This window comes from Cellulomonas sp. 73-92, assembly GCF_001898175.1.
Classification (GTDB): Bacteria; Actinomycetota; Actinomycetes; order Actinomycetales; family Cellulomonadaceae; genus Cellulomonas.
Genome location: NZ_MKTH01000020.1, coordinates 1 through 56,300, shown reverse-complemented (window position 1 = coordinate 56,300; position 56,300 = coordinate 1). Strand labels below are relative to the sequence as shown.

The 56,300-nt window shown below is 74.7% G+C and carries 55 protein-coding genes, 1 tRNA gene and 1 pseudogene (1 of these 57 running past the window's edge); 29 read left to right on the top strand and 28 right to left on the bottom strand.

The annotated features are described in order from the left end of the window. Positions 1 to 146, bottom strand: the 5' end (the start) of a protein-coding gene (gene ssd, locus BGO37_RS14800) for a septum site-determining protein Ssd (protein ID WP_291756095.1). Its footprint begins 541 nt before the window's first position; 146 of the gene's 687 nt are visible here — the first part of the coding sequence; it begins with the start codon at positions 144 to 146; its stop codon lies off the left edge, out of view. Between the two features lie 324 nt (positions 147 to 470). On the opposite strand from ssd, the gene BGO37_RS14795 reads away from it, so the two are divergent. The 7 genes from BGO37_RS14795 (at position 471) to BGO37_RS14765 (ending at position 9,640) form a co-directional block, all read left to right on the top strand. After that, entirely contained in the window at positions 471 to 1,271 is an 801-nt protein-coding gene (locus tag BGO37_RS14795; protein ID WP_291756094.1) for an HAD family phosphatase, read from the top strand. Between the two features lie 312 nt (positions 1,272 to 1,583). Beyond that, entirely contained in the window at positions 1,584 to 1,922 is a 339-nt protein-coding gene (locus BGO37_RS14790) for a hypothetical protein (RefSeq protein WP_291756092.1), read from the top strand. Positions 1,923 to 1,958: 36 nt separating this feature from the next. Next, complete coding sequence (locus tag BGO37_RS14785) at positions 1,959 to 3,356, top strand: NAD-dependent malic enzyme (protein ID WP_291756090.1); 1,398 nt, start codon at positions 1,959 to 1,961, stop codon at positions 3,354 to 3,356. Positions 3,357 to 3,425: 69 nt separating this feature from the next. Beyond that, entirely contained in the window at positions 3,426 to 4,286 is an 861-nt protein-coding gene (locus BGO37_RS14780; RefSeq protein WP_291756089.1) for a formate/nitrite transporter family protein, read from the top strand. A gap of 80 nt (positions 4,287 to 4,366) precedes the next feature. After that, entirely contained in the window at positions 4,367 to 5,665 is a 1,299-nt protein-coding gene (locus BGO37_RS14775) for a hypothetical protein (protein WP_291756088.1), read from the top strand. A 91-nt stretch (positions 5,666 to 5,756) separates the two neighbouring features. Continuing rightward, complete coding sequence (acs, locus tag BGO37_RS14770; RefSeq protein WP_291756086.1) at positions 5,757 to 7,748, top strand: acetate--CoA ligase; 1,992 nt, start codon at positions 5,757 to 5,759, stop codon at positions 7,746 to 7,748. Between the two features lie 359 nt (positions 7,749 to 8,107). Beyond that, positions 8,108 to 9,640: an MATE family efflux transporter gene (locus tag BGO37_RS14765; protein ID WP_291756084.1), complete on the top strand. Its 1,533-nt coding sequence runs from the start codon at positions 8,108 to 8,110 to the stop codon at positions 9,638 to 9,640. A 67-nt stretch (positions 9,641 to 9,707) separates the two neighbouring features. On the opposite strand, the gene BGO37_RS14760 is transcribed toward BGO37_RS14765, so the two are convergent. Beyond that, positions 9,708 to 11,447, bottom strand: a complete 1,740-nt coding sequence (locus BGO37_RS14760) for a phosphatidylglycerol lysyltransferase domain-containing protein (protein ID WP_291756081.1) — start codon at positions 11,445 to 11,447, stop codon at positions 9,708 to 9,710. Between the two features lie 99 nt (positions 11,448 to 11,546). On the opposite strand from BGO37_RS14760, the gene BGO37_RS14755 reads away from it, so the two are divergent. Continuing rightward, positions 11,547 to 12,185 (top strand): MBL fold metallo-hydrolase, encoded by a 639-nt coding sequence (locus tag BGO37_RS14755; protein WP_291756078.1) that lies wholly within the window; start codon positions 11,547 to 11,549, stop codon positions 12,183 to 12,185. Between the two features lie 10 nt (positions 12,186 to 12,195). Here the strand turns inward: BGO37_RS14755 and BGO37_RS14750 are convergent, their stop codons facing one another. Next, entirely contained in the window at positions 12,196 to 13,464 is a 1,269-nt protein-coding gene (locus BGO37_RS14750) for an NAD(P)-binding domain-containing protein (RefSeq protein WP_291756077.1), read from the bottom strand. 152 nt (positions 13,465 to 13,616) lie between these two features. On the opposite strand from BGO37_RS14750, the gene mshD reads away from it, so the two are divergent. The 5 genes from mshD (at position 13,617) to BGO37_RS14725 (ending at position 20,254) form a co-directional block, all read left to right on the top strand. Beyond that, positions 13,617 to 14,588, top strand: a complete 972-nt coding sequence (mshD, locus tag BGO37_RS14745; RefSeq protein ID WP_291756076.1) for a mycothiol synthase — start codon at positions 13,617 to 13,619, stop codon at positions 14,586 to 14,588. Then, the gene (locus BGO37_RS14740) at positions 14,585 to 16,807 is read left to right on the top strand and encodes an RNA degradosome polyphosphate kinase (RefSeq protein ID WP_291756073.1); all 2,223 of its coding nucleotides are present in this window, start codon (positions 14,585 to 14,587) and stop codon (positions 16,805 to 16,807) included. Before mshD ends, BGO37_RS14740 begins: the two co-directional genes overlap by 4 nt. Next, the gene (locus tag BGO37_RS14735; RefSeq protein ID WP_291756071.1) at positions 16,804 to 17,775 is read left to right on the top strand and encodes an NUDIX hydrolase; all 972 of its coding nucleotides are present in this window, start codon (positions 16,804 to 16,806) and stop codon (positions 17,773 to 17,775) included. Before BGO37_RS14740 ends, BGO37_RS14735 begins: the two co-directional genes overlap by 4 nt. 172 nt (positions 17,776 to 17,947) lie before the next feature. Continuing rightward, positions 17,948 to 18,892 carry a phosphotransferase gene (locus tag BGO37_RS14730; RefSeq protein ID WP_291756068.1) on the top strand — a complete coding sequence of 315 codons (945 nt, stop codon included), beginning with the start codon at positions 17,948 to 17,950 and terminating at the stop codon, positions 18,890 to 18,892. Between the two features lie 312 nt (positions 18,893 to 19,204). Next, positions 19,205 to 20,254 carry a hypothetical protein gene (locus BGO37_RS14725; protein WP_291756066.1) on the top strand — a complete coding sequence of 350 codons (1,050 nt, stop codon included), beginning with the start codon at positions 19,205 to 19,207 and terminating at the stop codon, positions 20,252 to 20,254. 107 nt (positions 20,255 to 20,361) lie between these two features. Here BGO37_RS14725 and BGO37_RS14720 read toward each other — a convergent pair whose 3' ends face one another. The 3 genes from BGO37_RS14720 to BGO37_RS14710 all read right to left on the bottom strand — a co-directional run bounded on the left by BGO37_RS14720 (position 20,362) and on the right by BGO37_RS14710 (position 22,870). After that, complete coding sequence (locus BGO37_RS14720) at positions 20,362 to 21,375, bottom strand: inorganic phosphate transporter (RefSeq protein ID WP_291756064.1); 1,014 nt, start codon at positions 21,373 to 21,375, stop codon at positions 20,362 to 20,364. A gap of 6 nt (positions 21,376 to 21,381) precedes the next feature. Further along, the gene (locus BGO37_RS14715; protein ID WP_291756062.1) at positions 21,382 to 22,002 is read right to left on the bottom strand and encodes a DUF47 domain-containing protein; all 621 of its coding nucleotides are present in this window, start codon (positions 22,000 to 22,002) and stop codon (positions 21,382 to 21,384) included. A gap of 217 nt (positions 22,003 to 22,219) precedes the next feature. After that, on the bottom strand, positions 22,220 to 22,870 hold the full coding sequence (locus BGO37_RS14710; protein ID WP_291756060.1) for a hypothetical protein: 651 nt from the start codon (positions 22,868 to 22,870) through the stop codon (positions 22,220 to 22,222). A 102-nt stretch (positions 22,871 to 22,972) separates the two neighbouring features. Between BGO37_RS14710 and BGO37_RS14705 the strand changes: the two genes are divergently transcribed. After that, positions 22,973 to 23,500, top strand: coding sequence for a MarR family winged helix-turn-helix transcriptional regulator (locus BGO37_RS14705; protein WP_291756059.1), 528 nt, complete (start codon positions 22,973 to 22,975; stop codon positions 23,498 to 23,500). Positions 23,501 to 23,604: 104 nt separating this feature from the next. After that, positions 23,605 to 25,287: an MDR family MFS transporter gene (locus BGO37_RS14700; RefSeq protein ID WP_291756057.1), complete on the top strand. Its 1,683-nt coding sequence runs from the start codon at positions 23,605 to 23,607 to the stop codon at positions 25,285 to 25,287. Between the two features lie 65 nt (positions 25,288 to 25,352). On the opposite strand, the gene BGO37_RS14695 is transcribed toward BGO37_RS14700, so the two are convergent. Both BGO37_RS14695 and msrB read right to left on the bottom strand, forming a co-directional pair. Continuing rightward, complete coding sequence (locus tag BGO37_RS14695) at positions 25,353 to 26,123, bottom strand: NERD domain-containing protein (protein ID WP_291756055.1); 771 nt, start codon at positions 26,121 to 26,123, stop codon at positions 25,353 to 25,355. Positions 26,124 to 26,225: 102 nt separating this feature from the next. After that, on the bottom strand, positions 26,226 to 26,633 hold the full coding sequence (gene msrB, locus BGO37_RS14690; protein ID WP_291756052.1) for a peptide-methionine (R)-S-oxide reductase MsrB: 408 nt from the start codon (positions 26,631 to 26,633) through the stop codon (positions 26,226 to 26,228). Between the two features lie 102 nt (positions 26,634 to 26,735). Here msrB and BGO37_RS14685 point away from each other — a divergent pair, with 102 nt between their 5' ends. From BGO37_RS14685 to BGO37_RS14670, 4 genes are all read left to right on the top strand, one after another. After that, complete coding sequence (locus BGO37_RS14685) at positions 26,736 to 28,934, top strand: EAL domain-containing protein (protein WP_291756050.1); 2,199 nt, start codon at positions 26,736 to 26,738, stop codon at positions 28,932 to 28,934. Positions 28,935 to 29,019: 85 nt separating this feature from the next. Next, the gene (locus BGO37_RS14680) at positions 29,020 to 29,745 is read left to right on the top strand and encodes a TasA family protein (protein ID WP_291756048.1); all 726 of its coding nucleotides are present in this window, start codon (positions 29,020 to 29,022) and stop codon (positions 29,743 to 29,745) included. An 11-nt stretch (positions 29,746 to 29,756) separates the two neighbouring features. Then, a complete protein-coding gene (locus BGO37_RS14675; protein ID WP_291756046.1) occupies positions 29,757 to 30,479 on the top strand; it encodes a signal peptidase I in 723 nt (240 codons plus the stop codon). Continuing rightward, positions 30,460 to 30,951, top strand: a complete 492-nt coding sequence (locus tag BGO37_RS14670; protein ID WP_291756044.1) for a hypothetical protein — start codon at positions 30,460 to 30,462, stop codon at positions 30,949 to 30,951. The genes BGO37_RS14675 and BGO37_RS14670 overlap by 20 nt, the downstream gene beginning before the upstream one ends. Positions 30,952 to 30,961: 10 nt before the next feature. On the opposite strand, the gene BGO37_RS14665 is transcribed toward BGO37_RS14670, so the two are convergent. Then, entirely contained in the window at positions 30,962 to 32,380 is a 1,419-nt protein-coding gene (locus BGO37_RS14665) for an FAD-binding oxidoreductase (RefSeq protein WP_291756042.1), read from the bottom strand. 170 nt (positions 32,381 to 32,550) lie between these two features. Between BGO37_RS14665 and BGO37_RS14660 the strand changes: the two genes are divergently transcribed. Then, complete coding sequence (locus BGO37_RS14660) at positions 32,551 to 33,732, top strand: LLM class flavin-dependent oxidoreductase (protein WP_291756040.1); 1,182 nt, start codon at positions 32,551 to 32,553, stop codon at positions 33,730 to 33,732. A 146-nt stretch (positions 33,733 to 33,878) separates the two neighbouring features. Beyond that, the gene (locus BGO37_RS14655; RefSeq protein WP_291756039.1) at positions 33,879 to 34,493 is read left to right on the top strand and encodes a CE1759 family FMN reductase; all 615 of its coding nucleotides are present in this window, start codon (positions 33,879 to 33,881) and stop codon (positions 34,491 to 34,493) included. A 130-nt stretch (positions 34,494 to 34,623) separates the two neighbouring features. Here BGO37_RS14655 and BGO37_RS14650 read toward each other — a convergent pair whose 3' ends face one another. The 7 genes from BGO37_RS14650 to BGO37_RS14620 all read right to left on the bottom strand — a co-directional run bounded on the left by BGO37_RS14650 (position 34,624) and on the right by BGO37_RS14620 (position 39,651). Then, the gene (locus tag BGO37_RS14650; protein WP_291756038.1) at positions 34,624 to 35,034 is read right to left on the bottom strand and encodes a transferase; all 411 of its coding nucleotides are present in this window, start codon (positions 35,032 to 35,034) and stop codon (positions 34,624 to 34,626) included. A 121-nt stretch (positions 35,035 to 35,155) separates the two neighbouring features. Next, a complete protein-coding gene (locus BGO37_RS14645; RefSeq protein ID WP_291756036.1) occupies positions 35,156 to 35,767 on the bottom strand; it encodes a hypothetical protein in 612 nt (203 codons plus the stop codon). 38 nt (positions 35,768 to 35,805) lie between these two features. Continuing rightward, a complete protein-coding gene (locus tag BGO37_RS14640; RefSeq protein ID WP_291756033.1) occupies positions 35,806 to 36,375 on the bottom strand; it encodes a hypothetical protein in 570 nt (189 codons plus the stop codon). Between the two features lie 40 nt (positions 36,376 to 36,415). Next, on the bottom strand, positions 36,416 to 37,021 hold the full coding sequence (locus BGO37_RS14635) for a hypothetical protein (protein WP_291756030.1): 606 nt from the start codon (positions 37,019 to 37,021) through the stop codon (positions 36,416 to 36,418). Then, entirely contained in the window at positions 37,018 to 37,569 is a 552-nt protein-coding gene (locus BGO37_RS14630) for a signal peptidase I (RefSeq protein WP_291756028.1), read from the bottom strand. Before BGO37_RS14630 ends, BGO37_RS14635 begins: the two co-directional genes overlap by 4 nt. Positions 37,570 to 37,642: 73 nt before the next feature. Continuing rightward, on the bottom strand, positions 37,643 to 38,194 hold the full coding sequence (locus tag BGO37_RS14625) for a hypothetical protein (protein WP_291756027.1): 552 nt from the start codon (positions 38,192 to 38,194) through the stop codon (positions 37,643 to 37,645). A 308-nt stretch (positions 38,195 to 38,502) separates the two neighbouring features. Continuing rightward, positions 38,503 to 39,651 carry an ATP-binding protein gene (locus BGO37_RS14620; RefSeq protein WP_291756025.1) on the bottom strand — a complete coding sequence of 383 codons (1,149 nt, stop codon included), beginning with the start codon at positions 39,649 to 39,651 and terminating at the stop codon, positions 38,503 to 38,505. Positions 39,652 to 39,715: 64 nt separating this feature from the next. Here BGO37_RS14620 and BGO37_RS14615 point away from each other — a divergent pair, with 64 nt between their 5' ends. Next, positions 39,716 to 40,384, top strand: coding sequence for a response regulator transcription factor (locus BGO37_RS14615; protein ID WP_291756024.1), 669 nt, complete (start codon positions 39,716 to 39,718; stop codon positions 40,382 to 40,384). A 13-nt stretch (positions 40,385 to 40,397) separates the two neighbouring features. Here BGO37_RS14615 and BGO37_RS14610 read toward each other — a convergent pair whose 3' ends face one another. After that, on the bottom strand, positions 40,398 to 41,243 hold the full coding sequence (locus BGO37_RS14610; RefSeq protein ID WP_291756022.1) for a helix-turn-helix transcriptional regulator: 846 nt from the start codon (positions 41,241 to 41,243) through the stop codon (positions 40,398 to 40,400). A 103-nt stretch (positions 41,244 to 41,346) separates the two neighbouring features. Here BGO37_RS14610 and BGO37_RS14605 point away from each other — a divergent pair, with 103 nt between their 5' ends. The 3 genes from BGO37_RS14605 to BGO37_RS14595 all read left to right on the top strand — a co-directional run bounded on the left by BGO37_RS14605 (position 41,347) and on the right by BGO37_RS14595 (position 42,889). Then, entirely contained in the window at positions 41,347 to 42,054 is a 708-nt protein-coding gene (locus tag BGO37_RS14605; protein WP_291756020.1) for an SDR family NAD(P)-dependent oxidoreductase, read from the top strand. 143 nt (positions 42,055 to 42,197) lie between these two features. Continuing rightward, a complete protein-coding gene (locus tag BGO37_RS14600; protein WP_291756018.1) occupies positions 42,198 to 42,716 on the top strand; it encodes a hypothetical protein in 519 nt (172 codons plus the stop codon). After that, complete coding sequence (locus BGO37_RS14595; RefSeq protein WP_291756017.1) at positions 42,713 to 42,889, top strand: hypothetical protein; 177 nt, start codon at positions 42,713 to 42,715, stop codon at positions 42,887 to 42,889. The genes BGO37_RS14600 and BGO37_RS14595 overlap by 4 nt, the downstream gene beginning before the upstream one ends. Before the next feature lie 5 nt (positions 42,890 to 42,894). Here the strand turns inward: BGO37_RS14595 and BGO37_RS14590 are convergent. From BGO37_RS14590 to BGO37_RS14575, 4 genes are all read right to left on the bottom strand, one after another. Beyond that, positions 42,895 to 42,971: transfer RNA gene (locus BGO37_RS14590), tRNA-Thr, on the bottom strand. Between the two features lie 106 nt (positions 42,972 to 43,077). Further along, complete coding sequence (locus BGO37_RS14585) at positions 43,078 to 44,025, bottom strand: thioredoxin domain-containing protein (RefSeq protein ID WP_291756014.1); 948 nt, start codon at positions 44,023 to 44,025, stop codon at positions 43,078 to 43,080. 37 nt (positions 44,026 to 44,062) lie between these two features. Further along, a complete protein-coding gene (locus BGO37_RS14580; RefSeq protein WP_291756011.1) occupies positions 44,063 to 44,536 on the bottom strand; it encodes a hypothetical protein in 474 nt (157 codons plus the stop codon). A gap of 59 nt (positions 44,537 to 44,595) precedes the next feature. Next, on the bottom strand, positions 44,596 to 46,563 hold the full coding sequence (locus BGO37_RS14575; protein ID WP_291756009.1) for a serine/threonine-protein kinase: 1,968 nt from the start codon (positions 46,561 to 46,563) through the stop codon (positions 44,596 to 44,598). Positions 46,564 to 46,711: 148 nt separating this feature from the next. On the opposite strand from BGO37_RS14575, the gene BGO37_RS14570 reads away from it, so the two are divergent. The 4 genes from BGO37_RS14570 to BGO37_RS14555 all read left to right on the top strand — a co-directional run bounded on the left by BGO37_RS14570 (position 46,712) and on the right by BGO37_RS14555 (position 52,330). Further along, on the top strand, positions 46,712 to 48,115 hold the full coding sequence (locus BGO37_RS14570; protein WP_291756241.1) for a trehalose-6-phosphate synthase: 1,404 nt from the start codon (positions 46,712 to 46,714) through the stop codon (positions 48,113 to 48,115). Then, positions 48,108 to 48,944, top strand: coding sequence for a trehalose-phosphatase (gene otsB / locus BGO37_RS14565; protein WP_291756007.1), 837 nt, complete (start codon positions 48,108 to 48,110; stop codon positions 48,942 to 48,944). Before BGO37_RS14570 ends, otsB begins: the two co-directional genes overlap by 8 nt. 47 nt (positions 48,945 to 48,991) lie before the next feature. Next, positions 48,992 to 50,605, top strand: a complete 1,614-nt coding sequence (locus tag BGO37_RS14560) for a hypothetical protein (RefSeq protein ID WP_291756005.1) — start codon at positions 48,992 to 48,994, stop codon at positions 50,603 to 50,605. Positions 50,606 to 50,722: 117 nt separating this feature from the next. Next, positions 50,723 to 52,330 carry a PQQ-binding-like beta-propeller repeat protein gene (locus tag BGO37_RS14555; RefSeq protein ID WP_291756002.1) on the top strand — a complete coding sequence of 536 codons (1,608 nt, stop codon included), beginning with the start codon at positions 50,723 to 50,725 and terminating at the stop codon, positions 52,328 to 52,330. 1 nt (position 52,331) lies between these two features. Here BGO37_RS14555 and BGO37_RS14550 read toward each other — a convergent pair whose 3' ends face one another. From BGO37_RS14550 to BGO37_RS14520, 7 genes and pseudogenes are all read right to left on the bottom strand, one after another. Continuing rightward, positions 52,332 to 52,817 (bottom strand): hypothetical protein, encoded by a 486-nt coding sequence (locus BGO37_RS14550; RefSeq protein WP_291756001.1) that lies wholly within the window; start codon positions 52,815 to 52,817, stop codon positions 52,332 to 52,334. An 8-nt stretch (positions 52,818 to 52,825) separates the two neighbouring features. Further along, a complete protein-coding gene (locus BGO37_RS14545) occupies positions 52,826 to 53,188 on the bottom strand; it encodes a response regulator (protein WP_291756000.1) in 363 nt (120 codons plus the stop codon). Beyond that, complete coding sequence (locus BGO37_RS14540; RefSeq protein WP_291755998.1) at positions 53,185 to 53,706, bottom strand: chemotaxis protein CheX; 522 nt, start codon at positions 53,704 to 53,706, stop codon at positions 53,185 to 53,187. The genes BGO37_RS14545 and BGO37_RS14540 overlap by 4 nt, the downstream gene beginning before the upstream one ends. Beyond that, positions 53,703 to 54,098 carry a response regulator gene (locus tag BGO37_RS14535; protein WP_291755997.1) on the bottom strand — a complete coding sequence of 132 codons (396 nt, stop codon included), beginning with the start codon at positions 54,096 to 54,098 and terminating at the stop codon, positions 53,703 to 53,705. Before BGO37_RS14535 ends, BGO37_RS14540 begins: the two co-directional genes overlap by 4 nt. Next, a complete protein-coding gene (locus BGO37_RS14530) occupies positions 54,095 to 55,015 on the bottom strand; it encodes a protein-glutamate O-methyltransferase CheR (RefSeq protein WP_291755995.1) in 921 nt (306 codons plus the stop codon). Before BGO37_RS14530 ends, BGO37_RS14535 begins: the two co-directional genes overlap by 4 nt. Continuing rightward, positions 55,012 to 56,085 (bottom strand): chemotaxis response regulator protein-glutamate methylesterase, encoded by a 1,074-nt coding sequence (locus BGO37_RS14525; protein ID WP_291755993.1) that lies wholly within the window; start codon positions 56,083 to 56,085, stop codon positions 55,012 to 55,014. Before BGO37_RS14525 ends, BGO37_RS14530 begins: the two co-directional genes overlap by 4 nt. A 33-nt stretch (positions 56,086 to 56,118) precedes the next feature. Further along, positions 56,119 to 56,300: pseudogene (locus BGO37_RS14520) on the bottom strand (methyl-accepting chemotaxis protein); the annotation flags it as partial.

Sequence of the window (56,300 nt, the reverse complement as noted above, 5' to 3'; positions counted from 1 at the left end):
ACGTCGAGCCCGCCCGACGCCGCCTCCAGGTCGACGAGGACGGTCGCTGTGCGCCGGGACGCCCGCAGGGCGACGAGGGCGGCGAGCGTCGAGGCGCCGACACCGCCGCGCGCGCCGACGACGCCGACGACCACGCCCCCGTCCACCCGCACCTCCATCCGTCGCCCGCCGTGTCGCCCGCCGTGTCGCCCGCCGTGTCGCCCGCCGTCGTCCCGGCACCTCGTCCGCGTTCGCCCTCGTCCGGGCCGACCGGCAACGTCCGCGACGCCACCCTGACGACGGCCCACGGCCCCCCGCCGCGCCTCGCACCGAGCGGGCGGAGCCGGACCCGGCCGATCGGGCTGTGGTCGGTTCGTCGCCTGCGCGTCGGCACCCCCGGCTACTCTCGGCGCGGGGCGCTGACCCGGTTCGTGCGGTGCACGCCCCGTGGGCCGGCCACCGGTCGGCTCGTCTGGTCGAGGGGAGGGCGCATGGACGGCACCTCGCGCGCGGCGGCGTTCTTCGACCTCGACAAGACGATCATCGCCACCTCGTCGGCCACCGCCTTCAGCCGCCCCTTCCTGGCGGAGGGCCTGCTCACCCGGCGGGCCATGCTGCGCGGCGCGTACGCCCAGCTCGTCTTCCTCATGGGCGGCGCCGACGAGGCGCAGACCGAGCGGCTGCGCGCGCAGCTGTCCCGCATGGTCACCGGCTGGGACACCGCTCAGGTGGGCGCGATCATCCGGCAGACCCTGCACGAGTCGATCGACCCCACGGTGTACGCGGAGGCGGTCACGCTCATCGGGGAGCACCATGCGGCGGGACGCGACGTGGTCGTCGTGTCCGCGTCGGGCGCCGAGCTGGTCCGCCCCATCGCCGAGCTGGTCGGCGCCGACGACGTCATCGCCTCCCGCATGGAGGTCGTCGACGGCCGCTACACCGGCCACATCGACCGCTACGTCTACGGGCAGGAGAAGGCGGACGCGATCGCCGAGCTGGCGGCCGAGCGTGGCTACGAGCTGGCCGACTGCTACGCCTACTCCGACTCGATCACGGACACCCCGATGCTCGAGGTCGTCGGGCACGCGTTCGTGGTCAACCCCAACGGCGCCCTGCGCCGCCTGGCCGACGAGCGCGGCTGGGGTGCGCTCCGGTTCGAGCGGCCGGTCAGCCTCCGGCCCTTCGCGACGCGCCGCTCCCGGCTCGCCGCGGCGGGGATCGTCGGCCTCGTCGTGCTCGCGGCCGCCCTCGGCTGGCTGCTGGGCCGCCGGCACCGGGCTTCGGGGGTCTGAGGGCGTCCACATCCCGGCCGAGCGTCTCGCGATCCGACCGGCGCCCGTGCGCCACCTGTGCCGATGCCGCCAGGGGTAGGCAAGGCGCGCGCCAGGCGTTATCAAAGAGTCACAACTGAAGACCGAGGGCACCCACGCGCAGGATGGCCCCCCTAGGGGCAGGTCGACCGGGCTGGACCCGTTGCGACACTCGCGGTGCACGCATGATCACCCTCGAGCCTCAGGACGACGACGGCGTCCCCTGACGGGGCGCCGTCGTCGGTGCGACCTCATGACCTGGTGCGCGCACCGCGCCGGTGCCAGGGTGTCGGCATGCAGCCGACCCTCGCGGTGCGCCGCTCCCGCCTCGCCACCACCACCCGCACGGTCGTCCTCGTCGCCGGCGTCCTCCTGCTGCTGGGAGCGTGCGCGGCGGGGGTCAACCCCGAGGTCGGGACGCCACCACCGGGCGCGACCGCACCGGCCGGGTTCTGGCTCGGCCTGTGGCACGGGATCATCCTGCCGATCACCTGGATCGTGTCCCTGTTCACCAGCACCGTCAGCCCGTATGAGGTCCACAACAGCGGCAACTGGTACGACGTCGGGTTCGTCCTCGGCATCTCGCTGGTCTTCGGTGGACCCCTGGGCGCCCGCCGCGCCAGGAGGCGCTGACGCGCCCTGCCGCCTCGGCGTGCACACAATGACGGCATGGTCTCGGCGCCGAGCGTCTCGTCGTCCATCACCGCGCGCCTCAAGGTGCGCGCCCGACCGACCGCAGTCAGCGAGCTGACGGCGGCCATCGAGATCGCCGGCGGCATCGTCACCGCCCTCGACGTGCAGTCGTCGGGCCGCGAGCAGATGACGGTCGACGTCACCTGCGACACCCGCGGCGAGGAGCACGCCGCGGCGATCGTCGCCGCGATGGAGGTGCTGCCCGGGATCGTCGTCGAGCGCGTCAGCGACCGGACCTTCCTCGCCCACCTCGGCGGCAAGCTGTCGATCGAGGCCAAGGTGCCGCTGCGCAACCGCGACGACCTGTCGATGATCTACACGCCCGGCGTCGCGCGGATCTGCGAGGCGATCGCCGCGCGGCCCGACGACGCGCGGCGCCTGACGATCAAGCGCAACACCATCGCCGTGGTGACCGACGGCACCGCGGTGCTGGGCCTGGGCAACATCGGACCCCTCGCCGCCCTCCCGGTGATGGAGGGCAAGGCCGTGCTCTTCAAGCGGTTCGCCGACATCGACGCGTTCCCCATCGCGCTCGACACCACCGACGTGGACCAGATCGTCGAGACCGTCTGCAACATCGCACCGGTGTTCGCGGGCATCAACCTCGAGGACATCTCGGCCCCCCGGTGCTTCGAGGTGGAGCGGCGGCTGCGCAGCCGCCTCGACATCCCGGTGTTCCACGACGACCAGCACGGCACGGCGATCGTCGTCGTCGCCGCCCTGACCAACGCGCTCAAGGTGGTCGGCAAGGAGATCGGCGCGGTCCGCATCGTCCTGTCCGGCGCCGGCGCCGCTGGCACCGCGGTGCTGCGGCTGCTGCTCGCCGCCGGGGCCCGGGACGTCGTCGTGGCGGACATCGACGGGATCGTCCGCCCCGACCGCCCCGGGCTGCCCGACTCCCTGCGCTGGACCGCCGAGCACACCGACGCCCGCGGCCTGTCGGGGCCTATCGCGGGCGCGCTCAAGGGCGCGGACGTGTTCATCGGCGTCTCGGCGCCGGACGTCATCACGGGTGAGGACGTCGCCACCATGGCCCCCGACGCGATCGTCTTCGCCCTGGCCAACCCCCGCCCCGAGGTCGACGCCGACGAGGCGGCGCGCTACGCCACGGTCGTCGGCACCGGCCGTTCCGACTGGGCCAACCAGATCAACAACGTGCTGGCGTTCCCCGGGGTGTTCCGCGGCCTGCTCGACGCGCAGTCCCGCACCGTGAACGACGAGATGCTCCTGGCGGCCGCCTACGCCCTGGCGTCGACCGTCAAGGACGACGAGCTCAACCCGGCCTACATCGTGCCGAGCGTCTTCCATCCGGACGTCACGTCCGTGGTCGCGGCCGCGGTGGCGAACGCGGCGCGGCAGGCGCACTGGGGGTAGCCCGGTCGCGGGCCATGGCCAGGCCATTCGTCCCACGAATTCGCGGGACGATCCCGCACGCTGGTCGGCGTGCTGAGCATCGAGCAGGGCGTCGACCTCCAGGCCGACGCCGCGGTCCACAAGTCCGACCTGTTCCGGACCCCCGGGCCGTTCCTCGTCCGCACCATGCTCGCCGGCGCCTACATCGGCATCGGCGTCCTCATCATGGTGACGGCGGGCGGACCCCTGAAGCAGGCCGGGTCACCGTGGGCGCCGCTGGTGCAGGGGCTCGTGTTCGGCGTCGCGCTGACGATCGTCGTCGTCGCCGGTGCCGAGCTGGCCACCTCGGCGATGATGATCCTCACGCAGGGCGTGTGGCGCCGCCGCGTCGCGCCCGGCCGGGCCGCCCTCGTCCTGCTCGCCGTCCTCGTCGGGAACCTGCTCGGTTCCATGGCCTTCGCCGCCCTGGTCCACGCCTCGGGCGTGCTGGGCCCGGGCACCCCCGCCGGAGCCACGCTCGCCGGGATGATCGAGCACAAGGCCGCCACCGGCGACGGGCAGCTGTTCGTCCGCGGCATCCTGTGCAACCTCCTGGTCTGCCTCGCCATCTGGTGCGCCGGGCGGCTGGAGTCCGAGGGCGCCAAGATCGCCGTCGTCTTCGCGTGCGTCATGGTGTTCATCACGTCGGGCTTCGAACACGTCGTCGCCAACATGACGACGTTCTCGCTGGGCCTGTTCGCCGGCCTGCCCCACGCCACCGTCGGCGAGCTCGCGCGCAACGTGCTGTTCGTCGGGCTCGGCAACATCGTGGGCGGCGCGCTGCTCGTCGGCGCGCCCTACGCGTACGGCGCCGGGACGCGGCACCACGGTCCCGCCACCGTCCGGCGGCCCGCCGACGACGAGCCGGGGGCCCTGGTCGGCGCCGGTGCGGGGCGCGACACGGGCCTCTGACGAGGCACAAGGCCCGCACAGCCAATAGCGTGAACCCCGTCACGCGCCTGACAGGCGCGACGTGAGGCGAGGAGAACGCGATGAGCACCTCCGACGAGCAGCACGCCACCGACCAGACCGCGGCCGACGAGACCACCGAGCCCGCGACCGGCCCGGGGAGCGCCGCGACGCCCGTGACGGCGCCGTCCGGCGAGCCCGTGGCCGCCCCCGAGGCGGCGGCAGCCAGCGGCGAGACGCCCGCCGCCAGGGGCGGCGTGCCGGCCGATGAGAAGCCCGCGACGGTGGCGGCGCCGGCCGGCGCGACCCCCGCGCCACCGACCGCCCCGAGCACCACCTCTCCGGTCGGCCCGGCCGCGCCGCCGACGGGTTCGCCGGCCCCCGCCGCAGGCTCGGCGTCCGCGGCCAACGTGCCGCCCAGCACCCGCCAGGTGCCGCCGAACCCGCAGCCCAGCCCGCAGCCGGGCCTCGCACCGGCACCGCCCGTCCCGGGCGGCCCCGCGGCTGGCCCCTCGGGCGGCCCCGCGGCCGGACCCGCCCCGTCGACCTCGACGGCGATGCCGGCCGCTCCGATGCGCCCGGTGTCCACGCCGGCGCCCGCCGACCTGGACGCCAGCGCGCGCCACGCGGCCCTGCGGCCCACGCCCGTCCCGCCCGACCCGGCCATGCCGACCCCGACCCGCCCGCTCCCCGGCGCCCCCGAGCGCACCGGCGCCGCTCCGGCCGCCACGGGCGCCGCGGGGCTGGCGGCCGCGGGAGCGGCCGGAGTCGCAGCGGCCGGCACCGCCGCGCACACCGCGGCGGGCACCGCGGCGACCACCGCCGGCGCCCCCACCACGGTGATGCCCCCCGCGACGCCGAAGGCGACCGACGACTCGGCTCTCTTCCCCGACCCCAACGCCCCGCGCACCATCACCCTCGGCACGCACGTGCTGGGCATCCTCGTCGGGATCGTCCTGCCGGTGGCCGCGACCCTGGTCACGGCGCTGGGCATCTCGCGGATCCTCGTCGTCGAGGTGGACGGCTGGGTCGCGAAGGTCGACGTCCTCGGCATCGTGCTCGTCTCGCTCGGCGCGCTCCTGCTGCTCGCCTGCGCGCTGCTGTCGCTGTGGACCCCGTACGTCGGGCTCGTCGGCGGCGTCATCCTGACGGTGGCGGGGGCGTTCGCGCTGTTCGCACCAGGGGTGGCGCGCACCGGCATCCTCAACGTGCTGACGTCCGAGGGGTGGCGGCCGACCGTCGAGGAGACGATCGTCGTGGCGACCTCGGGGACGGTCGCCGTCGTCGGTGTCCTGCTGCTCGGGGCCGGGATCGTGTCGTCGGTGGCGCGCCGGCACGGCATCCGCCTGGGCGCCTTCCGGGAGCGCCACCGCACCGCCTGACCGGCCCGTTCGTTCCCGCCGCACCCTCGACCCGGTAGGTCTAAAGTCCCAGGGGCAAGCACCTGCACCGTCGTCGTTGCCGGAGGACGCCGTGACCGATCCCGCTCCCGAGCCGGGCGCGCTGGAGAACCTGCTCAGCGAGGAGCGTCGCTTCCCGCCCGCCCCCGAGTTCGTCGCGCAGGCGAACGCCCACCAGGACCTGTACGCGTGGGCGGCCGCCGACCGCGTCGGCTTCTGGGCGGACCAGGCGCGCGAGCTCGTCGACTGGGACACGCCCTTCACGCAGACGCTCGACTGGTCCGGCGCACCATTCGCGACGTGGTTCGCCGACGGGACCCTCAACGCGTGCGACAACGCCGTCGACCGGCACGTGCGGGCCGGGCGCGGCGATCGCGTGGCGTTCTACTTCGAGGGCGAGCCCGGCGACGGCCGGACGATCACGTACGCGGAGCTGCAGCGCGAGGTGTCCAAGGCCGCCAACGCGCTGCAGGCCCTCGGCGTCACCACCGGCGACCGGGTGGCGCTCTACATGCCGCTCATCCCCGAGGCCGTCATCGCCATGCTGGCCTGCGCGCGCATCGGGGCGCCGCACTCGGTGGTGTTCGGCGGCTTCTCCGCCGAGGCGCTGCACAGCCGGATCCTCGACGCGCAGGCCAAGCTCGTCGTCACCGCCGACGGCGGGTACCGCCGCGGCAACCCGACCGGGCTCAAGCCGGCGGTCGACGAGGCGCTGGCGAAGGGCGCGCCGACGGTGGAGCACGTCCTCGTCGTGCGCCGCACGGGACAGCACGTGGACTGGACCGACGGCCGGGACCTGTGGTGGCACGAGGCGGTCGAGGCCGCGTCCGACGAGCACGCGCCCGTGCCCGTGCCGGCCGAGCACCCGCTGTTCATCCTCTACACGTCCGGGACGACGGGGAAGCCCAAGGGGATCTTCCACACGACCGGCGGCTACCTGACCCAGTGCGCGTACACCCACCTCAACGTGTTCGACCTCAAGCCCGAGACCGACGTCTACTGGTGCACCGCCGACATCGGCTGGGTCACCGGCCACTCGTACGTGGTCTACGGACCCCTGGTCAACGGCGCCACCCAGGTGATCTACGAGGGCACCCCCGACACCCCCGACCGCGGCCGCTGGTGGGACATCGTCCAGAAGTACCGCGTGTCGATCCTGTACACCGCACCGACCGCCATCCGTACATGCATGAAGTGGGGCGACGACATCCCGGCGGCGCGCGACCTGTCCTCCCTGCGCGTGCTCGGCTCCGTGGGCGAACCCATCAACCCCGAGGCGTGGACCTGGTACCGACGGGTGATCGGCGGCGACCGGACGCCGGTCGTCGACACGTGGTGGCAGACGGAGACGGGCGCCATCATGATCAGCCCGCTGCCCGGGGTCACCGACGCGAAGCCGGGCTCGGCGCAGACGCCGCTGCCCGGCGTCGCCGCCGAGGTGGTCGACGACGAGGCCAAGCCCGTGCCCAACGGCTCCGGCGGGTACCTCGTCATCACCGAGCCGTGGCCCGCGATGCTGCGCGGCATCTGGGGCGATCCCGACCGCTACGTCGACACGTACTGGTCGCGGTTCGCCGGGCTGTACTTCGCCGGTGACGGCGCCAAGAAGGACGACGACGGCGACATCTGGCTGCTCGGCCGGGTCGACGACGTGATGAACGTGTCCGGGCACCGCCTGTCGACCACCGAGATCGAGTCCGCGCTCGTCTCGCACCCGTGGGTCGCCGAGGCGGCGGTCGTCGGCGCGTCCGACGAGACCACCGGGCAGGCGGTCGTCGCCTTCGTCATCCTGCGCGGCGACTCGGAGGGTCAGACGAAGGCGCCGGCGGAGGTCGAGGCGGAGCTGCGCGCACACGTGGCGACGCAGATCGGCCCGATCGCCAAGCCGCGCCAGGTGCTCGTCGTGCCGGAGCTGCCGAAGACGCGGTCGGGGAAGATCATGCGGCGCCTGCTGCGGGACGTGGCCGAGCACCGCGTCGTCGGCGACGCGACGACGCTGGCCGACCAGTCGGTGATGGAGATGATCGCGGCCGGCCTGGCGAACCCCACCAGCTCCGCCGACTGACCCGCCCCGCCCCGCCCCGCCCAGCCCCCGCCCCAGCCCCGCCCAGCCCGCCCAGCCCCGGCTCCGCTCCGCGTCGATATCTCCACGTCGCGTCGACACCTGCACCTGTCGACGCGACGTGGAGATGTCGATGCCGGCGGCTTGGGGCGGGTCGGATGAGGGACCGACGGTCGCGTGGGTCACCCGAGGCCGCGTGTTGACCCCGCAATGATGGCCGCTTGACCTGCGCCAATACTTCTCGAAACGATTCGACGCGCCGCGCGGCGCGGGGTTAGCCTCGTGCGCGAGGCCCACCGCCCGGCGCACCCCGGGCGGCCCGACGCCCCGCCCGCCCTCGTCGAAACGCCGCGCCCCCTCCGATGACCAGAAACCTCACCGCCGGACCGCCCACCCGGCTCATCGTCCTGTTCACGCTGCCCCTGCTCGTCGGCAACGTGTTCCAGCAGCTGTACCAGTTCACCGACGCCGCGGTCGTCGGGCGGCTGGTCGGCCTCGACGGCCTCGCCTCGGTCGGCGCCACGAACGGGCTCGTCTTCCTGCTCATCGGGTTCACGTGGGGTTCGTCGGCCGGCCTGGCGATCCCGACCGCCCGCGCCTTCGGCGCCGGGGACATGACCGCGATGCGGCGGTTCGTCGCCGCCGGCGCCTACGTCTCGGCCGCCCTCGCGGCGATCATCATGGTCGTCGGGACGCTCGCTGCCCGGCCCTTGCTGCACCTGATGGACACCCCGCCGGAGATCATCGACGGCTCGGTCGCCTTCATCACCATGACGTGCCTCGGCGGCGGCGCCATGGTGGCGTTCAACTTCCTCTCGTCGACCATCCGGGCGCTCGGCGACAGCCGCACGCCGCTCGTCTTCCTCGTCATCTCCTGCTGCCTCAACGCCGGGCTCTCGCTGGCCTTCGTCGGCGGGCTGCACATGGGCGTGCGCGGCGCCGCGCTGGCGACGGTCATCGCCCAGCTGGTCTCGGTGGTGCTGTGCCTGGGCCTCATCGCGCGCCGCATGCCCGAGCTGCACCTCTCGCGCGACGACTGGCGCCCGCGCTGGCACGAGATGGCCGAGCCGGTGCGCATCGGCCTGCCGATGGGCTTCTCGATGTCGGTCATCGCGATCGGCTCGCTCGTGCTGCAGTACGGCATCAACGGCCTGGGGGCGGAGTCGGTCGCGGCGTTCACCGCCGCGCTGCGCGTCGACCAGCTGGCGGCAGCGCCGCTCAACTCGTTCGGCATCGCCATGGCGACGTTCGTCGCGCAGAACCGCGGCGCGCGGCAGTGGCACCGGATCCGCACCGGCGTCTTCCGGATCAGCTTCGTGTCGATCGGCATCGCGGTCGTCGTCGGCCTGACGCTGGTCGCGGTCTCGGGGCCGATCGCCGAGCTGTTCGTCGGCCCCGGTCAGGCCGGCGTCGTCGCCATGGTGCGCCAGTACTTCCTGGTCAACGGCGCGCTCTACTCGATCCTGGCGATGGTCTTCATCCTCCGGAACACCGTGCAGGGGCTGGGCCTGGCCGCGGTGCCCACCCTGTCCGGCTTCCTCGAGCTCGTCATGCGCGCGACGGCGGGCCTCGTCCTGGTGCACCGCTTCGGGTTCCTCGGCGTGTGCTTCGCGGCGCCGCTCGCGTGGGTCGGCTCGGTGATCCCGACGTCGATCGCCTGGACGGTCCAGCGGCGACGGCTCGTCGAGGAGGAGCGCCTGGCGGCGGCGGGCGCGGCACCCGGGCCGCGGCGGGTCGACGAGCGGGCGGGCGCCGGCGTGGCGCACGACGAGCGGGCAGGAGCCGGCGCGCGGTTCGACGAGCGGGCGAGCGAGCCCGTGCCGTACGACGCGCTCACCGCCGAGTCCGAGCTGGAGGCCCTCGGCGAGTCCGCGTCGTTGGCCACGCCCGCCTGACCGGGCGTGGGCACCGCACCGCGCGGTGCCGCGACCGGGACCGGCCACGGCGACCCTCGACGGCGCCTCAGGTGCGGCTTCGGGCCGCGAGGAACCTGCCGATCACCGGCAGTTCGCTGATGCCCTCGGCGCCGGCCATGACCACCGCCTGGGTCGCGACGAACTCCGCCGCGTCCAGCACCACGTAGCGCGGCACCCACGCCGGGGAGAACTTCTCGTTGAACGCGGCGAGCGAGCTCATCTGCGTCTGCTCCGAGAGCCGCTGCAGCACCGGGCGCACCACGGGCTCCCAGGGCGAGCCACCCTCGCCCTGCAGCACCTCGCGCATGACGGCGAAGTTGAGCCCGACGCGGCGCCCGCCGCGGCGGACCACCTCCTCGACCGTGCGCACCACGGTCGTCTCGGTGAGCCCGTTGGGAAGCTTGCCGGCGTCGAGCCGGCGGCGCATGACGTCGAGCGACCAGCCGTCCTCGCACGGCACCCACTGGCAGAAGGCGTCGACGCGGCCCTCGGGGCTGCGGGTGACCGAGAGCATGACGTCGTCGTCGGCCGGGTCGAGAAGCCGCGACAGGGTCATGGAGAAGCCGCGCTCGGCCTCACCCCGGCGGGACTGGGTGGCGATGTCGAGGATCTGCGCCCGGGTCTCGTCGTCCACCTCGCGGGGCGCCAGCACCTGCGTGACGTACCCGGCGCGCTCCACGCGGTTGGCGGCGTTCCGCAGCCCCTTGTGCTGGTGGTCCGCCAGGTCGAGCGAGGGGCCGTCGACGATCGCCTCGCTGCCGAGGTACACCGATCGCAGACCCGAGGCCTCGTACACCGGCAGCCAGTCCGCCGACGCGCCGATGACCGCGACCGACCAGCCGTACGTCGCGGCGTAGTCGGAGAACTCGGCCCACACCTCGGCACGCTCCTCGACGGGTCCGATCGGGTCGGGCGACACCAGGCACACGCCCCCGCGCACCGCGTGCGCCACCACCGAGTGCCCGACGAAGAACCAGTCCTTGTCGTCGCGCAGCGCGAAGTAGTCGAGCGTCCCCGAGCCGTAGGCGCGCACGAGGGCGCGCGCCCGCTCCCGCTCCGCCAGGTGGGCCGCGTGCGGGAGCCGGACCGGCCGCCGCGGTGACGTGAGCGACCACAGCAGCACGGCGACGAAGACGGCGCCGAGGCCGACGGTCAGCCCCGACGAGAGCCGGTGCAGGTGGAGCCGGCGCACGGGGTTGTCGTCGGTCGCGATCGCGAACCCGGCGACGATCCCGCCGACCGTCACCAGCCCGGCAAGCGTGACCAGGCCGGCACGACGCACGTCCCGCCGGCTCGGCAGCACCGGGAACGCCCGTCGCTGCGCGGCGAGCCACACCACGGCGGCCAGCACCAGGACGGTCGGGAGGACGCTCAGCCGGTGCGCCAGGTGCAGCACGCTCGACACGCCGAGCACCGCGACGGTGGCGGCCCAGGCCAACCGATGTCCGCGCCGCAGGCCCCGGGCCCCGATGATCAGGCTGATGCCGGCCATCACCAGCGTGGGTCGCGCGACGTTGCGGTCGACGTCCCACGCCACCGGGTCGAGCACCGTGACGCCGCGCCAGGGATGGCGCCCGACGAGCGCGAGCAGGGTGAGCAGCGCGACGACCAGCACCACGCGCGACGCGACGGCACGCACCCGCACGTAGCGCCGGTGCTCGGCCAGCGCGGCGCGCAGGTCCGCCTCGCGACCCGGCTCGACCGACGGAGCGGCGGCCCGGCTCGGTGCGCTCGGCGACGGGCTGCCCTCGTGACGCGGCTCGCTCGGGTCGGCTGGTGTGGACACGCAGCCAGTGTGGCAGCCGGAGCCCCTTCGCACGGGCAGGTCCTCAGGCCCGCGGAGTACCGTCCGCCGCGTTCGTCGCCCGATGGGAGGAACCTTCACGTGAAGATCACGAAGCTGCCGCACGCCTGCTTCGTCGTCGAGCAGGACGGCGCCGCGCTGCTCGTCGACCCGGGCAGCTACGTCGACTACGACCGCGACCTGGCCCCGTTCGTCGGGCGGGCCGTCGGGGTGCTCGTCACGCACGTTCACGGCGACCACTTCGCGCCCGCGACCCTCGAGCGCATCCTGGCCACCCGGCCCGGCCTGCCGGTCGTCGCCACCTCCGACGTCGCGGCCGCCGTGCCCGGCGCCTCCACCTGGCCGGGCGCCGGCGGCAGCGTCGAGATCGGCCCGTTCCACGTCGAGTTCTTCGGGGGCCTGCACCACGAGGTCGGGGCGCCGACGCGCGACGAGAACTTCGGCATCGTCGTGAACGGCCTGCTGGCGTACCCCGGCGACTCGTACGACGTGCCGCCGGTCACGCCGGCGGTCCTGGCGGTCCCCACCGGCGGCCCGTGGGCGCGGACCACCGACGCGATCGCGTACCTCGCCGCGGTGAGGCCGACGGCCTTCGGCTTCGGGGTGCACGACGTCCACCTCTCGGAGCTGGGCCAGCAGATGACCGCGACCTTCATGGGCCGCGCCCAGGCGGCCGCCGACTACCGGTACGTGCCGGTCGGCGGGAGCTTCGAGGTCTGACGCAGCCGGCTCAGCGGCCGGCGTCGAGCACCCGAAGCAGGTTCTGCACGGCCTCGCGGCCGGCGCGGTTGGCGCCGATCGTCGACGCGCTCGGGCCGTAGCCGACGAGCTGGACCCGGTGGTCGGCCGCCACCTGCGTGCCGTCCATGACGATCCCGCCGCCGGGGCCGCGCAGCCCGAGGGGTGCGAGGTGGTCCAGCGCCGCCCGGAAGCCGGTGGCCCACAGGATGGTGCGCGCCTCGACCGTCGTCGGGCCGTCGACCCACCCGACGGGCGCCGGGCCCGCGGGGAAGACGACGCCCTCGGGCACCACCCGCTCGAACATCGGCCGCGCCCGCAGCACGCCGGCGGCGATGCCCTCGCGGTACACCGGGGTCAGCGGCAGGCCGGTCGCCGACACCACCGAGCCCGGCGGCAGGCCCGCGGCCGTCCGCTCGGCCACCCGGGCGACGGAGTCGCGCCCGTACTCGGGCGTGAACTCGGCGTCGACCCACTGCGGCGGGCGTCGGGTGACCCAGGTGGTCGCGGTCAGCGGCGCGAGCAGCAGGAGGATCTGGACCGCGGACGTGCCGCCGCCGACGACGACCACCGGGCCGTCGGCCAGCTCGCCCGGCGTGCGGAAGTCCCGCGTGTGGAGCTGCCGGCCGCGGAACGTCCACTGCCCCGGGTAGGCCGGCCAGAAGGGCTTGGTCCACGTGCCCGACGCGTTGACGAGCCCGCGGGCGCGCCACAGCACGGCCGCCTCCGGGTGGTCCACGTGGTGGGTCGAGACGACGAGACGGCCGGTGCCGTCGTCGGTCACCCGGTCCGCGCGCACCGGCCGCTGCACCTGCAGCTCGAACGCCTCCTCGTACTGCCCGAAGTACTCGGGCACGACGAGCGCGGCGGGCTCGCCGTCGCCCGTCGGCCGCAGGGCCATCCCGGGCAGGTCGTGGACGCGGTGCGCGGCGCCCATCGTCAGCGCGGGCCAACGGTGCTGCCACGCGCCGCCGGGGCGGGGGTTCTCGTCGAGCACGACGAAGGTGCGGGCGGCGCGCTCCCAGCCGGACGTGCCGACGGCGACGAGCCCGGCGCGGCGCAGGTGGTAGCCGGCCGAGAGGCCGGCCTGCCCGGCCCCGACGACGACGACGTCGACGTCGACGACGAGCGGCTCGGACGCCGCCGCCTCGCGCCGCTCCCGCCGCGACCGCCGGCCGGGTGCCGGGGCGGCGAGCGCGGCGTCGCCGTCGGCCTCAGCGGCCTGCCCCGAGACGTCCATCGCCGGACCACCGTAGCCCACGCCGCGAAGGGTCCCCTCGCCGGCCACCCGGACGGCCGAACGCCTGCCGGCGCCCCCGACGGGCGCGGCGCGTGCGCCTCGGACCACCGCCCCCGGACCACGCCGCGGCCACCGGCTCCGCGCCGGCCCGGCCGCTGTGCTGGGATCGGGGCATGGCCCTGCGCGCCGTTCCCGGCCCCCTGCCCGTCCGCGACCGCGACGCCGTGCGCGGCATCGCGGAGCGCGCCGCGGCGACGGACGGCGTCGCCCCGCTCGACGAGGCCGCCCTCCTGGCGATCGCCGACGAGGCGCCCTCCCCCGGCACCCTGACCCACCTGCTGATGGTCGGTGCCGCCGACGAGCCCGCGGGCCTCGTCGGGTACGCGTACGTCGACCGCGGGGGCGCCGTGCCGACCGCGCAGCTCGTCGTCGACCCCGGCTCGCGGCGCCGGGGCCTCGGCCGGGCGCTGCTCGAGGCGGCGGCGGACGCGGCACGTCCCGACGGGACCCTCGAGGTCTGGGCGCACGGCGACCTGCCGGCGGCGCGCGCCCTGGCGGCGGCGGCCGGGTTCACCGCGGTCGACGAGCTGTGGCGGATGTCCCTCGACCTCCGCGGGCGGTCGGCCGACGAGCCCACCTGGCCCGAGGGCCTCGTCGTGCGCCCCTACCGGCCCGGGCACGACGAGGAGGCGTGGCTGGCCGTCAACGCCCGCGCCTTCGCCGACCACCCCGAGCAGGGGCGCTGGACGGCCCACGACCTGGCCGCGCGCGAGCGCGAGCCCTGGTTCGACCCGGCCGGCTTCCTGCTGGCCGGGCGTGCGGACGGCTCGATCGCCGGGTTCGTCTGGACGAAGGTGCACCCGGCCGGTGACCTGGCGGACGAGCCGGTCGGGGAGGTCTACGTCCTCGGCGTCGACCCGTCGGCGCAGGGCGCGGGGCTGGGCCGGGCCCTGACCGCGGCGGGGCTGGCGCACCTGGTGGGCCGCGGCCTGGGAACGGCCGTGCTGTGGGTCGCGGGCGACAACGCCCCCGCGATCCGCACGTACGCGCGCGCCGGGTTCGCCAGGGCCGCCCTCGACGTCCGGTACGCGCGGCGTGCCGCGGGCGACGCGACGCCGCCGGACGGTGCCACGATGGGGGCATGACCGAGGCCCCGACGCTCAGGCCCGCGCTGGCCGCGAGCATCGCCGAGCACCTCGACGCGGAGAACCTCGCCGCGCCCGGGCTCGAGCTCGAACCCCTGCCCGACGGGCGCTTCCTCGACCGTGAGCTGTCCTGGCTGGCGTTCAACCAGCGCGTCCTCGAGCTCGCCGAGGACTCGACCGTGCCCCTCCTCGAGCGGGTGCGGTTCCTGGCGATCTTCGCCTCGAACCTCGACGAGTTCTTCATGGTGCGCGTGGCCGGCCTCAAGCGCCGCATCGCCACCGGGATCGCGGTCACCGCAGCCTCCGGCCTGTCCCCGCGCCAGGTGCTCGAGGCGATCAGCGAGCGGGCCCACGTGCTCATGGCGCGCCACGCCCTCGTCTTCACCAACGAGGTGCAGCCGGCGCTCGCCGAGCAGGGCATCACGATCGTGCGCTGGCGGGACCTGTCCGACGAGGAGCAGGACCGCCTGCACAAGTACTTCCGCCGGCAGATCTTCCCGGTGCTGACGCCGCTGGCCGTCGACCCGGCGCACCCCTTCCCCTACATCTCCGGCCTGTCGCTCAACCTGGCCGTCTCCGTGGTCAACCCCACGAGCGGCAAGGAGCACTTCGCCCGCGTCAAGGTGCCGCCGCTGCTGCCCCGGTTCCTGCCGGTCGACGCCATCGTGCGGCCCGGGGCGCCGGACGGCGGCACGAGCTTCGTGCCGGTCGAGGACGTCATCGCCCAGCACCTCGACTACCTGTTCCCCGGCATGGAGATCCAGGAGTTCCACTCGTTCCGCGTGACGCGCAACGAGGACGTCGAGGTCGAGGAGGACGACGCCGAGAACCTCCTCCAGGCGATGGAGAAGGAGCTGCTGCGGCGCCGCTTCGGCCCACCCGTGCGGCTCGAGGTCGCGGAGGGCATCTCGCCGCGGGTCCGCAAGCTGCTGGTCCGCGAGCTGGAGATGGACGACGAGGACGTCTACGAGCTGCCCGCGCCGCTGGACGCCACCGGCCTCAACCTCGTCGCGGACATCGACCGGCCGGAGCTGCACTACCCGACGTTCGTGCCGACCACCCACCGCCACCTGGCCGAGGTCGAGTCGGCGACGCCGACGGACATCTTCGCCGCGATCCGCGCGCGCGACATCCTGCTGCACCACCCCTACGACTCGTTCTCGACCTCGGTCCAGGCGTTCCTCGAGCAGGCGGCCGCCGACCCGCAGGTGCTGGCCATCAAGCAGACCCTGTACCGCACGTCCGGCGACTCCCCGATCGTCGACGCGCTGATCGACGCCGCCGAGGCAGGCAAGCAGGTGCTGGCCCTCGTCGAGATCAAGGCGCGGTTCGACGAGCAGAACAACATCTCCTGGGCCCGCAAGCTCGAGCAGGCCGGTGTGCACGTCGTCTACGGCATCGTCGGGCTGAAGACGCACTGCAAGCTCTCGCTCGTCGTGCGCCAGGAGAGCGACGGCCTGCGGCGGTACTCCCACGTCGGCACCGGCAACTACCACCCCAAGACCGCGCGGCTCTACACGGACCTCGGCCTGCTCACCGCCGACCCGGAGGTGGGCCAGGACCTCACCCGGCTCTTCAACCAGCTGAGCGGGTACGCGCCCAAGTCGCGGTTCCACCGGCTGCTCGTCGCGCCCCGCTCGGTGCGCGCCGGGCTGATCGAGCGCATCGACCGCGAGGCGGCCGCCGCCCGCGCCGGGCGTCCCGCGTGGATCAAGATCAAGGTCAACTCGATGGTCGACGAGGCCACGATCGACGCCCTCTACCGCGCCTCGCAGGCCGGCGTCCCGATCGACATCTCCGTCCGCGGCATCTGCGCGCTGCGCCCGGGCGTGCCGGGGCTCTCGGAGACGATCCGGGTCCGGTCCATCCTCGGCCGTTTCCTCGAGCACTCGCGGATCTTCGCCTTCGCGCACGCGGACGGGACGCCGCAGGACGGCTACGACTTCGCCGGCCCCGAGGTGTTCATCGGGTCCGCCGACCTCATGCACCGCAACCTCGACCGGCGCGTCGAGACGCTGGTGCGCGTCGCGGACCCCGACCACGTCACCGAGCTCATCGACCTCATCGACCTCGCGATGGACGACGCGACGGCCTCCTGGTACCTCCAGCCGGACGGGGAGTGGGAGCGCCACACCACCGGACCGGACGGGGCCCAGCTCGCCGACCTGCAGGCGGTGCTCATCGCGCGGCAGCGCCGGCGGCCTGGAACCGGCCGGTGAGCCCGCTCGAACCCGGCGTCGTCCACGCGGCCGGCGCCCTCGTCTGGCGCGTGCGGCAGAGCCGGCTCCAGGTGGCCCTCGTGCACCGGCCCCGCTACAAGGACTGGTCGTGGCCCAAGGGCAAGCTCGACCCGGGCGAGGCCTCGGTCACCGCGGCGTGGCGCGAGGTGGCGGAGGAGATCGGCCACGACGTGGTGCTCGGCGTGCCGCTGCCCGCGCTGAGCTACCCGCTCGAGGACGGCCGCACCAAGCGGGTGAGGTACTGGGCCGCCCAGGTCGCCGGGCGGCCAGAGGCGGCCGCGCTCCGTGCGCGCCCCCCCGTGCCCCCCGCCCAGCGCGAGGAGATCGACAACGCACGCTGGTTCGACGTCGACGCCGCCGCCGAGCGGCTGACCCGGGCGACCGACCGCGCGCCGCTCACCGCGCTCGTCGACGCCCATGGCCAGGGCCGCCTCGACACCCGGGCGCTCGTCGTGGTGCGGCACGCCGCGGCCCGCAAGCGGTCGGTGTGGGACGGCGGCGAGGCCACCCGGCCGCTCACGGAGTCCGGCCGCACGCAGGCGACCGCGCTGGTGCCGATGCTGTCGGCGTTCGGCGTGACGTCGGTGGTGACGAGCGACTGGGAGCGGTGCACCGCGACGGTCGACCCCTACGCGCAGGCGGCGGGCGTGGCGACCACCCTGGTGCCGTCGCTGACCGAGACCGGGCACGACGACCACCCGGCGCGCGTCGCCGCGATCGTCGCCGGCCTCGTCGACGGCGGCCAGGACGCCGTCCTGTGCACGCACCGGCCGGTGCTGCCGACGGTGCTGGACGTCGTCGCGCAGCACTCCGGACGGGCCGTGGCCGATGCGCTGCCGCGCGAGGACCCGTTCCTGCGGACGGCCGAGATGCTCGTGGCGCACGTCGCCGCCACCGACGTCGGGCCGCGCGTCGTCGCCACGGAGCGGCACCGGCCGCGCGCCTGACCCGGCCGGGCCCGCCACCTGACCGGCGGAGCCGCCCTCTCGCCTCTGCCCCCTCGCCGGCGAGGGCGCCCTCATGCTCGCTTCGACGCCACCATCCGCGCCCCATGGCGCCGTCGCTTCCGGGCCCGACCACCGGGCGCGCCACCGCGCCCGCGCGCGGCAGGATGCCCCCGTGGACGAGGTCCGGGAGATCGCGCTGGAGGCCCTGCGGCACTACGACGTCGCCCCGCGCCGCCTCTCCCGGGCAGCCCGGTCCTTCAACAGCGTCTTCCGGGTCACCGCCGCCTCCGGCACGCACGCGTTGCGCGTGGGCGCGGAGCAGCGCATCCACGCCGACGGGACGCTGGCGACGGAGGCCGCCTGGCTCCGCCGGCTCGCAGAGCGCGGCATGGTCGTGCCGGCGCTGCGCACCAACTGGGCCGGCGAGGTCGGCACCGTGGTGGCCGCCCGCGACGCGGTTCCCCGGACCTGCGCCCTGTTCGACTGGGTGGCGGGCCGCTCCCTGCGCGCCCGGCTCACGGCGCCGACCGCTGCCCGGCTGGGCCGGCTCGCCGCGCAGCTGCATGCGGACGCCGAGGACTGGGGGCTCGTCGACCCCCCGGACGTGCTCGTCGCCGACCGGGTGCTCTACTGGCGCGTGCCCGTCCGCCTGACGGCGCCGGACATCCCGTTCCACGACGTGTTCGCCGACGCCCTCGACCGGGCCCAGGCCGCGCTCGACGAGCTGTGGCGCACTCCACCGCACCGGCCGCACCTGCTCCACGGCGACCTGACGCCGGCCAACGTCATCGTGACGAACGACGGGACGCTCGTCCCGATCGACTTCCAGGACGTCGTGTGGGGGTTCGACGTCCAGGACCTCGCCATCACCATCGTGGCGCTGCGTCGGGCGCCCGGCGGGCCGCGCCTGGTGGAGGCGTTCCGCGACGGGTACGCGAGCCTTCGCCCGTGGCCCGCCAGCCCTCCGGAGCTGGTCGAGGCACTGGTCGCGGCCCGGGTCCTCGGCATGGTCAACCTCGTCGTGACCGTCCACGGCCCGGCCGACCGGGGCGACTACCTGGCCGCCCACGCGCAGCGGCTCCGACAGTGGCTGGACCCGCGCCGGCCGACGGCCTGACGGGCGCACGCGGCCCGGCCCACGGGACCGCGGGGCTGAGGGTCATCACGTGCCTGCGGCCCGCGCGACATCCCCTCCACCGCCGGACACCCCGGCGCCCCGACGTCCCGAGTCGCGGGCGAGGGCGCCATCGCGCCCGCTGTGACGGCGCCGACCGCGCCCCAAGGCGCCCTCGGCGGCCGCCCCCGGGCGCCCTGGGCCGACGGCGCGACGGTGAGGACGTGAACCGTCCTCAGCCCTGGGCAGCGGACCGGCCCCCGCAGGTGCGTCGGCGGCGGCCCATCGGCCACCACCGGCGGGCACGCTCGGCCGGTGCGTCACGTCACCGTCCCCCTGCCGCTGCTCGCCCTCGCCGCACGCCAGGAGGGGCTCGCGTCGGCGGACCAGTGCGACGAGCACGGCCTCGACCGCCACCGACGCCACCGCCTCGTCGTGGCCGGGACCGCCGCGCGCGCCACGCAGGGCGTCCTCGACCTGTCGGGACACCTCGCCGCCGCCGGCCAACCCGTCTCCTCTGGGCCGGACCACGCCCGCCGGCGCGCAGCCCTCGTCGCGCTGCTCGCCCACGGGCCCGCCGCCGTCGCCGTGGGGCAGTGCGCGCTGGCCCTGCTCGGGGTGCAGGGGCTGCCCTCGACGATCCGGCCGGAGGTGGCGCTCCCCGACGGATCCGCGCGGCGACCGCGCGACGGTGTGGTGGTCCGCCGGTACCGGCCCCCGTCACCGACCGTCTGCATCGACGGCTTCGAGGTGGAGGCGCCCGTGGCGGCGCTGGCTCACGCCGTGCGCGAGCTCGGGCGCGACCGTGGGGTGGCGGTCCTGGACTCGGCGGTTCAGCGGCGGCTCATCGGCGCCGGCGCACTCCCGGACGTGAGCCGCGCGGCGCGCGGGAGGCGGGGCGCCGCCAGGGTCGCGGCAGCCATCGGGCTCGTCGACGGGCGCGCCCAGTCGCCGCTGGAGACGTTCGCCCGGCTGCAGTGCGTGGATGCCGGCATCCGGCCGGACGGCCTGCAGGTGCCGGTGCGGGACGCGTCCGGACGCATCATCGCGCGGGGCGACCTCGGTTGGCGCCTCCGGCGGGGCCGCTGGCTGCTCGTCGAGATCGACGGTGCCGGTCCGCACAGCGCGCCCGACGCGCTCTTCTCCGACCGGGCACGCCAGAACGCGGTGCTCGCCTCCGGCCGCATCGTGATGCTCCGGTACACGGCAGGGGACCTCGCGCACCGTGGCCTGGTCCCCGCCGCGGTGGCGGCGCACCTGCGCCAGGACGACCTCGGCTTCCGCCTCGATCTGGCCGCGCGTGAGGGCGCCCCGGCTGCTCGCGCTCCCGACGACGGTGCCCATGCGCGCTCGGGGAGCGCCTGATCCGCGGCGCAGGGCGCCCTAGCGACAGCGGTCCGGGGATGGATGCCCGGAGACGGGGGTGGTGGCGGCCGGCTGGCGGGTGGACCGGAGGCGCGGGGGGCCGGCGGTCAGCCGATCAGCGGGCGCAGCGCGACGAGGAGCAGCGCCGCCACAGCCCCGGCCGCTGGGATCGTCAGCACCCAGGCGACGACGATGTTCTTCGCCACCCCCCAGCGCACGGCGGACAGCCGCCGGGTGGCCCCGACGCCCATGATCGCCGAGGTGATCGTGTGCGTCGTCGAGACCGGCGCCTTGAACCCCAGCGCCATGACGTAGAGCACGAGGGCGGACACCGTCTCCGCCACGAAGCCGCGGGCGGGGTCGAGCTCGATGATCTTGCGGCCCAGGGTGCGCATGATCCGCCAACCGCCCGAGTAGGTGCCGGCCGAGATCGCCGCCGCGGCGCAGAGCTTGACCCACAGCGGGATGTGGGACTGCGGCGCCGCCCAGCCGTTGGCGATGAGCGCCAGGAGGATGACGCCCATCGTCTTCTGGGCGTCCTGTAGGCCGTGGCCGAGGGCCATCGCGGCCGCCGAGACCGTCTGGGCCAGGCGGAACCGCCGCATGGTGCGCGTCGGCGCCGCCCGCCGGACCAGCCACAGCACGCCGACCATGACGACGAACGCGGCCGTGAACCCGATGGCCGGCGAGATCACCATCGGGATGACGACCTTGGCGACGACGTGGCCCCAGTAGATGCCCAGCCCGCCGGCGAGGCCGGCCCCCACGAGCCCGCCGATGAGCGAGTGGGTGGACGACGAGGGCAGCCCGAGCCACCACGTGATGAGGTTCCAGGTGATGGCACCCAGCAGCGCGCACAGGATGACGACGAGCGTGAAGTGACTGGCCCGGGCGGTGTCCTCCGGCAGCCGCACGATGCTGTGGGCGATCGTGTCGGCGACGCCGGTGCCGATGAGGGCGCCCGCGAAGTTCATGATCGCGGACATCACCAGGGCCACCCGGGGCGTCAGCGCGCGCGTCGACACCGACGTGGCGATGGCGTTGGCGGCGTCGTGGAAGCCGTTGGTGAAGTCGAAGCCGAGGGCGAGCGCCACCACGAGGACGACGAGGACCGCTTCCACCGCGGCTCAGGACTCCTTGACGGCGATGGACTCGACGGTGTTGGCGACGCGCTCGAACGCGTCGGCCGCCGCCTCGAGCTTCTCGACGATCTCCTTGAGCTTCATCAGCAGCTTCGGGTCGTCGATCTCGTCGAAGAGCTGGGCCAGCAGCTTGCGGTACGCCTTGTCGGCCTGGTTCTCGAGCCGGTTGATCTCTACCCAGTAGTCGGCCAGGTCGCCCATGGTGCGCAGCTTCGGCATCGCCTCGGCGGTGAGCTCGGCGGCCCGCTGCAGCACCTGGATCACGTCCGCCGCGCGGGGCGGCAGCGACTCGATCTTGTACAGGACGATGAGGTCGGCCGCCTCCTCCATGAAGTCCATGCAGTCGTCGAGCCGCGAGGCGAGCATGTAGATGTCGTCGCGGTCGAACGGCGTCACGAACGTCTGGTTGAGGCGCTGCATGATCGAGTGCGCGGCCTCGTCGGCGTCGTGCTCCGCCTCGGCGAAGCGCTTGCCGATGGCCTTGGCAGCGGCACGGTCGGCGCCGAGCATCTCGGCCAGCAGGTTGGCACCGGTGACCAGGTGCTCGGCCTGGGCGGTGAAGAGGGTGAAATACGAGTCCTCGCGCGGGGTGAGGCGCAGGCGCACGGAACGCTCCCGGAGACGGCACGACGAAGCCCGGGCGGCCCGGACGTCGGACAGCCTAACGGCACCCGAACCCCCGGTAGCCAGGATGTGGACGGGACCCCGCCTGGCAGGTGAAGCGTCGGGCCGGGAGCGCCTCTCGGCGCGTGGCCGCTCGAAGCGGCGTCAAGTGGAGCCCGGGGCTACCGCGGCCCGACGCCCCACCAGTGTACGTGGCGGCTCATTCGAGCCGGCCCTGGCGCCACAGCTCACCCGCGCGCGCCAGCTCGTCGGCCGTGCGCAGCAGCGACGACGCGCCGCGGGTCTGCCGCTCGGCGCCCCGGGGGTCGACGAGGTCGAGGTGGTCGGCGTCGAAGGCCGCCCCCGTCGCCAGGACCCGGCAGAAGGCCGCCGCCCGCTCGAGCGCCGTCGCCAGGTCCCCGGTGTAGACGCCCGACAGCACCGCGTCGACCACCGCACGCACGTCCGCGGGGCCCGGCGGGACGGCCACGCCCGCGACCGCGCCCTCGACGGGCGCCGCGTCGACGCCCTGGCGGTAGCGGTCGGCGACCGTCGCGGGGTCGCGCCGCACCCACTCGCGCAGCACGTACAGCCGCCACAGGGCGCCCGGCAGGCTCTCGGGCGGGCTGTCGGCCCACATCGCGGCGACCACGTCGAGGCCCTCGGTCTCGACGAGGGCCAGCAGCCGCGCGAGCACCGCGGGGTCGGCGCTGGCGCGACCGCCGCTGACCAGGGCCGCCGCCGTCGCGTGCGCCACCTGCGCGCGCAGCGCCGGGTCGACGCCCCCGGGATGCCAGTCCGCCGTGGAGTCGACGAGCACGGGGCGACGCGGGCGCGGCGCCGCCCCGCCGTTGTCGGGTCCGCTCGTCATGCGTCCATCCTCTCCTGCCGACCCCGCGCGGGCGACCACTTGCAAACAGCAAATAGTCGACCTACAGTGTTTGCGTTACGCAACCAATCGAGGAGCACGACGGTGGACGACGAGCGGGCGGAGGCCCAGGCGCAGATCATCGGCGCCATGGAGCGGATGGGCCGCCTGCTGCGCGAGATGTCGCAGGGCGTCGCCAAGGACCACGCCTCCACGCGCGCCACCATGGCGATCGCCCGCCTGCTGGACGGCGCGGGCGAGGACGGCGAGGTCGGGGTCGGTGACGTCGCCGAGGCGCTGCGCGTCGACATCTCGGTCGCCAGCCGCCAGGTGAGCGACCTCGTCACCGAGGGCCTGGTCGAGCGCACCGTCGTCGACGGCGACCGCCGGGCCCGGCACCTGAGGCTCACCGCCGCCGGCCGCGCGTACGCCGACGAGCTGCGCGCCGTCATGCAGGTGAAGGCGGAGATCACGTTCGCCGGGTGGTCGGTCGACGAGCTCAAGGTCGCCGCCACCACGCTCGACCACCTCGTCACGAGCGTGGCCGGTGCCACCGGCTGCCCCGCCTACGCCGGCGCGCTGCAGCGCGCGGCCGCCCTCAGACCGGGGTCACCCACGGCCGTCCCCGCCTGACCCGCCCGGCGCCACCGGGCGCCGCCCCCACCACGTCGACGACGACACCCCCACCCAGGGCTCCGTCGTCGGCGGCGCCCGACCACCACCGCTGGAGCACCGCCATGACCACCACCACCTCGGCGCAGGCCGCGCCGCTCGAGGCGCACCACCGCGTCCACCGGGAGACCATGACCCGACGGGAGGTCCTGGAGGCGCTGTCCGGCATCCTCCTCGGCATGCTCGTCGCGGTCCTCGCGGAGAGCGTCCTGTCCACGTCGCTGCCACGGATCATCACCGACCTGCGCGGCAGCCAGTCGTCCTTCACGTGGGTCGTCACCGCGACGCTGCTGACGACGACGATCACCACCCCCATCTGGGGCAAGCTGGCCGACCTCGTCGACCGCAAGCTGCTCATCCAGCTGGCGCTGTCGATCACCGTGGTCTCGTCGGCCCTCGCCGGCCTCTCCCAGAACGTGGGCGAGCTCATCGGCTGGCGCGCCGTGCAGGGCATCGGCGCCGGCGGCCTGACGGCCCTCGCGACCGTCCTGATGGCCGACATCATCAGCCCCCGCGAGCGGGGCCGGTACATGGGCCTGCTCGGCGGGATCATGGGCCTCGGCATGGTCGGCGGCCCGCTGCTCGGCGGCGTCATCACCGACAGCCTGTCGTGGCGGTGGAACTTCTTCATCGGTCTGCCGTTCGCCATCGGCGCGATCGTCGTGCTGCAGCGCACGCTGCACCTGCCGAAGTCCCGCAAGGAGCGGGTCTCGATCGACTACCTCGGCGCGCTGACCCTGTCCGTCGGCGTCGCGCTCCTGCTGCTGTGGGTGACGTTCGCGGACTCGTCGTTCGCGTGGGTCTCGTGGCAGTCCGGCCTGATGCTCGGCGCCTCGGTCGCCCTGCTCGCGGCCACGGTGTGGATCGAGAACCACGTCGCCGAGCCGATCATCCCGATGCGGCTGTTCCGCAACCGCACCTTCGTGCTCGCGGTGATCGCCTCGGTCTCGGTCGGCGTCGCGCTGTTCGGCACCCAGGTGTTCCTGTCGCAGTACATGCAGCTGGCCCGCGGCCGGACGCCCACCGAGTCCGGCCTGCTGACCATCCCGATGATCGTCGGCGTCTTCCTGTCGTCGACCATCTCGGGCCGGATCATCACGCAGACCGGCCGCTACAAGCGCTTCATGCTCGCGGGCGGCGTCATCATGTCCGCCGGCCTCGGCCTCATGGGCACCATCGACTACCACACCAGCTTCGTCCTGGTCTCGGCCTGGATGCTCATCCTCGGCGCGGGCGTCGGCATGCTCATGCAGAACCTCGTCCTGGCCGTGCAGAACACGCTCGACGTGCGGGAGATCGGCGCCGGCACCTCGGCGGTCGCCTTCTTCCGGACGCTCGGCGGCGCGATCGGCGTCTCGGTCCTCGGCGCGGTCCTCTCGCACCGCGTGAGCGGCCTCATGGTCAAGGGGCTCGCCGCGATCGGGATCGACCCGGCGGCGCTCGGCGGGTCCGGCTCGAGCAGCCTGCCCAACCTGGCGACCCTGCCCGCCCCGGTGCGCGACGTCGTGGAGAAGGCGTTCGGCGACGGCGTCTCCGAGCTGTTCCTCATCGGCACGCCGCTGGCGGTCGTCGCCCTGCTGACCGTCTTCTTCCTCCGCGAGGTCCCGCTCGGTCAGCGGTCCGGCATCGAGCAGCGCATGGAGCTGGAGGACGAGGCCGACGAGATCCTCGCCCCGCTCGTCGAGGACGCGCTCGCGGAGCTCGAGGCGGGCGAGCACGACGAGGCGGGCGCGACCACCGCGCACTAGCCGCGGGCACGACGACGCCGGCCGTCGGGGCAGTGGCTCCGGCGGCCGGCGTCGTCCCGGACGGATCAGCCCAGCCAGGTGCTGGCGCGGCGCGCCACCCGCGCCAGCGCCTGCACGCGCCGCTCGTCGAGCGCCACCGGCATCCGGCGGAAGAGGCCGGGCACCTCGTGCCGGGCCACGACGAGCGGGTCGTTGGCCGTGGTGAGGACGTCGACGTCGAGCTTGCCCTGCAGCACCAGCACGGCCCGGACGTGGATCTGGGCGCACCCGGCGGCGAGCAGCCGGTCCTGGGTGCGGGTGGCCTCGAGCCGGGCGTCGCGCAGGTAGGCGACGGGACGCCCGTCGACCGACATCGCGCGGCCGCGGCCGACGATCGCCGCACCGGGGTGCCGCCGCTCGGTCACGGTGAACAACCCGCCCGGACCGATGAGCAGGTGCTCGACGCACGTGCCCTGGCGGCCGAGCGGGACGTCGTGGACGGTCGCCCAGCCCTCGTCGGCCAGCCGGTCGAGGCGCTCGCCGATCGAGCTGGCGCGGGCCGGACCCGGCTCGTCGCCCTTGGTCCCCAGCCACGCCTCGAGCGCCACCTGCAGGTCGCGCAGCTCCGCCTCGTCGGGCGGGGCGAGCCGCTGCGCGGGGACGACGAGCTCGGGCAGGTCGGACCGCAGGTAGGCCTGCGCGGCGCGGCGCACCTCGGCCTCGAGGAGGGGGTCGGACGCGACGACCTCGCCGGACTGGAGGTCGACCGAGCCGACCGGTTGGCCGTTCTCGTGCGTGACGTACAGCCGGTCGGCGCCGTAGCGCCGCCACCGCCGCACGGTCAGCACGTCCTCCACGCTGAGGATTATCGGCAGCGCGGGCCGCGCCGGTGAGGCCTTCCACGGGGTGTCGCGCACGCATCACCCGGATGCGTCACGCACCCGCCCGGAGAAGCCAGATCAGGCCTCGGAGACGGGCTCGAACGTCAGGCTGAGCGAGTTCATGCAGTACCGGTCCCCGGTCGGGGTCTGCGGCGCGTCGTCGAACACGTGGCCCAGGTGGGACCCGCACCGGGCACACCTCACCTCGGTCCGCACCATGCCGTGGCTGCGGTCCTCGATCAGCTCGACTCGGTCGCCGGCCAGCGGCGTGTAGAAGCTCGGCCAGCCGCAGTGGCTGTCGAACTTCGTCTGCGAGCGGAACAGCTCGTTGCCGCACGCGCGGCACCGGTACACGCCCTCGCGCTTCTCGTCGAGCAGCGCGCCGGTCCACGGCCGCTCGGTCGCGGCCAGCCGCAGCACCGCGAACTCCTGCGGGTCCAGCTCGACCTTCCACTGCTCAGGACTCTTGGCCACCTCGTACGTCATGCCGATAGCAACAACACGACGTGGCGACGCGTTCCGATGTCGCCGTTCGCCTCGCCGGTCCTTACCCTTTTCGCCAGTGGTCCTCGGCCAGGAGAGGTGCACGTGCCACGAGTCGCCCGTCGCCGGCTGGGCCTCACCCGCTACTTCGTCATGGTGAGCCTCGTCTCCGTCGTCGCGCTCGGGCTCGCCCTGGTGTGGGTGTCGTCGTCGGTGATGCGCCAGCAGGCGGTCCGGCTCGGCACGGTGACGGCGACCTCCGTCAGCGCCTACGCGGTCGCGCCGGTCACCGCCGAGGAGTTCCGCACCGGGATCCTCGACCAGGCGACGCACGCCGCCGTCGCCTCCGCCACCGCCGGCTTCAAGGACAAGCTCGTCGAGCTGCGGCTGTGGAGCAGCGACGGCCGGCTGATGTACTCCACGGCGGAGAACACCACCACCGGGCTGCCCGACACCACGCGGTACGAGAACGTGCGGGCCACCGGCCAGCCCGACGCGCGGCTCATCACGGACGTCCGGTCCATGCCCGGCGGGCAGGCGCTCGCCTCCACCGAGCGGCCCGTGCTCGACGTCTACGTCCCGGTCAAGGCCAGCGACACCGCGTCGCCGGACACCGCGGTCGGCACGCAGCCGCCGACGGCAATCGTCGGCGCCGCGGAGGTGATGATCGACCAGGCCGTGTCGCAGCAGGCGCTCGCCGACGCGGTGCGCACCGTGACGCTCGTCGTCGTCGCGGGCCTGGCGCTGCTGTGGCTGCTGCTGTTCCGCACCGTCCACACCACGTCGCGCCGGCTGCAGTCCACCGCCCTCGAGAACGCCCGCCTGGCGCTGCTGGACTCGCTCACCGGCCTGCCGAACCGCCGGCTGCTCGCCGACCGGATGCGCCGTGGCATCGAGCAGGCCCAGGCCGAGGGCACCCGTGTCGGGCTCGTGCTGCTCGACATCGACCGGTTCAAGGACATCAACGACACCCTGGGTCACGACCGCGGGGACGAGCTGCTCGAGCAGGTCGCGGACCGGATGCGCGACGCGCTGCGCGACGAGGACATCGTCGCCCGCCTCGGTGGCGACGAGTTCGCGGTGCTGCTGCCGGACGTGCGCACCGTGGCGAACGCCGAACGGCTCGCGCAGCGGATCCGCTCCCTCTTCGCCACGCCGTTCCGGCTCGGGGGCATGGAGCTGCACGTCGAACCCTCGGTCGGCGTCGCGTGCCTGCCCGACCACGCCGCCGACGCCTCCTCGCTCATGCGCACCGCCGACGTGGCCATGTACTCGGCCAAGGTCCGCCGCACCGGTGTGGCGGTCTACGACCCCGACGAGGACCACTCGTCCCCCGCGCGGCTCGAGCTGCTCGGCGACCTGCACCGCGCGCTCGACGAGCAGGGCGGCGGGGCGGCCGAGGCGGCTCTCGCCACCGCGGCGGAGCCCGACGAGGACGCGGCGCCCGATGAGGTGGCCTCCGAGCCGGTTGCCGCCGACCCGGTGGCCGTGGCCGACGACGAGCGGATGCGCCAGCTCGAGATGTACTACCAGCCGAAGGTCGACCTCGCCTCCGGCCGGATCGTGGGGCTGGAGGCGCTCGTCCGGTGGCGGCACCCTGTGCACGGGATGCTGCTGCCCAGCTCGTTCATCCCGCTCGCCGAGCAGTCCGGCCTCATCCACGTCCTCACCGCCTTCGCGCTGCGGGAGTCGGTGCGGCAGCTGGCGCAGTGGCGCACGCAGGGGCGCAGGACGCCGGTCGCCGTCAACCTGTCGGCGCACGACGTCTCCAACGGCGCCGTAGTCGACCTCATCGAGCGGCTGCTCGCCGAGTACGAGGTGCCCTCCTCGCTGCTCCAGGTGGAGATCACGGAGACCGCGCTCATCGCGGACACCTCGCGCGTGGTGCCGGTGCTCGAGCGCCTCGGCGCGCTGGGTGTCAAGGTCGCGATCGACGACTTCGGCATCGGCAACACCTCGATCGCCCAGCTGCGCGAGCTGCCGGTCAGCGTGCTGAAGATCGACCGGCTCTTCGTGTCCGACCTGCACGACGACAACCGCGAGGGCTCCCAGCTGGTGGTCCAGGCGATGGTCGACCTGGCCCACTCCTTCGGCCTACACGTGGTGGCCGAGGGCGTCGAGGACGCCGACACCGCGGCGATCCTCGCCCGGCTGGGCGTCGACCAGGCGCAGGGCTTCTTCTACGCGCACCCGTCACCGGCCGGCGACGTGGCCGACGCGCGGCGCCGGCTGGTCCGGCCGCGGCGCAGCGGCGTGTCGGAGGACGAGCCGGCGCCGACCCCGCCGAGGATCCCGGTGAAATGACCGATACACCCTCAATGACCGACGGCCACGTGCCGATACCGGCTGAAGGACGTGCCCGACGTCTGCGACCGCCCGAGGAGACCCCATGGTCGACGACCTTCTGCAGGAGATGATCGATCCGACGCCGCCGCGGACGGACATCTCGCGCTGGCGGCGCCTGGGTGCGACCGCGGCGATCTTCGCGCTGGCCGGCATCGGCGTCACGTCGCTCACGACGAACGCCCTGTTCACCGACCGCGAGACGACCGCCGGTGACCTGCTCACCGGCACGGTCGACCTCTCGCTCGGAAGCTTCTCGTTCACCATGCCCCAGGGCGGGATGGCGCCCGGCGACGTCGTCGTGCAGCCGATCCAGGTCGACAACACCGGCTCGCTGGCGCTGCGCTACGCGGTGTCCTTCCTGGCGACGCGCACGACGAGCCCCACCCCCGACCCCACGAACAGCGCCGGCACGGGAGTCCCGGGCACCGGCGACCTGCGGTCGGCCCTCACGCTGTCGGTGTTCCACGTCACGGACGCCACGGGCTGCACCGCGACGACGCCGGTCCCCACGGACCCGACGGTGGCGGGCACCCAGCAGGGCCTCGTGGTGAGCGACTACACGCCGATCCTCGGCTCGCCCGAGGTCGGCCCGCAGACGGGTGACTCCGAGATCCTGGGCGGCGGCACCAACACGCAGACGCTGTGCGTCCGCCTCGCCATGGACCCCGCCAGCACCAACGACTTCCAGAACACGGCCGCCAACGTCTCGCTCCGGTTCGACGCCGAGCAGGTGGTGAACAACACCGCCTCACCGACGTCCACCCCGTGAGGTAGCCCGCCATGGTGACCGCCGAGGACATCGCACGGCTCGTCGACCGGCGCGCGCCGCGACCGCCCGTGCGCAGCACGCCCGCGCGGCCCCGGCGCCCCTGGTGGCGGATCGCGGTCGGCGCCCTGCTCTGGACGGTCGTCGCCGTGGGCGGGCTGGCGTACGCGACGTCGCTCGCCGTGCCGCTCTGGTACCAGGTGCACGGTCAGCGGCTGCTCGTGGTGACCTCCGGCTCGATGGCGCCGCGCTTCGTCGCCGGCGACGTGGTGGTGCTCCGCACCATCGCCGACGCCTCCGAGCTCAAGGTCGACCAGGTGGTGACGTTCCGCCCGGTCGGCAGCGACAGCCTCGTCACGCACCGGATCGTCGAGCTCCGCCAGCTGCCGGCGCTGCAGGAGGACACCGCGAGCGGCCGCATGGTGCCCGTGCTCGACGGCTCGGGGAACCCGATCCTGCAGCCCTACATCGTCACGCGCGGCGACGCGAACTCGACGCCCGACCCGAACGCCACCCCCGTCAGCCGGGTGCGCGGCGTCGTCATCGGCTGGCACCACCACTGGGGCACGGTCCTGGCGTGGACCGGGTCGCCACGCGGCCGGGCGACGATGCTCGTGCCGCCGCTCCTCGCGCTCGGGGCCCTCGAGCTCGCGGCGCTGGTGCGTGACCGGCGCCGCCCGGCACCCGTGCGGCAGCCGGCCGAGGGACGGAGCTTCGATGCGCTCCTCCTCGACTGACCGACCCGATCCGCGGCCCACGGGCGCCGGGCCGCGGCCGGCGGGCGCCGGGGCCTGGCTGCGCCTCGCGCTCGTCGGCGTGCTCGGCGCGGCCGCGCTCGTCGCGCCCTCGGCCGTCGGCCGCACGGGGGCGATCTACACCGACAGCGCGACCGTCGGCTTCACCGTGCTGCCGAGCTCGGCGCCCACGACACCGGTGCCGACGACCAGCCCCACGAGCGACCCGACCGCGACCGCGACGCCGACGGTCGACCCGACCGCGACGGCGACCCCGACGGCCGACCCGACCGTGACCGCCGCCGCGCCGGCCCTCGTCGCCGCACCGGCCGGACCCGCCACCCCGACGCCGTCCGACGCTCCGACCGACGGCCCGACGCCCCAGCCCTCGGCGACGGCGACGCCGCTGCAGGCGCCGATGCCGCCGGCGACGAGCCGCTGGCACCCGAGGACGCCCGGGCCCACCCGCCACTGACCGCGCCGCCTCACGGCAGCGGTGACAGCTCCCGCACCAGCCGCCCGCCGAGCAGCACCCCCGCGGGGTCGTAGCGCCGGGACAGGGCCGCGAGCCGCTCGGCGGTCCGCGCCGGGAAGGCCTGGCGCGCCCACTCCGCCCCGTACCGGGGTACGAAGTTGGGCATCCCGCCGGGACGTGCGATCGGCGCCAGGCCGTCGACGATCCGGCGGGCGTCCGCCGCGACCAGCTCGTCGGTCCCCGGCAGCACCAGCCCGATCATGAAGACGAACCACCGGGCGTCACGTGCCGCGAACGCGGTCTCGCCACGCAGCGGGCGCTCGAGCGCCCCGCCCGTGCGGCGGACCTCGACCATCAGCTGCACCGTCGCCGAGCCCGGACCCGCGAGGTCGAGCAGCCGCTCGACGCCGGCCGGGTCCAGGTCGTCGAGGAGCACGTGCTCCGTGCGCATCGGCATCGCCGCGTCGGGGTCCGCGTGCACCTCGCCGATGCGCTCGTAGGGCATGAGGGCGACGGTGTCCGCCAGGGGCGTCACCACGCCGCGCATCGCCCGGATCATCTCCTCCCCGACGGCCGGGTCGCCGGTCCACACGAACCGCACCTGGAGCACGGTCTTGCCCGTGAGGAAGGGCGGGACGTCCGGCATCGGGGGCAGGCGCAGGATCGCCGCCGAGGTGGTGCCCTCGTCGGGCAGCAGCGTCGACCAGACGGCCCACGTGCGCAGCATGGCCGGGACGTCGGCCTCGTCGAACCACAGCGAGCCCGCGTAGACCTCACGGAGCTCGACGAGCTCGAGCTCGACCGACGTGACGATGCCGAGCGTCCCCTTGCCGCCGCGCAGGCCCCAGTAGAGGTCCGGCTCGGAGTCGGCCGAGGCGTGACGGATCTGCCCGTCGCCGGTCACGACCTCGAAGGAGACGACGTGGTCGGCCGACAGCCCGTGCGAGCGCGCGAGCGGCCCGACGCCGCCGCCGGTGAGGAAGCCGACGACGCCGACGGACGGCGACGAGCCGCACAGCCCGGCCAACCCGTGGGGGGCCGCTGCGGCCAGCACGTCGCGCCAGCGCACGCCGGCCCCGATGCGTGCGGTGCGCTCCGCCGGGCGCACCACGAGGTCGTCGAGCGCCCGCGTGGCCACCACCACGGCGCCGGCCATGGTGTCCTCCGTGCCGTGCCCGGTGCTCATGACGCCGACCGGGACGCCGAAGGCGCCGGCGATGCGCACGGTCCGCGCGACGTCGTCGGCCGAGGTGGCCTCGACCACGGCCGCGGGCGTGGGCCGCACCAGCGCGTTCATGGTCGCGGTCAGCTCGTCGTACGCCGGCGAGCCCGGCAGGTGGACGCGGGGGACGGCCGCCGCCAGGGCGGCCTCCAGGGAGCCGGCGGCGGGGGCGACGGCGGGTGTGGTCGCGCCGGTGGCGAGGGACATCGTCGGGCACTCCTTCCTGCGCCGGATCTCGGCGCACCGGGAACGAAGGAGCCGATGACGCGGCGTCAGATACACGCTTCGTGGGCCAAAGGTCCCAACCGGTGGAATACCCTCCGGGGGCGCCCGGTTGAGGCGGATGTTCATGCAAACGCATAGATCGTGAGGCGACCATGCAGTTCGGCATCTTCTCCGTCGGAGACGTCACCACCGACCCGACGACCGGCCGCACCCCGGACGACACCGAGCGGGTGCGCAACATCCTGACGATCGCCGAGCACGCGGACGCCGCGGGGCTGGACGTCTTCGCCACCGGCGAGCACCACAACCCGCCCTTCGTGCCGTCGTCGCCGACGACGATGCTCGGCTACCTCGCCGGGCGCACCCGGCACATCACGCTGTCGACGGCCACGACTCTCATCACCACCAACGACCCGGTGCGCCTGGCCGAGGAGTACGCGATGCTCCAGGTGATCAGCGACGGCCGGATGGACCTCATGATGGGACGCGGCAACACCGGGCCGGTCTACCCGTGGTTCGGCAAGGACATCCGGCAGGGGATCGCGCTGGCGGTCGAGAACTACGCGCTGCTACGACGCCTCTGGACCGAGGACGTCGTCGACTGGAGCGGCAAGTTCCGCACCCCGCTGCAGGGCTTCACCTCGACGCCGCGCCCGCTCGACGGTGTGCCGCCCTTCGTCTGGCACGGCTCGATCCGCTCCCCCGAGATCGCCGAGCAGGCCGCGTTCTACGGCGACGGGTTCCTCCACAACGCGATCTTCTGGCCGATGGAGCACACCGCCGCGATGGTGAACTTCTACCGCGAGCGGTACGAGCACCACGGGCACGGCCGCGCCGACCAGGCGATCGTCGGGCTCGGCGGCCAGGTGTTCATGCGGCCGCGGTCGCAGGACGCGTGGAACGAGTTCCTGCCCTACTTCAACGAGGCGCCGGTGTACGGCCACGGCCCGTCGATGGAGGACTTCACGCGCGAGACGCCGCTGACCGTCGGGTCGCCGCAGCAGGTGATCGACCGCTACGGCGCCTTCTGGGAGCAGGTGGGGCACTACCAGCGCCAGCTGTTCCTCATGGACCACGCCGGCCTGCCGCTGAAGACGGTCCTCGAGCAGATCGACATCCTCGCGACCGAGGTGGTCCCGGTGCTGCGCCGTGAGGCCGAGCTTCGTCGTCCGGCCGACGTCCCCGCGAACCCGCCGACGCACGCCGAGATGGTCGCCGCGGCGCGCGCCGCCGGGCAGGTGCACGAGCAGGCCGTCGCCGCCGCCGACCACTGGACCGGCAGGACGGCGGAGGACGACGTCGAGGCGGCCGACGCCGTCACGGCACGCGGCTGATCGCGCGCCGGCGACCGCCGGCCGCCCGTTCCCGACGTCCGAGGGCTGGATGGCCGTGGCGGCCACGACCCTCGACGCTGCGGAATGGGGGCGGCCGGGGGCGCGTTCATCGCACAAGGACAGCGGCAGGTGGAAGGAACGTTCACGTGAGCAAGGCGTCGATCGTCGTCGTGTCGTCCGGGGTCTCGCAGCCCTCGTCGACCCGGCTCCTGGCGGACCGGCTGGCCCAGGCGGTGCACGACGAGCTCGCGGCGCGCGGCCGGCAGGCCGACGTGCGCGTCGTCGAGGTCCGGGAGCTGGCGCACGAGGTGGTCAACATGACCCTCACCGGCTACGCGGCGGCCCCGCTGGCCGAGGCGCAGGCCGCCCTCGCGGCGGCGGACGGCGTCATCGCCGTCACGCCCGTGTTCACGGCCGGCGCGGCGGGGATCTTCAAGGCGTTCCTCGACGTGCTCGACACGACCGCTCTGGCCGGCACGCCGGTGCTGCTCGGTGCGACCGGCGGCACCTCGCGCCACTCGCTCGTGCTGGAGTACGGCGTCCGGCCGGTGTTCACGTACCTGCACGCGGACGTGGTCCCGACCAGCGTGTTCGCGGCGACCGACGACTGGGCCGAGGACGTCGACGACGTCAAGTCGCTGCCCGACCGGATCCGCCGCGCGGCCACCGAGCTGGCGGACCGGATCGCGGCGAAGGCGCCGACCCGGCGTGCCGGCCTCTTCGACGACGTGCCGAGCTTCGGCGAGCTGCTGGGCGGCTGACCCGGCCGTGGCCGGAGCCGAACGTCAGTGAACCCTGGACCGTTGAGCACGATCCAGGGTTCACGGAACTCTGTGGGCGCGGGCAAGCGCGTTGCCAGCGCGGGCTCGTCGGGCGGGCGGCTCGCGCGGGTCAGGCCGCCGGCGTCCAGGCGGACGCCCGGCTGGAGCGGCGCACCACGGTGCGTGAGGGGATCGAGGTCTCCGCCTCGATGACCGCGCGGGGATCGACCACCGCGCCGCTGCCGACGGTGACGCGACTGCCGAGGCGCGCGCCGGTGCCGACGACCGCGTCGCGGCCGACGTGCACGTGCGTGCCCAGCTGTGCGCCGGGCTGCAGCTTGGCGCCCGGCTCCACCCAGCAGTGGTCGCCGATGCGGACGTTCGCGCCCACCCCGGCGCCCGGGTCGACCCACGCGGAGGACGCGATGTACGCGGTGGCCGCCACGTGGGCGCCCGCCGCCACCAGGCCGTCACCGTTGTCGTGACGCCGGTACCGGACGACTGTTCCGTCGTCGTGCTCGAGGTCTTCGTATCGCTTCATCTTGACCGTCAGAACGTGTGGTACTCCTGGGATGTTCCCGCCCGGAGCCTTTGCGACCTGCGGTGACGCAACTCACAGGCTGGTCCCAGCCGCGGGCGGAGCACGGGTCACGCCGGCGCGCCTAGGTGCAGATGTAGTTGGACTTCTTCCCGGACGAGCGCTGCTCCGTGATCTGGAACTGGGCAGTCCCGGTGGTGGAGACCCAACCCGGTGCGTAGGCCGTCAGGGGCGCCCCCGGCTGGGTGAGCGTCGCACAGGTGTACCCCGGGTAGGCCGTGAGGTTCCCGCCGGTGACGGCGGCGTTCGTCCAGATCCAGTTGGTCGGCAGCCCGGTGGTGGCAGCCAGCAGAAGGTCGAGGCGGATCTGCTCGGAACCGTCGGAGCGCGCGTCGGTGGCGAGCGTCAGGTTCATGTGTCCGGTGCGCTGCCCGACCGGCTTGCCATCGCCGAAGTCGACGTAGACGAGACCCGTCACGGTGCACGTGCGCCCGGCGACCGGGACCCCGGCCATGGTGACGACCGTGCAGGTGCCGAACGGCGAGGCCGCCACCCAGGATCCCGACGACGCCGCAGCCGTGAAGTAGGCCGGATCGGTCCAGGCAGCGGAGGTGGGTCCCGTCGCGGCGCGGACCGCCACGAGGGCGAGAGTGGCGCCGAGGACGACGACGGCGCGCGAGCGCAGCAGCGCGCGCAGCGAGGACCGCCGACCTCGCGGCCCGGACGCTCCGTCCACCGGCGCTCCTTCCCTCGTCGTGCCGTGCGCGGTCGTCGTCAGCTGGCGGTCCCGGTCGCCAGCACCTGGAGCGCCGCGGCGCTGCTCTGGTTCGCGTGCGACTGGTCCCACGTGGTGGGTGTGGTGATGGTGAGGTTGACCACCTGCGCGGCGCCCGCCGCCAGGGCGAACGACGTCGTGTCGAGCGCCACCGTCGCGTTGGGAGCGGTGCCGGTCAGGGGCTCGGCCAGGGCGGTGTAGCCCACCGTGACCGTCAGGGCCGCGGTCCCGTTGTTCAGCACGCGGATCTTCGTCGTGTAGACGTGCCCAGGCGTCATGCCCGAGAAGGTCGTCGACGGCAGGATCGCCGCGGCGTTGCCGCTCGTGTCGGCGGGCGTGCAGGTCCACGTGGGGGACGGGTTCGTCGGCGTGGCCGTGACGCACGCCTGCAGGTCGACGCTGGCCGAGCTCGCAGCGGACTGGAAGAAGGCGGAGTCGGTCCACGCGCCGCTCGTCAGCCCGGCCCCGAGGCCCACCAGGACCCCTCCGGCCAGGACGAGCCGCACCACGGGCCGGCGCCGACGGACGTCGGGGCGGCGGACGTGCCGGGCGGGACGGTTGCTCACCATGTCGTCTCCCTCATCGTCGCGATCTGCTCCTTCACGCCCGTCACCGCCGGTCCTCCCGGTCCATGTCCGCGTCCGCCGCCGCCCGCCGGCGCCGGGCCAGGACGACGAGCACCCCACCGAGCCCCGCCGCGCCCACCGCGGTGATGCCGAGCGCCACGGCCGGGAGGCCGGTCATGGCGAGCTGACCGCCGCCGCCGCCGAGCGGGCCGCCGGTGTCCGCCAGCCAGCCGTCGGCGACCTCGACGAGCGTGTAGCGCGCGTCGAGCGTCCGGGTCTGGCCCGGCTGCAGGTCACCGGCGCTGACGCCGACCTGCAGGCTGTACGTGCCCTGCGCGAGGGGCGTGCCGACCGTCGCGGACATCAGGTCGACGCAGCCACCGCCGCCCGCCGGGCACAGCCGGGCGGTCCACTGCACCCCGCCCGAGCCGCCTTGGTGAACCGTCGCCGTCGCGATCCGGGCGGGGGTCGGGACGGTGACGGGCCACGAGGTGCTGCGCACGTCGCCGGGCAGCAGGTTGTCGAACGACACCTGCACCGGCAGCGAGGCCGCCCGGGCGGTGGCCGCGGTCAGCACGACGCAGGCGAGCGCGAGCAGCGCTGCCACGAGGAAGCTCGTGGCAGCGCCGGCCGCGGCCCGCCGCGTCATGCCGTGGTCCGGCCGTTCGCGCCGACCGGCACGTCGCGGTGCCGGCCCCGCGAGCGCTCCCGAGGGGTGGTCGGGAGCAGGCTCAGCGAGAGCAGGCAGACGAGCGCGAACCCCAGCGGGAGGGCGATCGCGCGACGGGTGATCGCGGTGACGACGTACCCGCCGTGCGGGATCCGGAGGACGGGCTGCCACACGTGGTCGCCGACGAGGTAGGCGCCGCCGTCCTCGGACCGGTTGGCGTCGCCCTTGAGGCGCACCGACCAGTGGCCGTCACCCGCCGGCTCGATGCCGACGACGCGGTGAGACACCAGGTTGTGCGTCACGTCGCTGGGCAGCGACGCCACCTGCCCGACCTGCAGGTCCGCCGTCGGGTGCGGCGCGTCGACCAGCAGGTCGCCGGTCATGATGCCCGGCTGCATCGAGCCGGAGATCACGACCAGCGGCTTGATGTAGCCGAGCTGCGTGGCTCCCCAGACGAGCATGCTGACGAGGCCGAGGGCGGCGACCACCCACAGCAGCGCATTGCCGACGAACCTGATCCCGCGCATCACTCGCGCACCCCCACGTGCGGTTCCGAGCGACGGCCCTTCACCCCGACCGATGGCCGGACCGAGGGTCGCGTCAGCTCGTCGCCCCGAAGGACACGGTCACGGTGCCGGTCTCGCCCTGGTACGTGTTGGACCAGTCGCCCGGAGTCGTCAGCAGGATCTGGATCGACGCCGTGCCCCCGTTGGCGGCGAGCACTGTGTTCACGAGCGACGTGTTGCCGACCACGGAGACAGACGCCGGGTCGTCGCTCGTCACGCCACCCGGCGTTCCGGCGAAGATCCCGGTCGTGCCGACCGTCAGGGTCTGGGCGTTGATCGTCAGCGGCACCGTGCCCTCGTTCTTGAGGGTCAGGGTCTTCGTGACGCTCTCGCCCTGGTTCAGGAGCCCGTACGAGATCGGGACAGGATTGGCCTGGTCGGTGTGCACGAACGCACCACCGTCGACGCTCGCGGTCAGGGTGACCTTCGCTGCGGTCGCGCTGGCGGAGAACCACGCGTTGTCGCTCCAGGCCGCGGACGTCGCGGCGGCGGCGATGCCCAGCAGGGCGGCGCCCGCGAGGCTGAACTTCAGGACGACGACGCCCCGGCGACGCCGGTCCTTCTGGGTGTGCTGGGCAGTGCTCATGGCGGAACCCCCGGATGCTCATGTGGAAGTGCACGGCGGGGTGATCCCGTCGCCGCGCAGGCCGGCTCGCTCGCGCCTCGGCGTCCACCCCAGACGTCGCAGGCGCTGGCGAGCGCGCTCACCGTAAAGGCCGCATCGGGGGACAACTCGGGAACCTGGACGCGTGTCTAGGTTCCAGCACCCATCGGATGTCCGAAATACCACCTTCTTTCACCCGAGATCGGTCTCGCCGAGCCCGGATGCTTGCCCGTCACAGCGGTATTGTCGCAGGTCAGAGCGTCCTGTGACCGCCCGACGGTGTCGTGCGCTCAGGCGCCGGGCTCGGCCCCGGCGACCGGCACGCGGCCCGTCAGGCGGGTCCCCGCACCGTCCAGGCCGACGAGCTCGAGCGTCCCGCCGACGACCGCCAGGCGTTCGGCGAGACGGTTCGTCCCCGACCGCTGCGCGTTCGGCGGCACACCCTCGCCGTCGTCGTCCACCCCGATCGCGAGCTGTCCGCTCTCGAGGCCCAGGGTGATGGTCAGGCGCGACGGGTTGCCGTGCCGCAGCGCGTTCCCGATGCCCTCCTCCACCACGCGGACGGCGAGGAGCTTCTCGGTCGGGGCGAGCGCCGGTGTGACGGGGTCGTCCATCTCGCGCACCGCGGGCTCGACGTCCAGCCGCGTCGCCACCGACGAGGGCACGCGTCGCAGCAGCGCGCGCACCGCGGGCACCAGGCCGACCTCCAGCTGATCGGGGTACAGCAGCCGGCTCATGCCCCGCACGTCCTGCTCGCGCACCTGGTCGAGGGTCGCACAGACCTCGTCGAGCAGCTCCGCGTCGCCCGGTGCCGCGGTCCCGGCCCGCAGCCGCCGGCCGACCTGGGCGACCTGTGCCACGGCCAGGACGAGCCGCTGCTGCACGCTCGCGTGCAGCCCCTCGGCGACGTCGCGGCGGACGCGGACCTCCTCGTCCTCCAGCGCGCGCAACGCCAGCGCCCGCTCGACCGCCAGCTGCTGGCTCGTCCACGCCTGTGCCCGCAGCCGGCGACCGGACACCATGGTCCACGTCGCGAAGGTCGCGCTGACGACGCCGACGCCGAACCCCGTCGCCATCTCGACGATGGAGGTGTCGCGCGTCAGGTGGGGATAGACGCCGAGCGTCGCCTGCGCCAGGACGCGGACGATGGCGCACACGGCCGCCGACAGGACGATGCCCGTGACCAGGTCACGCGCCGACGACCGCAGGTGCTGGCGCCACACCGCGAGCACCAGGACGAACACGGCGACCGTCACGAGGTTGGTGGCGACGCGCGTCCATGCCTGGACGCCCGACCAGGTGGGGGCGATCACCCCATAGATGTACGTCGACTGCACCGCGGCGGCGACCCCGAACGATCCCGCGACGGTGGCCGCGGTGACCCACAGCACCCGCCGGTCCTGGCGTGCGTCCTGCGGGCTGGGGGGCCGATCGATCATGTCGCGCCCTTCCTCGGTCGCGTCGCGGTCGCCGAGACCGCGACGCAGACGATACTGACGGGTAGTGAACCCCATCGCCACACCCCCGTTGCGCGTCGCCGTCGTCGAGGACCAGCCCCTCTACCGGGCGATGCTCGCGCGCACCCTCGAAGCGCACGAGCGCCTCCACGTCGTCGCCTCCGTGGGCACGGTCGCCGAGGCGCGCGCCGCCCTGGGCACCCTGCCGGTCGACGTCGCCGTGCTCGACATCGACCTGCCGGACGGCAACGGCATCGCGCTCGGCGTCCAGCTGCGGCGAACGCACCCCCGGCTCGGGATCCTCCTGCTGTCCGCGCACGACGCGATGGACCTGCTGCTCGACCTCCCGAAGGACGTCTCGCACGGCTGGGGGTACCTCTCGAAGACGTCGTCGACCACCGAGACCCTGCTCGTCGAGGCGGTGACGGCCGCCGCCCACGGCCAGACCATGCTGGACCCCGCGCTGCTGGCCGGGATGCGGCCACGCCGCGGCTCCGACGTCGCACGCCTCACCGACCGCCAGTTCGAGGTGCTCCGCCTGCTGGCGCAGGGCCTGTCGAACGTCGGGATCGCGGACCGGCTGTCCATCACCGAGAAGTCGGTGCAGAACCACGTCAACGCGATCTACGCGACGCTCGACATCGACGCCAACCGGGAGCACAACCCCCGGGTGCGGGCGACCCTCCGGCTGCTCGAGGAGACCGGCCCCGCCTGACGCCGGCCGGCACCTACTCGACGAGCGCCTGCGTGCCGAGCACGATCGCCAGCGCGAGGCGCTCCGCGTCCGGTGAGCCCGGCTCGGCCGTGTAGACCATGATCCGCAGGTCGTCGCCCGCCACGACGAGGGTGTCGCAGTCCAGGGAGATCGGGCCGACGTCCGGGTGGTCGACGACCTTGTGCCGGGACGTCTCGGCGGGCGCCGGTTCGGCGGCCGTCTCCCAGAGCTCGACGAACCGGGGGCTGGCCGCCCGCAGGTCGGCGACGAGCCGCCGCACGCCGGCGTCCGCCGGGTAGCGCGCCGTGGTCATGCGCAGGTCGGCGACGAGGTGGGCCACCTGCTCGTCGTGCTGCTGCGGGGTCTGCCGGGCGCGCGAGCCGGGCCCGACGACGTTACGCCAGACCCCGTTGCGGTCGTTCCCGCGGAGGGCCGAGGTGTCGCCCATGAGAGCGTCGTAGGGGGCGTTGGCCACCAGGAGGTTCCAGGCGGCGTCGTAGACGACGAGCGGGATCCCGGCGAAGCGGTCGAGCAGCCGCTGCACGCTGGCGGTGATCCGTGTCGGGACGAGGCCCGGCCCCGGCGCGGCGAGGCCCGCGAGCCGGAAGAGCAGCTCGCGCTCGCCGTCGGCCAGGCGCAGGCCGCGGGCCAGGGCCTCGACGACCTGGGCGGACGGTGACGTCGCCCGGCCCTGCTCGAGCCGGGTCAGGTAGTCCACCGAGACGCCGGCGAGCGCCGCCAGCTCCTCCCGGCGCAGGCCGACCGCTCGCCGGCGACCACCCACCGTCAACCCGACCGTCTCCGGTGCAACGCGCTCCCGCCAGCGGCGCACCGCCCGGCCGAACTCCCACTCCTGCACGCCACCGAGTGTGCGCCCGCCGGCGGGCCTGGTCCTGGCCCTGCCACTCCTACGACCACGGGACGACTGCCTGCCGGCGGCCGCCCGGCCGAGCATGGACGCCATGACCACCACACTGATCACCGGGGCCAACAAGGGCCTCGGCAAGGAGTCCGCACGCCTTCTCGTCGAGGCGGGCCACACCGTCTGGGTCGGGGCCCGCGACGAGGCCCGCGGCCGCGCCGCCGCCGCCGAGCTCGGCGCCCGCTTCGTCCGGCTCGACGTCACGGACGACGACGCGGTCGCCGCGGCGTTCGCGACGATCGCCGCCGCGGGCACGGGGCTCGACGTGCTCGTCAACAACGCCGGCATCGCCGTCCGGAGGGGCGACGGCGAGGCCCTGGACGGCCCGAGCGTCCTGCAGACGTTCGACACGAACGCCGTGGGCATCGTGCGGGTGACGCAGGCGGCCCTCCCGCTGCTGCAGCTCTCGGCGAACCCGGTCGTCGTCAACGTGTCCAGCGCGCTCGGCTCCTTCTGGGCCACCCACGAGCCGTCCCGCCCGGCGTCGCACTACGTCGCGATCGCGTACGGCTCGAGCAAGGCGGCCGTCTCGATGCTCACCGTGCAGTACGCGATGGCCTACCCGGGCATCCGGTTCAACGCGGTGGAGCCGGGGATCACGGCGACCGAGCTCGGCGGCGGAGACCCCGGGAGCCACCCCGGACGCCCGGCCGCCGAGAGCGCGCGCATCGTCGCGAAGCTGGCCACCATCGGCCCCGACGGGCCCACCGGCACGTTCCAGGAGGACGCCGGCGAGCTCGGCTGGTAGCCCGCCGGCACCGGGGCGCGGGCGGCGGCGAATGGTCGAACAAGTCCGAACGGACCCGTCCCTCGTCGGGCGCGCGCGCCGGCCGACATCCTCCTCGACGGATGAGCGCCCGCCTGTGGTGCCCCGCTCGAAGGAGACGTGTCATGGCAGGGTTCCTGGGGCTGGTCGCCCTGATCGCGATCGGCGTCGGCTGGTACTACCTCAAGCGTGGCGTCAACCGGGGCGTGTCCAAGGTGCTGTACAAGAACACGAACGCCCGCGCGATGGACGAGGTCTGGACGGAGCTGACGTTCACGGCGCCGGGTGCGCCGGAGGTGGTGCAGGCCCGCGTGGTCGCCGCCCTCGCGCTGCCGGTCGAGGCGCCGCCCGTGGTGGGCAGGCTCTACCTGGCCGGTCAGGACACCGGCCGGATCGAGGTGCGGCGCGGCTCCAAGATCGGCACGGAGTGGACCGGGCGGGCCGGCTTCACGCCCGCCGCCGGCGGCGGCACGTCCGGCGTGTGGACGGTGACCCAGTGGACGCTGCGTGACGGCGTCGTCCAGTCGAACGGGATCATCCAGGACATGGCCGGGGTGCGCGAGGCCATCGCCGCCGCAGTGACCGCCGCGGGCGGCACGTGCTCGATGCGGGTGCTCCCGGCGGCCGAGCGGGTCAAGCGATGAACCGCGCGGTCGGGCTGCAGGCGGTCGGCGGGGTGCTGGTGCTGGTCGGCCTGATCTGGGGCTGGACCGGCTTCTACGCCCGGAACGTGCCCTGGCTCCTGCTGCTGCTGCTCGGGGGCGCCGGGTTGCTGTTCGCCGGGATCAAGCTCAAGGACCTGGAGAACCGGCGGTAGGACGGTGGAGCCCCCTGTCGGACTCGAACCGACGACCTGCCGCTTACAAGGCGGCTGCTCTGGCCAGCTGAGCTAAGGAGGCGTCGCGCGAAGGCGCCCGCCCAGCGTAGACGAGCGGCAGCCACCGTCGCCGAGACGACAACGGCGCCCGCCGGGAACCCTCCCGGCGGGCGCCGCTCGTCGTTCGGTCAGCCCTTCTTGGCGGCCGCCGCCGCCTCGACCGCGGCCTTCACCTGGCCCTGCGTGTAGAGGTTGACGGTGCTGGGGAGCTGCTGACCGTCGAGGAGGATCGTCGGCGTGCCGATGCCGTTGGCGAACACCGGGAGGGTCTCGGCGTGGCCGGTCGCCGCGGCGATGAAGGGCGCGAACGTGCGCCACGTGCCCGTGTGGTCGGTCGTGTTCCCGTTGGCGTCCTTGAGCTGGTAGGAGCCCGAGATCGTGCTGGTGAACGTGCTCACGACAGCCTGCGGGACGCCCACGCTGGTGGCGATCGAGGCGATCTTGTCGTCCGTCAGGCCCTTGGTGTTCTCCGCGGGCTGGTCCGCGTAGAGCGCGGTGAGGAACGCCGTGAAGTGGGCGGAGTCCTTGTCGGCGACGGTCATGAGCGCGTTGGCCGCGCGGCTCGAGTAGCGCGTGCCCTGCGACGAGCCGTCGAGGAACGACAGCGGCTGGTAGACGACCGTGATGCCCGGCTCCTTCGACAGCGCGTCGAGGTCGGCCGAGTTGGCCTTGTCGAACTGCGCGCAGTACGGGCACTGGAGGTCGAAGAACACCTGCAGCACCGTGCCGTTCGCGGCGGTCTTCCCGATGCCGTCGGCGCTGATCGGGATGCCCGCGGTGTCGTCGGCGACCGAGGGCTTCTGGACGGCCGTCAGCTGGGGGCTGACCAGGGACTTGCTGTCCGCGTCCGCTGCGCCGAAGGCGACCGAGCTGGACGCGGTGGCGTTCGCGCGGTTCTGGACGAGGACGTACGCGACCGCGCCCACGATGACGAGCACGGCGAGGACGGCCCCGCCGATGGCGAGGAACTTGTTCCGCTGGGCGGCGGCCTGCTGCTGGCGCCGCAGCTCGGCGGCGCGGGCGCGGGCGTCGGCCTGACGCTGCGCCTTGGTGGGACGGATGTCGTTGCTGGGCATGGCTGGCTCCTGGTGTCTGGTGGCTGCTGCGGGCGGGTCAGGCCGGCAGCGGCGGCGCGCGGTGCGGGCGCGCCAGCAGGAGGCCCAGCGCGGTCGGCGGGGCGGCGGGCGCCACCGCGACGGCCGGCGTGCGGTCCGCGACGGGCAGCGCCGAGCCACGGCGCGGCAGGCGCACCCAGCGTCCGACGAGCCCGACGACGAGCCGCGCGGCGCGCACGACGACCGCGCCCAGGCTGATCCCGAGCGCGGCTGCGAGCACCCATCCGGCGACCACGGGCAGCGCGACGGACATGACGACGATGGCGCCGCTCGGCAGCGCGCCCAGGCCCAGCGAGCCGTCGGGGCACGACGTGGTGTCGCGCAGCAGCGCGAGGGACAGCGCCGAGTCCGTCCACGAGCCGCCCGCCTGCACGCACCGGTGCAGCAGCACGTGCCCCTGGGACGAGACCGCGACGGCGGCCAGCGCCAGGGCGGCGGCCAGCGCCGTCCGGCCGCGACGTCCCACGATCACGCGACCAGGGTAGGGCCTGCACCCGTGGACCGGGCGGCGGCCACGTGCGCGCGCGCTCGTCAGGGTCCGGGGACGGTGGGCACCGGCAGGGGCGTCCAGACGATGGGCTCGCCGTGCAGCACCCGCGTGGTCACCGCCCACGCGACCGCAAGGATCACCAGCACGGCGAGGAGCGCGCCCAGGCGACGGGGCGAGGCGACCTCCAGCAGCCGTTGGGTGCCGACGCGCGTCATCCGCGACAGCGGCCCGAACCACACGAGCAGCACGGCCAGCAGCACCGCCAGGCCGGCGAGCCAGCCGGCCGTCGTGCCCGTCAGCTCGTGCCCCGGGACGTTGTCGCCGATGGTCCAGCGGCCGTTGCCGACGAACCACCAGGCGACGCCGACGACGATGACCACCGAGCTGGCCGCCACGAGCAGCGACGGCAGGATCCCGGCGACCGCGCGCAGCACGTGCCACGGCGTCGTCGCGAGCGCGACCCAGGGGTCCGAGGCGCGCACGCCGTGCCGCTCGCGCCGGCCGTGCATCGCCTCGACCGTCGACCCGTAGACGCGCGCGACCAGGAAGAACGCGAGCACGACGACGAGCGTCGTGCCCGGTCGCCGGGCGCCGCAGGCCACGACGAGCGCCCCGAGCGCGAGCTGCGTCACCCACCGGCGCGGCACCGAGGGCCGCCGGTAGCCCGGTTCCTCGCCCGGTTCGCCCGACGAGGCGTCGAGGTCCTCCTCGATCCAGTCGACCGCCTGGTACTCGGGGTCGTCCTCCCAGTCCTCGTCCCAGTCGTCGGCCGCGTCCTCTGCGGCCTCGGCGCCCGTGCCGCGCCCACCGGCCGACGTGCCCGGGCCGAAGCGACCGCCGGCGGTCACCGGCTTCCCGGACGCGGCCGCTGTGTCGTCATCCCACCCCGCCGCGACCGGGAGGGTGCCCGCGGGACCGGCGCCGGAGGCCGCACCGTTGACGAGGCGGGTCCGTCCGTCGTGGGAGCCCGGCAGGACGGCCGTCGGCGCCGGCTCGACGGCAGCGCCGGGTACGGCGGCAGCGCCGGGTGCGGCGGCCGCACCGGCGGCGGCACCCGCGGCAACGCCCGGCCGCGCCCCGTCGGCGATCCCCGCCGGCATCGCGCTCGTGCCCACGGCGTCCGCGCCGGACAGCACGGTCGTCTCATCGTCGTCGGCGGCGGCGCGGGCGGCGGCACCGGCCGCTGGGCCGGGCAGCCGGTCCCCCTCGGCGGCGACGACCGTCAGGGCCGCCACGACGTCGTCCGGCGACGTGCGTTCGCCGGGGTCGGGCACGAGCGCCCCGCGGATCGCGGTCCGGGTCAGCTGCCCGAGGCCGGTGAGGTCGGGCCTGCCGGCGCGGGCGCGGGCGAGCACCGTGGTCGCCCGTCCCTTCCCGAACGGCGGCCGCCCCGTCGCGGCGAAGACCAGGAGCGCGGCCCACCCCCACCAGTCGGCCGACTCGGAGGGGTCGTCGCCGTCGAGCAGCTCCGGCGCGAGGTACCCCGGCGTGCCGGCCACCAGGCCGGTCGAGGTCAGCCGGGGGTCCGACTCCCCCTGCGCCAGGCCGAAGTCGATGAGCACCGGGCCGTCGGGCGTCATGACGACGTTCGAGGGCTTGACGTCGCGGTGCACCACGCCGGCGGCGTGGATCGCCCGGAGCGCGTCGCGCAGGCCGGAGGCGAGCGCGAGCAGCTCGTCGGCGTCCAGCGGCCCGGTCTCCGTGACGAGCCGCTCGAGGTCGGTGCCGTCGACGAGCTCGGTGACGAGGAACGCGTCGGTCGAGTCCGTCTCGGCGTCCAGCACCGCGGCGACGGCGGGATGACGCAGCCGCTGGAGCGCGGCGACCTCGCGCAGCAGGCGCGCGCGGGCGGCGGAGTCGGCCGGGTCGGGGTGCAGCAGCTTGAGGGCGACCTCGTTCCCGCCGCCGTCCACGGCGCGGTACACGGCGCCCATGCCCCCCGCACCCAGCGGTGCGACGACGGTGTACCCGCCGATCTCCGCGCCGGGCGCCAGGCCGATCCGCTCCACGTGGGCAACCTATCGACACCCCCGCGCGGCTACACGGCAATCCGCGCGGGGGGCGGTGCCGTCCGGCAGCCGGACGGGCGGGGCGTCCGTGGCCCGGCTAGGGTCGCAAGGGCCACACCCCAGGGGGAGGAACGCCGTGACGACCCGCATGGCCCACGACGGCCACGACTTCGTGCTCGTCGCCAACCGGCTGCCGGTGGACGTCACGGTGGCCGACGACGGCAGCGTGTCGTGGACGCGGGCGCCGGGCGGGCTCGTGACGGCGATGCAGCCTGTCATGGCGGCCAGCCGGGGGGCGTGGATCGGCTGGAGCGGCGCGCCCGACCTGGGGGCCACCCCGTTCGCCGACGACGACGGCATCGAGCTGGTGCCGGTCGGGCTCAGCGCCGCCGACGTCGCCGGCTACTACGAGGGGTTCTCGAACGACACCCTGTGGCCGCTGTACCACGACGTCATCACGCCACCGACCTTCCATCGCCCCTGGTGGGAGGACTACCGGCGCGCCAACGCGGCGTTCGCCCATGCGGCGGCCGACCAGGTGGCACCGGGCGGCACCGTCTGGGTGCACGACTACCAGCTCCAGCTGGTCCCGGCGATCCTGCGCCGGCTGCGCCCCGACGTGCGGATCGGGTTCTTCCTCCACATCCCGTTCCCGCCCCTGGAGATCTTCGACCAGCTGCCCTGGCGCACCCAGGTGGTCGAGGGGCTGCTGGGCGCCGACCTCGTCGGCTTCCAGCGCGCGGGCGACGCCGCCAACTTCCTGCGCGTGGTGCGGCGCCTGACGGACCTGGAGACGCGCGGTCCGCTCGTCTTCCAGCGGGACGGGCGCACCGTGCGCGCCCAGGCGTTCCCCATCTCGATCGACGCCCGCGGCTTCGACGGCCTGGTCCGCACCGCCGCCATCCAGGACCGCGCGCGAACCCTCCGCGCAGAGCTCGGCGACCCCGACGTGGTGCTGCTCGGCGTCGACCGGCTGGACTACACCAAGGGCATCCGGCACCGCCTCAAGGCCTACGGCGAGCTGCTCGCGGAGGGCCGGCTGTCGCCCGAGCGGACCGTGCTGGTCCAGGTCGCCAGCCCGAGCCGCGAGAAGGTGGGCGCCTACCAGCAGCTGCGCGACGACGTCGAGATCCTCGTCGGACGCATCAACGGCGACTTCGCGACGGTGGGGCGCGCGCCGGTGCACTACCTGCACCAGTCCTTCCCCATGGACGAGATGGCGGCGCTGTACCTCGCCGCCGACGTCATGCTCGTCACGGCACTGCGCGACGGGATGAACCTCGTCGCCAAGGAGTACGTCGCCGCGCGGTCCGACGAGCGTGGCGCGCTCGTCCTCTCGGAGTTCACGGGCGCGGCCGACGAGCTGACGGCGGCGCTGCTGGTCAACCCGCACGACATCGACGGTATGAAGGACGCGATCGTCGCCGCGGCGACGATGGAGCCCCGCGAGGCGCGGAAGCGGATGCGCAGGCTGCGCCGGCGGGTGCTGACGCACGACGTCGCGGCGTGGTCCTCGTCGTTCCTCACCGCGCTGCGGAGCACCGGTGCCTGACGCGCGCCGCGAGACCGCGGCCGGGGCGGACGACGCGACGCGGCCGCGCGGCGCCGACGCGCTCGAGCCGCGGCTGCGCGCGCTGGGTGCCGACCCGGGCGCCCGGCCCATGCTCGTGGCGCTCGACCTCGACGGGACGCTTGCACCGCTGCGCGACGACCCGATGACCTCGCGCGTGGCGCCGGGCGGCGAGGCGGTCATGGCGCGCCTGACGACCGCCGGCGGCGTGCACCTGGCGCTCGTGTCGGGCCGGGCGATGGGCCAGCTGCCGCAGCTGGTCGACCTGCCGGTGGGCACGCTGCTCGTCGGCAGCCACGGCGCCGAGCGGGCGCGGGTCACCGCGACCGGGCTGGACCGCGAGGTCGTCGGGCTCTCGCACGAGCAGGCGGACGCGCTGGCGGCGCTCGGCGGGCGGGCGGCCGCGATCGCCCGCGGCCGCGACGGCGTCTGGGTGGAGACGAAGCCCGCCGCGGTCGTCGTCCACACCCGGCTGGCCCCGCCCGACGTCGCCGAGGCGGCGACCGCCGACGCCCTCGCCCTCGCGCGCACCGCGGGCATCCGCGCGCTGCACGGAAAGGACGTCGTCGAGCTGCCGGTGCTCGACGCGGACAAGGGCACCGCCCTGGCCGAGCTGCGCGGCGAGCTCGGGGCGGCGACGGCCCTCTACGCCGGTGACGACGTGACCGACGAGCACGCCTTCGCCGTGCTGCGGCCGGGCGACGTGGGGATCAAGGTCGGCGCCGGTCCCACACGGGCCGGGTACCGGGTCGCGACGCCCGCCGACCTCGTCGCGGCCCTCGCCGTGCTCGCCGAGTCCCTGGGCGCCTGACCGGCGAATCCCTGCGGGGGCCGACACCCGTTGCCTAGGGTGTGGCCGTGGCCAGGGGGATGGTGGAGGTCGAGCTCGTCGAGGACGGGCCGCCACCACCCGATCCGGGGCCGGACCCCGCGACCGCGTGGGTCCGGCGGGCCCTCGCCGCGACGCTCAGGGGCGCCCGACGAGCCGTCGGGTTCGCCGCGCCGCGAGCGCTGCGGGCCTGGCGCCGACCGTGGCTGCGGTGGGTGGCCGGCGCGCTCGCCGCCACGCTCGTGGCGGTGCCGGTGGTGCAGGCCTCGCGCGAGCGGACCCGGTTGGCGGCGCTGGCGCAGGTCCCGGGCGTGGTGCGGCCGCTGCACCCGGACCTGCACGTCCTGTTCCGCGTCGCGGCCGACTCCGGCCAGGTGCTGCAGCAGGGGTTCCTCGTCGGCGGGGTCGTCGCCGCGGCGGTCTCGGGCCGGAGCGGCACGTTGTCGGTCGTCGGGCTCGACGCGTCGACCGGCGCCCACCGCTGGTCGACCGTGCTGCGACCCGCCGGGGATCCGGCCGACAGCGTCTGGGAGGCTCCCGTGTGCGGGGCCGCGGGGTCGGTGATCCTCTGCACGGGGTCGGAACAGCTCCCGACACCCGGGGGGAGCTGGATGCCGACCAGGACCACGGCGTGGGTCCTCGACCCCGCCGACGGGCACGTGCTCCGGTCGGTCGCGTACGACGAGCACACGTGGGCCGCCGAGGCGGGCGGCCTGCTCGTCGTCGCGCGGCAGTCGGGCGGGCCGGCGCGCGCTCCGGCCGCCGGGCCGTGGACGGTGACGTGGCAGGTCACCGGCGAGGACCCGGTCACGGGGGCGGCCCGGTGGTCGTGGGCGAGCCCGGGCGTGACCGTCAGCGCGGGGGCCGAGGAGCAGAACGCCTCGCACGACCCCACCGACTACGTCTCGTGGCTCGTCGGCGCCACCCCGATGCTGGCGTCCGACGACGTCGAGCTCGCCGTCGGCGACGACACCTGGCTGCTGGGTGCCGGCGGCCAGGAGATGACGCACGTCGCCCGCCCGGGCGGGTGGCAGGTGGGGACGCAGGGACGGGCGATCCTCCGGGTCGCGAACCCGGATCCCGCCGACAGCACGGAGCCGGCCGCGGAGCTGCTGACCGACGACGGGTCGTGGCGCGCCGTCGGCGGGTATCCGCTGTGGCCCGCCGTCGACGACGGGTCGGTGCCGGACGTGCTGGTGCGTGAGATCCCGGCCACCGGGCGGGACGACGACGTGCTGATCGGCATCGACCGCCACACCGGAGACACGCTGTGGCGGACAGCCGCCGGTCCGGGTCTCACCCTCTCCGCGGTGCAGCTCGACGGGCGGCTGTACCTGGGCAACCCCCTGCGCTCCATCGACGTGGCGACGGGAGCCGTGCTGTGGTGGGCCGACGGCTCGGCCGGGGCGAGCCTGCTGACGACGGACGGCTCGGTGCTGCTGGTCGGCCTCTCCGACACCACCGCCCACGTCAACGCCGTCGAGGCGCGGTCGATGCGGGACGGCCGGCTCCTGTGGACGGCGGACCTGCGCACGCTGGTGCTTCCCTCGGGGAAGGGGAACCTGGCGCAGGTGTGGGCGTCGCCCGCGCTGCGGCGCCTCGTCGCGTCCCGGGCGGACGGCTCGGCGGCGGTCCTCGGCTGATCGGCGGGCCTGGCGCGCCCGGCACGCGACGCGTCGCGCAGGAGGGAGGGCCGCAGGAGCGTCCCTCCGGTGCGGCTCACCGGGTGCCCGGCGCGCGAGCCGTCCGTATCGTGGAGCGTGGCCAGGCGGATGGTCGACGTCGAGCTCGTCGGGGACGAGCCGCCGCGCGGCGAGCCGGACCCCGTGACCGAGTGGCTGCGGCGGGTCGCGGCCACCGGCGCCCGCGCGGCGCAGCGGGTCGGCGCGGTCGTCGGTCCTCGCGCGGCCCGTGCCTGGCGCCGGCCGACGGTCCGATGGGTCGCGCTCGGGTTGGCGGCGGCCGTCGTCGTCGTGCCCGTCGCGGACGCCTCCCGCGAGCGCACCCGGCTCGCGGCGCTCGCCCAGGTCCCGGGCCTGCTGGCGCCGCTGCACCCCGGCCTGCGGGTGCTCTACACCCTCCCCGGCAGCGACTACGGCGGGACGGCGCTGCAGGACGGGTTCCTCGTCGGCCGCACGGTGGTGGACGCCCTCAGCCTGTTCGGCGAGAACTCCACGCTCGTCGCGCTCGACGCCGCCACCGGCGCGCGGCGCTGGTCGACGACGCTCGGGGACCGGGACGCGTGGGGCGACGCCATCCCGCGGTGCGCCGCGGCCGGCGGGGTCGTGGCCTGCGAGGTGACCGGCGGTCCCGGCCGCGCCAGTGGCCCGACCGTGACGACGACCTGGGCCGTCGACCCGGCCGACGGCCGCCTGCTGCGTGGCGTCACCTACGGCGACCACGTGCTGGCCGCCACGGTCGGCGACCTCATGGTCGTAGCGCAGCAGGTCGCGGGCCCTGACCGCGCGCCCGCCTCGGGCGCCTGGAGCGTGACCTGGCGCGTCACCGGGCAGGACCCGGCCACCGGCGCGACGCGATGGACGTGGACCGGCCCGGCCGTCAGGGTCGCCGCCGAGGACGAGCCGACCGACCCGTTCCACGACCCCACCGACTACGGCGCCGACCTGTACCCGGTGGCCGGCCCCCTCCGGGCCACCGACACCGCGCTGCGCGTCGGCGACGACACCTGGCTGTTCGGCGCCGGCGGCACGGTCCGGGTCCACCTGCACCGGGCCGGCGGGTGGGCGCTGACCGAGACCCGCGGCGGGTCCGTGGTGCGCCAGCCGCTCGACCTCGGGGCGGTGCGTGCGCGACCGCCCTGGGAGCTGCTGCTGGACGACGGCACCTGGCGCCCGCTCGCGGGCACGCCGCTGCCGGCGGTCGTGGACGACGGGTCGGTCCCGGACGCCGTCCTGCTGACCTCGACGTCGGGCACCGGGACCACGCTGACGGCGGTCGACCGGCACACCGGTGCCACGCTCTGGCAGGCGCCGATCGGCCCTCCCGTCGTCGGCCCCCGGTTCACCCTGTCCGGGGTGGTGCTGGACGGCCGTGTCTACACCGGGTTGCAGGACCTGCGGGCGTTCGACGCGGCGACCGGCCGGCCGCTGTGGACGGTGGCCGGGGCCGGCGGCTGGCTGTCGACCGACGGCACGCTCGCGGTCGTGCTGACGACGAGCGCGCAGGGCTTCCCGCTCGGTGTCCGGACCTACGCCCTCGCCGACGGGCGGGCCCGGTGGACCGCCGACGTCCGCGCGCTGCTCGCCACGCAGGGGAAGGACGTGAACCTCAGCACGATCACCTTCGGCCTCCCGGTGAGGCACATCGGCGCGGTCCGGGCGGACGGCCTGGTGGCCGTCCTCGGCTGAGTCAGGCCAGGACGACAGACCAGCCGCCGGCGCCGTACCCGGACACGTCGAGCTCGAGGTCGACCCGGGGGGCGAACGTCGCGGCCAGCACGGCGATGTCCGCGGGCACCGGCGCGTCGCCGCCGTACACCGACAGCAGGCGCAGGTGCGGCGCGCCGTCCGCGTTGAACAGCGAGGCCGCGACGTTGAGCACCTCGCCGACGTTCTCCCCGAGCTGGACCGGCAGCAGGGACGACCTGATCGCGTCATCGGCCGCGGAGCGCGGAGCCAGCCCGAGCGCGGCGCCGAGCCGGGCGGCCAGCGGCAGGTCGACGAGCACGAGCGCGGCGAGGTGACCGGCGTCGGTCACGTAGGCGCCGACGAGGTTCTCGCGGTTCTTCTTCAGGTCCACCCCCTGGTGCGCGGGCTGGACGCCGACCGGGCGGCCGAGCAGGCCCTCGGCAAGCTCGCGGACCGCCTGCGCGACGGGCAGCAACGTGGTCGTCATGGCGGCTCCTAGGCGAGGCAGGGCTCGATGGCGTCCCGGAAGGCCTCCGGGGTGAACGGCTTGGCGATGAGGAAGAGGGCACCCTCGTCCTCCGCCGTCCGGCGCATCTCGGCGGAGCCCTCCGACGTGACGAAGCCGAACGGGGTCCCGAAGCCCTCGGCCCGCAGCGCCCGGAGCAGCTCCAGGCCCGTCATCACCGGCATGTTCCAGTCGGAGAGGATGACGTCGGGCTCGTCGGCCCGCACCGCGTCCAGCGCCTGCTGGCCGTCGGCGGCCTCCTGCACCTCCCAGTCGAACCCCGCCTGACGCAGGGTTCGGACGACGATCTGCCGCATCACACGGCTGTCGTCGGCGACGAGTACACGGATCATCGGTCCTCCTGTGGTCCGGTGCCCGCCGCGCGGGCGGCCACCCTCTGCCGGTCGTCGGCCGCCCACACCGTGAGCACGAGCGACCGCCCCCGCCAGCCCAGCGGCAGCCGCTGGACCGGATGCAGCGCCGGGTCCTCCGGCGCCACGACCTCGTCGGACGCCGTCCGGACCACCCGCGGCAGCCCGAGCGTCCCCTGCTCGGGCAGCAGCGCCTTGACGTTGCCGCCGACGACGTTGGCCAGCTCGCCGAGGGCGTCCACGACGTCGTCGTCCGCCACCGGCGCGGCGGCCGGCAGGCGCAGCAGGGCCCGGGTCAGCTGGTCGGCCGCCCCCGACGAGGTCTCCAGCGCCGCGCGGCCGGTCCAGGGGCCGTGCACGTCGACCCATGCGACCCAGTCGGGGCCGTCCACCGGCACACCGTCGGGCCAGGGCGCCAGCGTGCCCTGCTCGCCGTCGACCATCGACGCGAACACGTCGCCGGCGATCGCGGCGACGTCGTCGGCGGTGATGGCGCTCACGCGAGGTCCCCCGCGAGCACGCCGGCCGGGATCATGCCGAGCAGCACGAGCTTGTCGCGCAGTGCCTCCGGCCCGAACGGCTTGAGGAGGTACTCGTGCGCCCCGGCCGCCAGCGCACGCACGATCTTGTCCTGCTCGCTCTCGGTCGTCACCATCATCAGCGTGATGGCCCGCCACGCCGGGGTGGCGCGGAGCCGCACGACGAGCTCGAGGCCGTCCATCACCGGCATGTTCCAGTCGATGCACGCGAGGTCGACCTCCAGCCCGCACTCGAGCAGGGCCAGCGCCGCGGCGCCGTGCTCCGCCTCGTGCGTCTCGAACCCGAGGCCCTGCAGGATCCCGGCGACGATGCGGCGCATCGTGCGGGAGTCGTCGACGACCAGCGCTCTCATGGCAGGCCTCGCATCTGGGGTGTGGACGGCACGGGGTCGGTGCGGCGTGCCGGCGGGGGCGCCACCGGCACCGGGAAGGTTCGTGCGGGCGTGGGCAGGAGCCCGGGAGCCGCCGCTCGCGCGGCGCCCGGCAGGGGTCGGTGCAGCACGGCGCCGCCCGCCTCGACGCGCTCGAACCCGTCGTGGACGCCGAGCGTCGTCTCGGCGGCGCCCAGCACGAGGAAGCCGCCGGGGCGCAGCACCCGCGCCACCCGGTCGAGCACCGCACGCTTCGTCGGCAGGTCGAAGTAGATGAGCACGTTGCGGAGGAAGACGAGGTCGAACGGGCCGGGCGGCGTGCCGTCCATGAGGTTGTGGCGCCGGAAGTCGACCCGGGACCGCAGGTCGGCCCGCACCCGCCAGTGCGCGCCGACACGCTCGAAGTGGCGCACCAGCATTGCCGCGGGCAGCCCGCGGTTGACCTCGAGCTGGCTGTAGACCCCCTCCCGGGCGCGGCCCAGCACCTGCTCGTTGAGGTCGGTCGCGACGATCTCCACGGTGCGCGGTGCGTCCGCCAGCGCCATGAGGATCGAGTACGGCTCCTGCCCGGTGGAGCAGGCGGCCGACCAGATCCGCACCGACTGGCCGCTGTCGCGCAGCAACGGCAGGACGTGGCCGCGCAGCGCGGCGAACGGCGCGACGTCGCGGAACCAGGAGGTCTCGTTCGTGGTCATCGCCTCGACGACCGTGGCGAGCTCGTGGTCCGCCGCCCCCGAACGCAGCCGGCGCACGAACTCGTCGAGCCCGAGGCCCCGCTCCCGGGCCAGCGGTCCGAGCCGGCTCTCCACCAGGTACTCCTTGCCCGGCTCGAGCCTGATGGCGCTGCGCCTGGTCACGAGGTCGGCGACGAAGGCGAAGGTGTCGGGCGCGATGCTCATCGGGCACCCCGCAGCCGCGCCTCGAGCGCGGGCGCCAGCTCCGCCAGCGGCAGCACGCGGTGGGCGAAGCCGGCGTTGGCCACCGCGCCCGGCATGCCCCACACGACGCTCGTCGGCTCGTCCTGCACCAGGACGGTGCCGCCGGCGGCGACGATCTGGCCCGAGCCGGTGCGCCCGTCGGCGCCCATGCCGGTCATGACGACCCCGACGATCTCGCCACCGACGGCGTCGACGGCCGACGCGAACAGCACGTCGACCGAGGGCCGGCAGAAGTTGACCGGCGGGCCGTCGTCGATGCCCGCCGCCAGCCCGGCCGCGCGGCCGCGCACGACGAGGTGGTGGTCGCCCGGCGCGACGTAGACGCTGCCCGGCAGCAGCGGGTCGCCGGCGGTCGCCTCGACCACCGTGGCCGGGCCGAGCCGGTCGAGGCGTGCGGCGAGCTGGCGCGTGAAGACGGGCGGCATGTGCTGGACGACGAGCACCGGCACCGGCGGCGGCGCCGTGAACCCGCCGACGAAGCGCGACAGGGCCTCCGGACCACCGGTCGACGAGCCGACGACGACGAGCCGGACGGCGTGGGCCGGCAGCGTGGCGCCGCAGGGCACCCGCACGGCCGGACCGGTCCCGTCCGGCCGCCACGACGACGTGCGCCGCTGCGCCCGCGCGCCGACGAGGGCGAGGACCTTCGGGACGAGCTCGTCCCCCACCCGCTGGAGCGAGTCGGTGACCGACGTGCCGCCGGTGGGCTTGGCCACGTAGTCGGTGGCGCCCGCCGCCAGGGCGTCGAGCGTCGCGACGGCGCCGCGCTCCGTCAGGGTCGAGAACATGATGATCGGCATCCGGTGGCCCGAGCGCCGCAGCTCGCGGACCGCCTCGATGCCGTCCATCTCCGGCATCTCGATGTCCATCGTCACGACGTCGGGCGCCAGCTGCTCGACACGGGCGAGGGCGAGCCGGCCGTTGGAGGCGGTGCCGACGACCTCGATCCGAGGGTCGCGGCCGAGCGCCTCGGAGACCAGCCGCCGAATGACGACGGAGTCGTCGACGACGAGCACACGGACCGGTGTCATCGCGGGCACCTGCCAGGTCGAACCGGTCGCACGTCAGACCCGGAAGCGGGCGACCTGGCCGCGCAGCTCGTCGGAGAGCCGCGCGAGCTCGTCGATCTCGGCGCCGATCTGGTGCACCACGCCGGACGAGGTGGCGGCGGCGGCGGCGACGCCGGTGATGTTGGAGGCGATCTCCCCCGACCCGGTGGCGGCCTCGGCCACGTTGCGACTCATCT

Bases quoted from the DNA above. Each gene is read 5' to 3' on its own strand.
- BGO37_RS14795 (WP_291756094.1), top strand. From the start codon at position 471: ATGGACGGCACCTCGCGCGCGGCGGCGTTCTTCGACCTCGACAAGACG.
- BGO37_RS14790 (WP_291756092.1), top strand. From the start codon at position 1,584: ATGCAGCCGACCCTCGCGGTGCGCCGCTCCCGCCTCGCCACCACCACC.
- BGO37_RS14785 (WP_291756090.1), top strand. From the start codon at position 1,959: ATGGTCTCGGCGCCGAGCGTCTCGTCGTCCATCACCGCGCGCCTCAAG.
- BGO37_RS14775 (WP_291756088.1), top strand. From the start codon at position 4,367: ATGAGCACCTCCGACGAGCAGCACGCCACCGACCAGACCGCGGCCGAC.
- BGO37_RS14765 (WP_291756084.1), top strand. From the start codon at position 8,108: ATGACCAGAAACCTCACCGCCGGACCGCCCACCCGGCTCATCGTCCTG.
- mshD (WP_291756076.1), top strand. From the start codon at position 13,617: ATGGCCCTGCGCGCCGTTCCCGGCCCCCTGCCCGTCCGCGACCGCGAC.
- BGO37_RS14740 (WP_291756073.1), top strand. From the start codon at position 14,585: ATGACCGAGGCCCCGACGCTCAGGCCCGCGCTGGCCGCGAGCATCGCC.
- BGO37_RS14710 (WP_291756060.1), bottom strand. From the start codon at position 22,870: ATGACGAGCGGACCCGACAACGGCGGGGCGGCGCCGCGCCCGCGTCGC.
- BGO37_RS14700 (WP_291756057.1), top strand. From the start codon at position 23,605: ATGACCACCACCACCTCGGCGCAGGCCGCGCCGCTCGAGGCGCACCAC.
- msrB (WP_291756052.1), bottom strand. From the start codon at position 26,633: ATGACGTACGAGGTGGCCAAGAGTCCTGAGCAGTGGAAGGTCGAGCTG.
- BGO37_RS14680 (WP_291756048.1), top strand. From the start codon at position 29,020: ATGGTCGACGACCTTCTGCAGGAGATGATCGATCCGACGCCGCCGCGG.
- BGO37_RS14675 (WP_291756046.1), top strand. From the start codon at position 29,757: ATGGTGACCGCCGAGGACATCGCACGGCTCGTCGACCGGCGCGCGCCG.
- BGO37_RS14670 (WP_291756044.1), top strand. From the start codon at position 30,460: ATGCGCTCCTCCTCGACTGACCGACCCGATCCGCGGCCCACGGGCGCC.
- BGO37_RS14665 (WP_291756042.1), bottom strand. From the start codon at position 32,380: ATGTCCCTCGCCACCGGCGCGACCACACCCGCCGTCGCCCCCGCCGCC.
- BGO37_RS14660 (WP_291756040.1), top strand. From the start codon at position 32,551: ATGCAGTTCGGCATCTTCTCCGTCGGAGACGTCACCACCGACCCGACG.
- BGO37_RS14650 (WP_291756038.1), bottom strand. From the start codon at position 35,034: ATGAAGCGATACGAAGACCTCGAGCACGACGACGGAACAGTCGTCCGG.
- BGO37_RS14640 (WP_291756033.1), bottom strand. From the start codon at position 36,375: ATGGTGAGCAACCGTCCCGCCCGGCACGTCCGCCGCCCCGACGTCCGT.
- BGO37_RS14635 (WP_291756030.1), bottom strand. From the start codon at position 37,021: ATGACGCGGCGGGCCGCGGCCGGCGCTGCCACGAGCTTCCTCGTGGCA.
- BGO37_RS14630 (WP_291756028.1), bottom strand. From the start codon at position 37,569: ATGCGCGGGATCAGGTTCGTCGGCAATGCGCTGCTGTGGGTGGTCGCC.
- BGO37_RS14625 (WP_291756027.1), bottom strand. From the start codon at position 38,194: ATGAGCACTGCCCAGCACACCCAGAAGGACCGGCGTCGCCGGGGCGTC.
- BGO37_RS14620 (WP_291756025.1), bottom strand. From the start codon at position 39,651: ATGATCGATCGGCCCCCCAGCCCGCAGGACGCACGCCAGGACCGGCGG.
- BGO37_RS14605 (WP_291756020.1), top strand. From the start codon at position 41,347: ATGACCACCACACTGATCACCGGGGCCAACAAGGGCCTCGGCAAGGAG.
- BGO37_RS14600 (WP_291756018.1), top strand. From the start codon at position 42,198: ATGGCAGGGTTCCTGGGGCTGGTCGCCCTGATCGCGATCGGCGTCGGC.
- BGO37_RS14595 (WP_291756017.1), top strand. From the start codon at position 42,713: ATGAACCGCGCGGTCGGGCTGCAGGCGGTCGGCGGGGTGCTGGTGCTG.
- BGO37_RS14585 (WP_291756014.1), bottom strand. From the start codon at position 44,025: ATGCCCAGCAACGACATCCGTCCCACCAAGGCGCAGCGTCAGGCCGAC.
- BGO37_RS14570 (WP_291756241.1), top strand. From the start codon at position 46,712: ATGGCCCACGACGGCCACGACTTCGTGCTCGTCGCCAACCGGCTGCCG.
- BGO37_RS14550 (WP_291756001.1), bottom strand. From the start codon at position 52,817: ATGACGACCACGTTGCTGCCCGTCGCGCAGGCGGTCCGCGAGCTTGCC.
- BGO37_RS14545 (WP_291756000.1), bottom strand. From the start codon at position 53,188: ATGATCCGTGTACTCGTCGCCGACGACAGCCGTGTGATGCGGCAGATC.
- BGO37_RS14535 (WP_291755997.1), bottom strand. From the start codon at position 54,098: ATGAGAGCGCTGGTCGTCGACGACTCCCGCACGATGCGCCGCATCGTC.
- BGO37_RS14530 (WP_291755995.1), bottom strand. From the start codon at position 55,015: ATGAGCATCGCGCCCGACACCTTCGCCTTCGTCGCCGACCTCGTGACC.
- BGO37_RS14525 (WP_291755993.1), bottom strand. From the start codon at position 56,085: ATGACACCGGTCCGTGTGCTCGTCGTCGACGACTCCGTCGTCATTCGG.